The sequence below is a fragment of the Pseudomonas sp. NPDC090752 genome, from assembly GCF_055584805.1.
The window spans coordinates 168,427-224,225 of the sequence record NZ_JBVJLI010000007.1 but is presented as its reverse complement, the minus strand read 5'-3'; the positions used below and the strand labels follow the sequence as shown (position 1 = coordinate 224,225).

The following is a 55,799-nucleotide window of genomic DNA, read 5'->3' as shown; positions in this document are numbered from 1 at the left end:
CGGGGAAGTCATAGACCAGTTGCGCCAGGCTGACCCAGGAAGCCGGGTTGGCCGGGGCGATGTGTTCAAGCAAGTCCTTGGCGGTTTTCTCGTCGGTCTGGCCAAGGTTGCGGTCGGCCAGTACGCGGGCGACGCTGTCGACCCGGGTGGCTGGCACAGTGCCGCGGGCATAACCGGCTTTGAGCTGCTGCAGCAGGGCGGCCTGCTGGTCGGCCTGGCCACGCTTCTGGTAGACGGTGGCCAGTTCTGCGTAGCACACGTCCATGCTGTCGAGGGCTTGCTTGCAGAGCTTCTCGACGTTGTCCAGGTTCTGGTCGTAGGTACCCTGGGTGCGGTAGAGCAGGATCTGCGCCAGGCCCGCTTCCGGGTGGCCGGCGGCCTGCCATTGGTCGATCTGCTGCTGGGCGTTGACCTTGGGGAAGCTCTGCGGATACAGCAGGTAGAGCATTGCCAGGGGGATCAGGGTCTTCTGTTCACCTTGCTCGGCGGCGAGCTTGAGCAAGGTCTCGGCCTCTTCGCGCTCGGCCTGGGTGCTGTCGGGCTTGGCCACCAGCAGGCGGCCAAGGCGCACCTGGGCACGGGGCGAGGTGGCGGCGGCGGCGCGGTAGGTTTCCTCGGCTTGCTTGAACTGGTCCGGGTCGCCGGTGGAGACCTTGATATCGGCCAGGCCCACTTGCGCATCGCTGTAGCCCAGGTCGGCCAGGGCCTTGTAGTTGCGCTCGGCCAGCGCGGTGTCACCGCGCTTGAGGGCTTCGTTGGCCAGGCGCTGGTCGGGCAGGCCCGCACAGCCGGCCAGGGCGATCGCCACAGCCAGGGCACAGAGGCCCAGGCTTGCGCTTTTCTTATGGGGAATCATCGCAGGATCCTCTTACAGACCACGGGCCACGGCTTTGTCGATCAGCCAGTTGAGCGAAGGACCACGGTCGCTGTTGACCGCAGCCGGGCGCCCGGCGAGTTCAGCTGGCAGGCCGCTGTCGGGTTTGATCTGCACGCGGATGTCGGAGGCCAGGTTGTCGCTGTCGAGGCTGGCGCTGCTGACGATCTGGCCGGTGCGCACTTCGTCTTCGCCGGCGACCTGGAAGTTGACCCGGGTACCTGGCTTGACCTCGTCGAACTGGCGGTAGCTGAAGCGCGCCTCGACCATCGGGTTGGTGGTGCGCGGGATCAGCTGGAAGATCGGCTGGCCCTTGGCCGCGTACTGGCCGTCGTCCACCAGCTGGCGGGCGATCACGCAATCGCAGGGGCTGGTGAGGGTGCCGGACAGTTGCTTGCCGAACAGTTCCTCGACCTTGGCCGGCTCCAGTTGCGAGTCGTCCAGGTGGCCTTTGAGCATGTCCAACATGCTGGTGCTGAAGCTCGCCAGCGGCGCGCCCTTGACCACCAGGCCGCCGCTTTCGACCAGGCTGTTGACGGTGCCGTCGCGCGGCATGGTGACGTTGGTGGTCGGTACCGCGACCACGCCAGCCTCGGCGTGGCTGATGAAGTACATGCCGTACAGCGACTTGGCGACGAAGCCGAACGCGGCCACGCCGACCACGAACACGCCCAGGGTCATGGTCACCGCCTTGAAGCGGCCGAAGGCGGACAGGCCGGAGCCGCCGTCCTTTTGCTTGCGCGCCTTGGTGAAGTTGTCGCGCTGCAGGGTGCTGAGCACGTCGCCGATGCTGATCAGTTCGCCGGACAGGTGGCTGGTGATGATATGGCGCAGGGTGGCGATGTCGCGCGGTTCAAGGTTCTGGAACTGGGCACCGGTCCGGCCGCTGTCGGTCTGGTAGGAGCGCACCTGGAATTCGATGTCCATCGACAGGCCGAGGTTGTCGACCACGAACTGCAGGCGCCCGCGCAGCACGTCGCCCACCGACAGCGGCTGTTTGGTGAAGAAGCTCAGGCCACCGGCGGAGAGGTCCTCGACTTTCACATCGTGGGTCTGGCGCTGGGCATCCAGGAAGCGCAGCTTGGCTGGGATACGCACCCGGGCATGCTGGCGCTGGGCTTCGGACTCATGCACGACATTGACATTCACGGCGGTATTCATGGTGGTTTGTTCCTGTTAATCCGATCCGGGTTGGGCTCACACGACCATGAACAGCACAGCGACAAAGATGCTGGCTGCGGAGAAGGTCATGGTCCGCGAGGACCAGGTGTTGAACCATTGTTGAAAACTGGCGAGGTCACGCTTGAGGGCAGTCGGCTGGCGGGTCCAGGACTGCTTGTCGAGGCGGAAGAACACGTAGATCTTCATCAGCGCGCCGACGATCTGGTTGTAATAGAGAATCAGCGGATAGGCCGGGCCGACGTTGTGGCCCGAGCACAGCAGCATGATGGTCAGGATCAGGCGGGTGATGCCGATCCACAGCAGGTACACCAGCAGGAAGCCCATGCCGAACTTGAGGCTGGCGATCACCGCCACGGTCAGGCCCAGCAGGCTGGTCCACATCGACACGCGCTGGTCGAACAGCACGATGCTGGTGAACAGCCCCAGGCGACCGAGGCCAAGGCCCAGGGCGCGGGAGTTCTGCCGCAGGTTGTTGCCGTACCAGCGGTACATGAGCTTGCGGCTGGCTTTGAGGAAGCTCTTTTCCGGCGGGTGCTCGACCGTGTTGATGGCGGCGTCCGGCACGTAGAAGGTGTCGTAGCCAAGGCGCATCAAGCTGAACCAGCTGGACTTGTCGTCACCGGTGAGGAACTTGAAGCGGCCCAGGCGCCAGTGCATCAGCGAGTCGCTTTCGACGTCGGCGATGAACTCAGGGTTGGTCACCACGCTGGCGCGGAACATCGACATGCGCCCGGTCATGGTCAGCACGCGCTTGCTCAGTGCCATCGAGCACATGTTGATGTGGCGTTGGGCGAAGCGCAGCTTGTGCCACTCGCTCATGATGTAGCCGCCGCGCACTTCGCAGAATTCGTTGGTGGTCAGGCCACCGACGTTGGGGTACAGCTTGAACCACGGCACGGTCTTGCGCACCACGCCTTCGGCCAGCACGGTGTCGCCATCGATCACTGCGACCACGGCGTTTTCGTCCGGCAGCATCCGCGAGATGGCGCGGAAGCCATACGCCAGGCCGTCACGCTTGCCGGTACCGGCAATGCGCACGATGTCCAGTTTGACGTGGGCGGGTGGGTTGTACTTGGCCCACAGGCTCTTCACCAGCAGTTCATCGGACATTTCCACCAGCGAGCAGACCACCGTGGTGGGGAAACCGCAGTCGATCGCCTCGCGGATCACCGAGCTGTACACCTGGGCGGTGGTGAGCGCTTCGATACGGAAGCTGGTGACCATCAGGTAGACGTGCGACGGGTCGGCCGCCGAACCCATTTTCTGCACCTTGCGGCGCAAGTAGGGGTACACGCCGTAGAGGAAGATCATGCCGCGGATGAAATGGGTGGCGCCCATGGAGTAGCGCCAGATGCCGACTGCGCCGACCAGGAAGATGAAGTGCTTCGACTGCGAGTCGAAGATATCGGCCGGCAGGGCCAGGGCGATCAACATGAGCAGGCTCATGTAGAGCAGCCAACCGGCGCACTGCAACAGCACTGTCTGGAGCCTTTGCATGTTCAGCATCCGTCGAGAATTCGGGAAAGGAGGGCGACGCAAGTGGGGAGGCTTGCGTCGCCCGGCCGAGGGCTTACCAGCAGATGCCTTCGGTACGGCTAGTGGAGCAGGTTGCTTTACCCATGAAGCCAACCAGGTCGATCACCTGCTTGCCGGCCGGTGCTTGCTCGGCCAGGGCGCGGAACTGCTCGTCACGGTTACCCAGGACGATGATGTCGGCGTTGTCGATGACCTTCTGGAAGTTGGCGTTGAGCAGCGACGAGACGTGCGGGATCTTCGACTCGATGTACTCTTTGTTCGCCCCGTGAACGCGGGCGTACTCGACGTTCTCGTCGTAGATGTCCAGCTGGTAGCCCTTGCCGATCAGGCGCTCGGCCAGCTCCACCAGCGGGCTTTCACGCAAGTCATCGGTGCCGGCCTTGAAGCTCAGGCCGAGCAGGGCGACCTTGCGCTTGTCGTGCGCTTCGATCAGCTCGAAGGCGTTCTGCACCTGCGACTCGTTGCTGAGCATCAGCGAATCGAGCAGTGGCGCACGTACGTCGAGGCTGGCGGCGCGGTAGGTGAGGGCGCGGACGTCCTTGGGCAGGCACGAGCCACCGAAGGCGAAGCCTGGGCGCATGTAGTACTGCGACAGGTTCAGCACCTTGTCCTGGCACACCACGTCCATCACGTCGCGGCCATCGACGCCCACGGCCTTGGCGATGTTGCCGATTTCGTTGGCGAAGGTAACTTTGGTGGCGTGCCACACGTTGCAGGTGTACTTGATCATCTCGGCCACTTCGATCGGCTTGCGGATGACCGGGGCGTCGAGCTCCTCATACAGGCTTTGCAGCACGTCGCCGCTGGCACTGTCGAGTTCACCGATGACGGTCATCGGCGGGTGGTCGTAGTCCTTGATCGCGGTACTTTCACGCAGGAACTCGGGGTTGACCGCAACGCCGAAGTCGACGCCGGCTTTCTTGCCCGAGCAGTCTTCGAGGATCGGGATCACCACGTTCTTGACGGTGCCCGGCAGCACGGTGCTGCGCACCACGATGGTGTGGCGGCGGGTGGTGTCACGCAGGACATAGCCGATTTCGCGGCACACGGCCTCGATGTATTCCAGGCCCAGGTCGCCGTTTTTCTTGCTCGGGGTACCGACGCAGATCATCGACACGTCGCTGGCGCGGATGGCCTCGGCGAAGTCGGTGGTGCCGCGCAGGCGGCCATTGGCGATGCCTTGTTGCAGCAGCGCTTCCAGGCCAGGTTCGACGATGGGCGACTTGCCCTGATTGATCAGGTCGATCTTGGTGCTGGACACGTCCACACCAATCACGTCATGGCCTCGCGCCGTCAGGCAGCCCGCACAGACCGCACCCACATAACCCAAACCAAAGATGCTGATACGCATCGCTATCACCTCATGTGTTTATCACGTCGACTCCTCGGTGAAGAGCCGGACTGGGTTGATTAACAACAGTTTCAAAGCGCACGGATCCCTGGCGAATGCACACTTCACCGAGCGCAGGCATGAATAAGTCCGGAGCGCACAAAGTTATGCACTCAAAGTTGGCAGTAAAAGGCCAGTAATTAAAAGGCGTGCCCTAAAATGCAGCCGTCTTTATTGCAATGCGCTACTTGGCGCGTTGCAGTGCTTGTTTTTTCAAGTGGATAAATCCTTTGAAATCAACCACTAGGACGAATTGTATGGGGCGCGTCTCTCCTGCGGAGACAGGGTATTCCGGGACACCGGTAACCCCTGCCTAACTTCTCCCTGGCGGGTAGCGGATACCTGCCGTTGTCATCTGTAAGTCATCTCTCACACCGATCGGGCATGAAATTCGTTACGGCACTATGAGCGATAGGTTGTAGGAGAAGTTCCTGGGGCGGTTCAGCATCGATGAAAGATTTCTAAATAATTCTTCAGGGGTAAATACTTTCATATTGATGGCACGCAGGTGTTTCACCCTTGCATATAAAGGGCGAAAACGTTACGAGATGTTTTTATGCCAGCATTGAAAAAATATTTTCAAAATTCGTCAAAAAAGTACGAACGGTCTTATGACGGTTGGCGATAAAGGTAGGCGTGGTGGTTTTTTGGCGTCACATTAATGGCAGGGTGGCGATTTGATGCATGCCCTGTTGCAGGGCGAGGAGGGTTGTAGAGATACACATGGCCCTTTCGCGGGGCAAGCCCGCTCCCACAGGTTGTGCACTGAACCTGTAGGAGCGGGCTTGCCCCGCGAAGAGGCCCTGACTGAATCACTCGGCCGGGTGATCGCGCAAAAACACCAGATGATCCGCCTTCGACTGCTCGGCACTGTAGTAGTAGCCCTGCATATCGAACTGCTTGAGCTGCTCGGGATCGTTGACCTGCTCCTGGATCACGAAGCGGCTCATCATCCCGCGGGCTTTCTTGGCGTAGAAGCTGATGATCTTGTACTGGCCGTTCTTCAAATCCTTGAAGTCGACGTTGATCACCCGGCCCTTCAGCGCACTGCGCTTCACGGCGCTGAAGTACTCGTTGCTGGCCAGGTTCAGCAGCAGGTCGTCACCTTGGTCGGCCAGCGCCTGGTTCAGCCATTCGCTGATGCGCGTGCCCCAGAAGGCATAAAGGTCCTTGCCGCGGGCATTGGCCAGTTTGGTGCCCATTTCCAGTCGGTAGGGCTGCATCAGGTCGAGCGGGCGCAGCAGGCCGTACAGGCCGGAGAGCATGCGCAAGTGCTGCTGGGCATAGGTGAAATCGGCCTCGCCGAGGGTTTCGGCATCCAGGCCGGTGTACACGTCGCCCTTGAAAGCCAGCAACGCCTGTTTGGCGTTGGCCGGGGTGAAGTCCGGGGTCCAGCTACCGAAGCGTGCAGCGTTGAGGCCGGCGAGTTTGTCCGACAGGTGCATCAGCTCGCTGATCTGCGCAGGTGACAGCTCGCGCAGCTGCACGATCAGTTCCTGGGAGTCATCAAGGTACTGTGGCAGGGTGAAACGCTCGGTCACCGGCGGGGTGTCGTAGTCGAGGGTCTTGGCGGGGGAAATCACCGTCAGCATCGGTTCGGCTCCTGGAATCGTAGGCGGGGATTCTACGGACTGGGGGAGGGAACGCCAAACTATGGCGACAATAGACACAGACCATGCGCCAAGCAGGCGCTATAGTGCGCGTTTCGCTGTCACGGAGAGACCGATCGTGCGCATTGCCGCTGCCTTGCTGGCCTCAGTATTGAGCCTCGGCGTCCAGGCTGCCCCCCTGCCTCCCACCAGCCTCGACCGCAGCCTGTGGCCGGAGCAACTGGACAGCCCTGCGCTGTTCGATGTCGCATCGCGCGCGGAGATCTTGTCGTTCGCCCAGGTGCTGCACGAGAGTGAGCTGCTCGATGACGGTGCGCTGGCTGCGCGCCTGGGCTTGCGGCAGATCAACCTGCAGAAGGTGAGGGCACTCAGGGCGCGCCTGTGGCAGCGTTTGTGGCAGGGTTACCAACAAGCACAGCGCAGCTGCGAGCAGGACGCATCGTTCTGTTACCTGGTCGAGTCAATGGCTGACTTACGCACCAAGGCGGCGACGTTCGCCGCCGATGTCGGCACGTTCTACACGGGCTGGATCGAGCCCAGCCATCAGTTCCACGTCCGCTATCTGGACGAACAGCTGCGCAAGGCGTCCTTGCTGCCGCAAACCACCAGCGAGGTCGAGCGCCTGTCCAACCGTGAGCGCAACGGCGATGAGTTGAACGACCGGGTGTTTCTTCTGACCTTCGTCGGTGGTCCAGGCCCCGAAAGTGGCAGCACAGATACGCTGACCGAGTACCTGCGCAAGCAAAAGCTGCAGGGCACGTTCTTCGTCCTGGGCAACCGCTTGCAGCAACGCCGCGATGCCGCTGCCGCGAATGCGCTGGGTCAGCTTTATAAAGGGCAATGCGTCGGCATTCAGGGTTGGGAGTACCGCTCACATGCCCAGTGGAATGGCTGGCAGGACTCGCTCAAGCGCAGCCAGGCGCGAGTCCAGGCAGATCTGCCGGAGCAGTACGTGCCGCTATTCCGCCCGCCTTATGGCCAGCGCAGGGCCGATGGCGAGGCCTTCATGGCCAGCCAGCAGTTGCGCGTGTCGCTGTGGGATATCGATGCCCAGGATGACGGGCCGTTGACCGCCGAGGCCTCGGCGCAACGCGTTGTGACCTTGATGCTGTTGTGGCGCAAAGGCGTGATCCAGTTCCATGACAGCCTGCCCAAGGCGCAGCCGGCGGTGGAATGGTTGCTGCACAATACTGCGCAAAGCGGCATCGGTTGGGCGGATTGCCGCGAATATGGACATCAGGAATAACGGGTCTGACTTCTGACTGTAGTCCCGTCTGGTGCTACCGCCAAGCCCTGTTCGTCATTCGGAAAAATAAACTTCACCAACACGTAAAAATGCTTTTTTTAGTCATCGTTTTTGCGGTATGAAGAAACCAGACAGCCGATTCCTGCAGCACAGGTGGCGTCATCCAAGCCCACCTTGCCAGGTTCACTTCCCGCCCGTAGCAACGCGGATACGGGGAGCACGGCAGTCACTCTGCGGCGCAGCAGACCGCGCCGTGTGGCTTCGACATAAGGTGACCGAGTATGGATGACCAAGGACGCAACCCTTCCTCCGCAAAGCCAATCCTCTATGTGCTCGATACCAACGTCCTGATTCACGACCCCAACGCATTACTCAACTTCGAGGAGCACCACGTCGCCATCCCCATGACGGTGCTGGAGGAACTCGACAAGCTCAAGACCGGTAAACAGACCATCGCCGCCGAATGTCGCCAGGCCATCCGCCTGATCGACCAGACCCTCGGTGACGCTTCGCCCAGCGATGTCGAGCAGGGCGTGCCGATCCAGCGCAACAAGAGTGGGCCCAAGGGCTTCCTGTCCATCCTGATGACCCCGCGCAACGAGCCGAACAAGCTGCTGCCGGAAAACCTCAACGACAACATCATCATCAACCAACTGCTGGAAGTACGGGCACGGCGCACCGACTTCGACGTGGTGCTGGTCACCAAAGACATCAACATGCGCCTGAAGGCGCGCGCCTGTGGCATCGCCGCCGAAGACTACAGCACCGACCAGCTGGTGGATGACGTGTCGCTGCTGTCCAAGGGCTACCACTCGGTCGCCGGCTCGTTCTGGGACCGTGTCAGCAAGGTCGACACCCGTCAGGAACGGGGGCGCACCTGGCATCGGGTGCAGATGATCGACAACCTGCCGGCGGTGCACATCAACGAGTTCATCATCGATGAGCAAGGGTTTGTCGGCTGGGTAAAAGGCATCCGTAATGACGAACTGCTATTGCTCGACCTGCACCAGGAGCCATTGCTGCACCAGGAAGCCTGGGGCCTGAAGCCGCGGGACATTCATCAAAGCCTGGCGCTGTTCGCCTTGCTCGACCCGGATATCCACCTGGTCAACCTCACCGGCGCCGCCGGTTCCGGCAAGACCATCCTCGCCCTGGCCGCAGCCATCGAGCAGACCATGGTCAGCAAGCGTTACCGGCGCATCATCGCCACCCGCAGTGTGCAGGGGCTGGACCAGGAGATCGGCTTCCTGCCGGGCACCGAAGCGGAGAAGATGGAACCGTGGCTGGGCGCCATCACCGACAACCTCGAAGCCCTGCACATGGATGACGAAAGCACCCACGGCAGTGTCGAGTACATCCTCGAACGGGTACCCTTGCAGTTCAAATCGTTGAACTACATCCGCGGCCGCAGCTTCCAGCAGAGCCTGATCCTGATCGACGAATGCCAGAACCTCACACCGCACCAGATGAAAACCATCATCACCCGTGCCGGGTCCGGTTCCAAGGTGGTCTGCCTGGGTAACCTGGCGCAGATCGACACCCCCTACCTGTCCGCGACCAGCTCGGGCCTGACCTACCTGACCGAGCGCTTCAAGGACTTCCCCCATGGCGTGCACATCACCCTGCAGGGTGTACCGCGCTCGGTGCTGGCCGAGTACGCCGAGTCGCATCTGTAACGCTCACCCACCGGGCGGCGCGCCGCCCGGTTTTTTCCACTGCGCAAACCTGACCCACAGGTTTACACTCTGTGTTCCCTTCACAGGAGCAGAGCAGTGCTGACACATCTTGATTCCCAGGGGCGCGCCAACATGGTCGACGTCACCGAAAAGGCCGTGACCGAGCGCGAGGCCGTGGCCGAGGCGCGGGTGCGCATGCTGCCGCAGACCCTGCAGATGATCGTCGACGGTGAGCACCCCAAGGGTGATGTGTTCGCCGTTGCGCGCATCGCCGGTATTCAGGCGGCGAAGAAGACCAGTGACCTGATCCCGCTGTGCCACCCGCTGATGCTGACCAGCGTCAAGGTCGAGCTGAGCGCCGAGGGGCAGGATGTGGTGCATATCGTCGCCCGCTGCAAGCTGGCCGGGCAGACCGGTGTGGAGATGGAAGCCCTGACTGCCGCGAGTGTCGCCGCGCTGACGATCTACGACATGTGCAAGGCCGTGGACAAAGGCATGGTGATCGAGCAGGTGCGCCTGTTGGAGAAGCTCGGTGGCAAGAGCGGCCACTACAAGGTGGATGTGTGATGAATGTGAAAGTGATGTATTTCGCCCGTTACCGAGAGTTGCTCGGGGTGGACGCGGAGCGCTTGGAAGGGGATTTCAAGGTGGTTGACGATGTGCGCCAGGCCCTGGTGGCCAAAGGCGGACAGTACGCAGTGCTGGCCGAGCAGAACCTCATGTGCGCGCGCAATGAAGAGTTGTGCAAGCTTGATGAGCCGCTGGATGCGGGTGATGAGGTGGCATTCTTTCCACCGGTCACCGGAGGCTGATCATGGCCGTGCGAGTGCAGCAAGCGGCGTTCGACCCGGGCTTGGAGGTCAATGCCATGCATGCCGCTAATGTCGGCGTGGGTGCGGTGGTCGGATTTGTCGGTTACGTGCGGGATTTCAATGACGGTCGCGATGTAGCGGGAATGTTCCTTGAGCATTATCCAGGCATGACCGAAAAGGCGTTGGCCAAGATCGTGGTCGAGGCGGAGCAGCGCTGGCCATTGCTGAAGGTCGAGGTGCTGCATCGGATTGGTGCGCTGGAGCCGGGTGAGCCGATCGTGTTCGTCGGCGTGGCCAGTGCGCATCGGCAGGCGGCGTTCGATGCCTGCAACTTCATCATGGATTATCTGAAAACCCGGGCGCCGTTCTGGAAGAAGGAGAATACCCAGGAGGGGGCGCGTTGGGTGGAAGGGAAGCAGAGTGACCAGGATGCGGCGGGGCGCTGGTAGGTCTGGAGTGGATGGCCGGGGCGTTGCCCCGGCTCGCGGGGCAAGCCCGCTCCCACAGAGATCTTCACTAACCTTGTGGGAGCGGGCTTGTCCCGCGAAGGGAGCGACGCCGATCAGTGGTGCTTGCGCGGCACCGGCTTGAGCAGCTCATCCGGCGGCATCTCGCACTTGATCTTGCGCCCCAGCAGCTCCTCGATCCCAGGGAGCTGATACGAATCATCCTCGCCGGCAAAGCTGATCGACACGCCGTCAGCCCCCGCACGCCCTGTGCGGCCGATCCGGTGCACATAGTCGTCCGGGTCTTCTGGCAGGGTGAAGTTGATCACATGGCTGATGCCATCAATATGGATGCCACGGCCTGCCACGTCCGTCGCTACCAGCACGGTGACACGCCCTTCGCGGAAATTCTCCAGGGTACGAATGCGCTTGTGCTGGGGTACGTCGCCTGACAACTGGGCGGCATTGATGCCGTCGCGTACCAGTTTTTCCTCGATGCGGCGCACTTCGTCCTTGCGGTTGGCGAACACCATCACCCGTTCCCACTTGTTCTGGGTCACCAGGTTGTACAGCAGCTTGTATTTGTCGCTGCCGGCCACGGCATAGACGTGCTGCTCGACGGTTTCGCTGGCGACGTTCTCCGGTTCGATCTCGACGATCGCCGGGTCCGTGGTCCACTGTTTGGCCAGGTTCATCACGTCGTCGGTGAAGGTGGCGGAGAACAGCAGGGTCTGGCGTTCGCTCTTCGGCGGGGTCTGGCGGATGATCTGCCGGACCTGCGGGATGAAGCCCATGTCGAGCATGCGGTCGGCTTCGTCCAGCACCATCACCTCGACCATGTCCAGGTGCACGTCACCGCGCTGGTTGAAGTCCAGCAGACGGCCCGGGGTGGCTACCAGGATGTCGCAGTGGCGGGCCTCCAGGGACTTGAGCTGCTTGTCGAAGTCCATGCCGCCGACGAAGGTCATCACGTTCAGGCCGCTGTACTTGGTCAGGGCGGCGGCGTCCTTGGCGATTTGTACTACCAGCTCGCGGGTCGGCGCGATGATCAGCGCGCGCGGCTCGCCCATGTAGCGTTCCTTGGGCGGTGGCGTCTGCTGCAGCTGGGCGATGATCGAAATCAGGAACGCGGCGGTCTTGCCGGTGCCGGTCTGGGCGCGGCCGATGGCGTCCTGGCCACGCAGGGTGTAGCCCAGCACCTGGGCCTGGATCGGCGTGCAGTACGGGAAGCCCAGGTCGTGGATGGCGTGCATCAGCTCGTTGGACAACTTGAAGTCGTGGAAGCGGGTCTTGCCGTCCTGCGGCTCGACCACGAAGTCTTCCGGTTTCCACAGGCTGGCCTGGGGCTTCGGTTTGCGCTCGCGGCGCGGTTTGTCCTTGGCCGGCTGCTCGGCAGCGGGCGTTGCGTCAGGCACTTGGGCCTTGGCGGCGGGTTTGGGGCGCGGCTGGCGGGGCTGCGGCTCGGGCTTGGCCACGGGGGCCGCGGCGGGCGCGGGCGGCGTGGCGCTGGCAGCAGGAGCGACGGCCTGGGGCGCGACGTCTCCTTTGCCGAAGATTTTTTTAAGTGCCTTGAGCACGATCGTCTCATCAACTGATTAAGGAATGTACGCCGGGCAGTGTAATGCAAGATCCGGGCGCGGCGTAGCGGAATAGGCCCACGACTACAAGTGAGACTGCTTATTGCAGTTGCTTGCTCAGCCAGTCGTGGATGTCGCTCAGCTCTTCGACCGCCACTTCGTGTTCCATGGGGTACTCGTGCCATTGCGCGGCCACGCCCCAGGTATTCAGGTACTCGAACGCGGTGCGGCCCATGGACGGGATCACCACCGGGTCGTGTACGCCGTGCAGGCAGAGGGCCGGGGTGCGCTGTTGGCAGGCGCTCAGTTCATGGCTGTCGGTGAAGGTGGGCGCATAGGTAGACAGTGCAATGACGCCGCCCAGCGCTTCTTGCCACTTTATATAGGCAGTATGCAGCACCACGGCACCGCCTTGGGAGAAGCCGGCGAGGATGATCCGCGCCAGGTTGATGCCCTTGGCTTGTTCTGCCTTGATCAACCCGATGATCTGCTCGGCGGACTCCTCCAGCTGCGCCTCATCGATGGCGCGGGCCGGGGTCATCGCCTTGATGTCGTACCAGCTGGGCATGGCATAACCGCCATTTATGGTGACTGGCCGAGTCGGCGCTTGTGGCATGACGAACCGTGTACTGAGCAGGCGCTCCTGCATGAATTCGGCAACCGGTAGGAAGTCGTAACGGTCGGCACCCAGGCCGTGCAACCAGATCACACAGGCGTCTGCGGTTTTCTGAGGTTCGAGAATCAGCGGGTTGGTCATGACTGCTCCGAAAGTGTGCGGATCTTGTAAAGGCATGCGCAAAAAGAAGGCGCCGGAAATGATTGTCAGAAAAAGAATGTCGCAACGATACAACTTTCCCTACTTGACGTGGGCTTAATCGCTTTAGCCGCCGACTGTGGTACGCCGTTTGCTATGAATCATTCGATGCAAGGGTCAGGCCGGCACGGTAACACCCTTTGCAAGCGAAGGCTGTCGTAGAACAGTCCATTGCGCCAATTGACCCAAAAACAAGCCAACAAGGGTCGGATGCGCCTCATAAGGGTGCGGTGCAATTCCGGCTCATACAACAAGAGCGATTTGGAGGTTGTGAATGAAGATGTTGAAAACCACCCTGGCAGTCCTCACCGCTGCCGCCGCACTGGGCGCCGTGAGCACCGCCCAGGCCGGCGCCACCCTCGATGCGGTCAAGAAGAAGGGCTTCGTCCAGTGTGGCGTGAGCGACGGTCTTCCAGGCTTCTCGGTACCTGATGCGCAGGGCAAGATCGTCGGTATCGATGCCGACGTGTGCCGTGCCGTGGCCGCCGCCGTGTTCGGCGACGCCACCAAGGTCAAGTTCAGCCAGCTCAACGCCAAGGAACGCTTCACTGCGCTGCAGTCCGGCGAAGTCGACGTGCTGTCACGCAACACCACCTGGACCAGCTCGCGCGATGCCGGCATGGGCCTGGTGTTCGCCGGGGTCACCTACTATGACGGCGTGGGCTTCCTGGTCAACAAGAAGCTCGGTGTTTCCAGCGCCAAGGAACTCGACGGCGCGACCATCTGTATCCAGGCCGGCACCACCACCGAGCTGAACGTCTCCGACTACTTCCGCGCCAATGGCCTGAAGTACACCCCGATCACCTTCGACACCTCCGACGAAAGCGCCAAGTCGCTGGAATCGGGCCGTTGCGACGTGCTGACCTCGGACAAGTCGCAGCTGTTCGCCCAGCGCTCCAAGCTGGCTGCGCCGACCGACTACGTGGTGCTGCCGGAGACCATCTCCAAGGAACCGCTGGGCCCGGTGGTGCGCAAAGGCGACGAGGAGTGGTTCAGCATCGTCAAGTGGACCCTGTTCGCCATGCTCAATGCCGAAGAGGCGGGTATCACCTCGAAAACGGTCGAGGCCGAAGCCAAGTCCACCAAGAACCCGGACAACGCCCGCCTGCTGGGCGCTGACGGTGAGTACGGCAAAGACCTCAAGCTGCCTAAGGACTGGGTAGTGCAGATCGTCAAGCAAGTGGGCAACTATGGCGAAGTGTTCGAGAAGAACCTGGGCCAGAGCACTGACTTGAAGATCGACCGTGGCATGAATGCCCTGTGGAACAACGGCGGCATCCAGTACGCGCCACCGGTGCGCTGATGGTTGCGCCCTGCGGCGGCATTCCGCCGTCGCAGGCTGTTCGAATCCCTACTGTCCGGGGCACTTCATGCAAAATCGAATCGGCGCACAAAAGGGGCTATCCCTGAACGATCCGCGTGTGCGCGCGTGGCTGTTCCAGATTCTCACGATCCTCTTCGTGGTGGGCCTGGGCTGGTACCTGTTCCACAACACGCAAACCAACCTGCAACACCGGGGGATTACCTCCGGTTTCGACTTTCTCGACCGCAGCGCCGGCTTCGGCATCGCCCAGCATCTGATTCCCTATGTGGAGTCCGACAGCTACGCGCGAGTATTCGTCATCGGCCTGCTCAACACGCTGCTGGTGACCTTCATCGGCGTCATCCTGGCGACCATCCTGGGCTTCATCATCGGGGTGGCGCGGCTGTCACCGAACTGGATGATCAACAAGCTGGCGACGGTGTATGTGGAAACCTTCCGCAATATCCCGCCGTTGCTGCAGATCCTGTTCTGGTATTTCGCGGTGTTCCTGACCCTGCCGGGGCCGAGGGGCAGCATCAACATCGACGACATGTTCTTCATCAGCAACCGTGGCCTGAACATGCCCGGCGCCTCGATGGCCGAAGGCTTCTGGCCGTTCGTGGTCGCCGTGGTCCTGGCGATCGTGGCCATCGTGGTGATGGTGCGGCTTGCCAACAAGCGCTTCAACGAGACCGGCGAGCCGTTCCACAAGTTCTGGGTGGGCCTGGCGCTGTTCATTGCCATCCCAGGGCTGTGTGCGTTGCTGTTCGGCAGCCCGGTGCACTGGGAAGTGCCGCAGCTGAAGGGCTTCAACTTCGTCGGTGGCTGGGTGCTGATTCCCGAACTGCTGGCGCTGACCCTAGCACTGACGATCTATACCGCTGCGTTCATTGCCGAGATCGTGCGCTCGGGCATTCGCTCGGTCAGCCATGGCCAGACCGAAGCGGCCCGTTCGCTCGGCCTGCGCGAGGGCCCGACCCTGCGCAAAGTCATCATCCCCCAGGCACTGCGGGTGATCATCCCACCGCTGACCAGCCAGTACCTGAACCTGGCGAAGAACTCGTCGCTGGCGGCCGGTATCGGCTACCCAGAGATGGTCTCGCTGTTCGCCGGTACCGTGCTCAACCAAACCGGCCAGGCCATCGAGGTGATTGCCATCACCATGAGTGTCTATCTCGCCATCAGCATCAGCATTTCGCTGCTGATGAACTGGTACAACAAGCGCATTGCGCTGATCGAGCGGTGAGGATACGCCCGTGAATGCTCATGTTTTCAAACCTGACATGCCGCCACCGGTAAAAACTGTCGGCATGCTCGCCTGGATGCGTGCCAACCTGTTCTCCAGCTGGCTCAACACCCTGCTGACCCTGTTCGCCGTATACCTGGTGTGGCTGATCGTGCCGCCGCTGCTGCAGTGGGCACTGATCGACGCCAACTGGGTCGGCACCACCCGTGCCGACTGCACGAAAGAGGGCGCCTGCTGGGTGTTCATCCAGCAGCGCTTCGGCCAGTTCATGTATGGCTACTACCCAGCCGAACTGCGCTGGCGCGTGGACCTGACCGTGTGGCTCGCCGTGCTGGGCGCAGCGCCGCTGTTCATCAAGCGTTTCCCGCGCAAGGCCGTTTACGGCCTGGGCTTCCTGGTGTTGTACCCGATCCTCGCCTACACGCTGCTGCATGGCGGCTACCTGGGCCTGGAAAGCGTGCCGACCAGCCAGTGGGGTGGGCTGATGCTGACCCTGGTGATCGCCACCGTGGGCATTGTCGGTGCCTTGCCCCTGGGGATCTTGCTGGCCCTTGGGCGGCGTTCGCGGATGCCGGCGGTGAAGGTAGTCTGCGTGACCTTCATCGAGTTCTGGCGGGGCGTGCCGTTGATCACCGTGCTGTTCATGTCGTCGGTGATGCTGCCGCTGTTCCTGCCCGAAGGCATGAGCTTCGACAAACTGCTGCGGGCGATGATCGGCGTGATCCTGTTCCAGTCGGCGTACATCGCCGAAGTGGTGCGCGGCGGCCTGCAAGCCATCCCCAAGGGCCAGTACGAAGCGGCTGCGGCCATGGGCCTGGGCTACTGGCGTTCGATGGGCCTGGTGATCCTGCCACAAGCCCTGAAGCTGGTGATTCCCGGCATCGTCAATACCTTCATCGCCCTGTTCAAGGACACCAGCCTGGTGATCATCATCGGCCTGTTCGACCTGCTCAACAGCGTCAAGCAAGCCGCCGCCGATCCGGCCTGGCTGGGCATGGCCACCGAGGGCTACGTGTTTGCCGCCCTGGTGTTCTGGATCTTCTGTTTCGGTATGTCCCGCTACTCCATGCACCTGGAGCGCAAGCTGGACACTGGCCACAAGCGTTAGGAGTTTCTAAATGAGTGAAGCGATCAAGCAGCCTGCCGGCCCCGAAGGCATCATCCAGATGCAGGGCGTGAACAAGTGGTATGGCCAGTTCCATGTGCTCAAGGACATCAACCTGAACGTGCGTCAGGGTGAGCGTATCGTGTTGTGCGGGCCGTCCGGCTCGGGCAAGTCGACCACCATCCGCTGCCTCAACCGCCTTGAAGAGCACCAGCAGGGACGTATCGTGGTCGATGGCGTGGAGCTGACCAACGACCTCAAGCAGATCGAAGCGATCCGCCGCGAAGTGGGCATGGTGTTCCAGCACTTCAACCTGTTCCCACACCTGACCATCCTGGAAAACTGCACCCTGGCGCCCATGTGGGTACGCAAGATGCCGCGGCGCAAGGCCGAAGAAATCGCCATGCATTATCTGGAGCGGGTACGCATCCCGGAGCAGGCGCACAAGTTTCCTGGGCAGTTGTCCGGTGGCCAGCAGCAGCGCGTGGCGATTGCCCGGGCGCTGTGCATGAAGCCGAAGATCATGCTGTTCGATGAGCCGACCTCGGCGCTCGATCCGGAAATGGTCAAGGAAGTGCTCGACACCATGGTCGGCCTGGCCGAGGACGGCATGACCATGCTCTGCGTAACCCATGAGATGGGCTTTGCCCGCACCGTGGCGAACCGGGTGATCTTCATGGACAAGGGGGAGATCGTGGAGCAGGCCGCGCCGGATGATTTCTTCGACCGGCCGCGCAGTGACCGGACCAAATTGTTCCTCAGCCAGATCCTGCATTGATGCAACTGGGGCCGCATAAGCGGCCCCAATTCTTTATTTCTCTTCTTCCTGGGCGGCTGCTGGAGCCGGTGGCGGCCGCAGCCCCACTTCTGCGATCAGCTTCAACTGCTGCCCGTTGCGCACCACCTCGATGGTGATTTTCTCGTTGGGCTTGATCCGCGCCACCTGGTTCATCGACTTGCGCCCGTCACCGGCCGGCTCGCCATTGATGCTGAGGATCACATCACCCAGCTGCAACCCGGCCTTCGCCGCCGGGCCATCGCGGAAGATGCCCGCCACCACGATACCGGGGCGCCCCCGCATGCCGAACGATTCGGCCAGCTCCTGGCTCAGCGGCTGTACTTCGATGCCCAGCCAGCCACGGATTACCTGGCCGTGCTCGACGATCGACTTCATCACTTCCAGGGCCAGCTTGACCGGGATGGCGAAGCCGATGCCCTGCGAACCGCCGGACTTGGAGAAGATCGCCGTGTTGATGCCCACCAGGTTGCCGTTGGCATCGACCAGTGCGCCGCCGGAGTTGCCCGGGTTGATCGCAGCGTCGGTCTGGATGAAATCTTCGTAGTTGTTCAGGCCCAGCTGATTGCGGCCGGTGGCGCTGATGATGCCCATGGTGACGGTCTGGCCGACGCCGAAGGGGTTACCAATGGCCAGGGTGACGTCACCGATATGGATGTTGTCAGAGCGGCCGATGGTGATCGCCGGCAGGCTCTTGAGGTCGATTTTCAATACCGCGAGGTCGGTCTCAGGGTCGCTGCCGATCACCCGGGCCAGGGTTTCGCGGCCGTCCTTGAGCGCCACTACGATCTGGTCGGCGCCGCTGGTGACGTGGTTGTTGGTCAGCAGGTAACCCTCGGGGCTCATGATCACCGCCGAGCCCAGGCTCGACTCCCAGCGCTTCTGCTTGGGCAGGTTGTCGCCGAAGAAGCGGCGGAACTGCGGGTCTTCGAACAGCGGGTGGGCGCTCTTGTTCACCACTTTGGTGGTGTACAGGTTGACCACCGCCGGTGCGGCGAGGGTCACCGCGTCGGCATAGGACACCGGGCCCTGCATGATCTGCGTGGTCTGCGGCGCCTGTTGCAGGTTGACGTCCTGGCTGGGCAAGCCGACCCATTGCGGGAAGCGCTGGATGATCAATACGGCGATCAGAATGCCGGTAAGCAGGGGCCAGCCAAAGTAACGCAAAGCCTTGAACATGAACGAATCCTGGGAGTGGGCGAGAGCCATTGTGGCGCAGCGGGGCGCAAGCGCGCGCGATCATACACCGGTTTCCCCGACGCCGGCGACGGCCCATAATGGCCGCCAGTATACGGGCGTTGCTCCCGTTGAACGTGCAGATTTCGAGGAGATTTCCATGGCCGTTGCCCTCAATACCCTGGTCGAGGAAGCCGAACGCTACCTGGGCAGTGCGAAAATCCAGGATTACTGCCCCAATGGCCTGCAGGTCGAAGGCCGGCCGCAGGTCAGCCGCATCGTCAGCGGCGTTACCGCCAGCCAGGCACTGCTGGACGCGGCGGTCGAGGCCGAGGCCGACCTGGTGCTGGTGCACCACGGCTATTTCTGGAAGGGCGAGAACCCGTGCATCACCGGGATCAAACAGCGTCGCTTGAAGACGCTGCTCAAGCACGACATCAGCCTGCTGGCATTTCATCTTCCTTTGGACGTGCACCCGGAAGTGGGCAACAACGTGCAGCTGGCGCGGCAGCTGGACATCACCGTGGAAGGGCCGTTGGACCCGGAAAACCCCAAAGTGGTCGGGCTGGTCGGTTCGCTGGCCGAGCCGATGACCGCGCGGGACTTCGCCCGACGTGTTCAGGAAGTCATGGGGCGCGAGCCGCTGCTGGTCGAAGGGGACGCGGTGATCCGTCGGGTCGGCTGGTGCACCGGCGGTGGCCAGGGCTACATCGATACCGCGATTGCGGCCGGCGTGGACCTGTTCATCAGTGGCGAAGCGTCCGAGCAGACCTACCACAGCGCCCGCGAAAATGGCGTCAGCTTCATTGCCGCCGGGCACCATGCCACCGAGCGCTATGGCGTGCAGGCGCTGGGGGATTACCTGGCCCGGCGCTTTGCCCTGGAGCACCTGTTCATCGATTGCCCGAACCCGATCTGATATCGGTGTTGTCTATTTCGCGGGGCAAGCCCGTTCCCACAAGATTTGTGCAGTCCTCCAGTTTGTAGGATACCTGTGGGAGCGGGCTTGCCCCGCGAATGGGCTGCACAGCGGCCCCTTTCCGCCAAACCCCCAGTCATATCGTTAGACCTTTTCGATCTAGTCCGTCGCCTAAATAGAATCAGCCGCTGTGATAAAGTGGCTCGCTCGAACACGGCCCGCTGGCCGTCCATAAGATCGTTTTTCGTGAGTAGCCATGGTCGACAAACTGACGCACTTGAAACAGCTGGAGGCGGAAAGCATCCACATCATCCGCGAGGTGGCCGCCGAGTTCGACAACCCGGTGATGCTGTACTCGATCGGCAAGGATTCCGCCGTGATGCTGCACCTGGCGCGCAAGGCCTTCTTCCCGGGCAAACTGCCGTTCCCGGTGATGCACGTCGACACCCAGTGGAAATTCCAGGAGATGTACAGCTTCCGCGACAAGATGGTCGAGGAAATGGGCCTGGAGCTGATCACCCACGTCAACCCAGAGGGTGTGGCGCAGGGCATCAACCCGTTCACCCATGGCAGCTCCAAGCACACCGACATCATGAAGACCCAGGGCCTCAAGCAGGCACTGGACAAGCATGGTTTCGACGCCGCCTTCGGTGGCGCGCGCCGCGACGAAGAGAAGTCGCGGGCCAAGGAGCGTGTCTACTCGTTCCGTGACAGCAAGCACCGCTGGGACCCGAAGAACCAGCGCCCCGAGCTGTGGAACGTGTACAACGGTAAGGTCAACAAAGGCGAGTCGATTCGCGTCTTCCCGCTGTCGAACTGGACCGAGCTGGACATCTGGCAGTACATCTACCTCGAAGGCATCCCGATCGTGCCGCTGTATTTCGCCGCCGAGCGTGAAGTCATCGAGAAGAACGGCACCCTGATCATGATCGACGACGATCGCATCCTCGAACACCTGTCCGAGGAAGAGAAAGCGCGCATCGTCAAGAAGAAGGTGCGTTTCCGTACCCTTGGCTGCTACCCGCTGACGGGTGCGGTCGAGTCGGAAGCCGAGACGCTGACCGACATCATTCAGGAAATGCTCCTGACGCGCACTTCCGAGCGCCAGGGCCGAGTCATCGACCACGATGGCGCCGGTTCCATGGAAGATAAAAAACGTCAGGGCTACTTCTAATTTCAGGGTTACTCCATGTCGCACCAATCCGATTTGATCAGCGAAGACATCCTCGCTTATCTGGCTCAGCACGAGCGTAAAGAACTGCTGCGTTTCCTCACCTGCGGCAACGTGGATGACGGCAAGAGCACCCTGATCGGGCGCCTGCTGCACGACTCCAAGATGATCTACGAGGACCACCTCGAAGCCATCACCCGTGATTCGAAGAAGTCCGGCACCACGGGCGAAGAAGTCGACCTGGCGCTGCTGGTCGACGGCCTGCAGGCCGAGCGCGAGCAGGGCATCACCATCGATGTCGCCTACCGCTACTTCTCCACCGCCAAGCGCAAGTTCATCATCGCCGACACCCCGGGCCACGAGCAGTACACCCGCAACATGGCCACCGGTGCGTCCACCTGTGACCTGGCGATCATCCTGGTCGATGCCCGTTACGGCGTGCAGACCCAGACCCGTCGCCATAGCTACATCGCCTCGTTGCTGGGCATCAAGCACATCGTCGTCGCGGTCAACAAGATGGACCTCAAGGGCTTCGATGAAGGGGTCTTCGAGGAAATCAAAGCTGATTACTTGAAGTTCGCAGAAGCCATCAACCTGACCCCGAGCAGCCTGCACTTCGTGCCGATGTCGGCGCTCAAGGGTGACAACGTGGTCAACCATAGCGAACAGTCGCCGTGGTATGCCGGCCCGACGCTGATGGAAATCCTCGAAACTGTCGAAGTGGCGGCCGACCGCAATTTCACTGACCTGCGTTTCCCGGTGCAGTACGTCAACCGCCCAAACCTGAACTTCCGCGGTTTCGCCGGCACCCTCGCCAGCGGCGTGGTGCACAAGGGCGACGAAATCGTCGTGCTGCCGTCGGGCAAGAGCAGCCGGGTCAAATCCATCGTCACCTATGAAGGTGAGCTGGAAAACGCCGGCCCAGGCCAGGCCGTGACTCTGACCATGGAAGACGAGATCGACATCTCCCGTGGCGACCTGCTGGTGCATGCCGACAACGTCCCACCAGTCACTGACCAGTTCGACGCCATGCTGGTGTGGATGGCCGAAGAGCCGATGCTCCCTGGCAAGAAATATGACATCAAGCGCGCCACCAGCTACGTGCCGGGCTCGATTGCCAGCATTACCCACAAGGTCGATGTGAACACCCTCGAGCAGAATGCCGCCAGCGCGCTGCAGTTGAACGAGATTGGTCGCGTCAAGGTAGCGCTGGATAGCGCCATCGCCCTGGACGGTTACGACAGCAACCGCACCACCGGCGCGTTCATCGTCATTGACCGCCTGACCAACGGCACCGTCGGCGCCGGCATGATCATCGCCCAGCCGGTCCTGCCGCATGGTGGTTCTGGCCAGCATGGCAAGCAGGCCCACGTGGCCACCGAAGAACGTGCCCTGCGTTTCGGCCAGCAGCCAGCCACCGTGCTGTTCAGCGGCTTGTCCGGCGCGGGTAAGAGCACCCTGGCCTACGCCGTGGAGCGCAAGCTGTTCGACATGGGCCGTGCGGTGTACGTGCTCGATGGCCAGAACCTGCGCCACGACCTGAACAAGGGCCTGCCGCAAGACCGCGCCGGTCGCACCGAGAACTGGCGCCGCGCCGCCCATGTGGCGCGCCAGTTCAACGAAGCCGGCCTGCTGACCCTGGCCGCATTCGTTGCCCCGGATGCCGAAGGTCGCGAGCAAGCCAAGGCGTTGATCGGCAAGGAGCGTCTTGTGACCGTTTACGTGCAGGCCTCGCCATTGGCTTGCCGTGAGCGCGATCCTCAAGGCCTGTACGCTGCCGGTGGCGACAACATCCCGGGGGAGAGCTTCCCGTACGATGTGCCGCTGGATGCTGATCTGGTGATCGATACACAGAACACCAGTGTTGAAGAGGGTGTGAAGCAGGTGCTGGATGTGCTGCGTCAGCGTGGTGCGATCTAAGTATTGTTACTTGTAATAAACCCCGCTTCGGCGGGGTTTTTTTATGGGGGGATTTACGCACCACCCTATAACTTAAGACCGACACCAGGTGGTCACCACCCCTACTTCTTAGCGAACCTACTGGCATCCAGACGATATCAAACATCACTAAACGGTGTTCTGAGGCTATCTAACCCTTCTTGTCCTCAATGGAGTTGTAGTGCCGGTCATAATCACTATGGCGTTCGCATCCTTGTTTGTAAGGATCCATGTCGCAAGCGAATTTCTGCTCCTGCAGATTGGGCAGAATGAGGATTCTGCCGTCGGCGCAACCGGACAGAAGCAGCATCAACACCCAGAGAGATTGTTTCATTGTACGTCCTTGAACAGGGGAAGTTTCTTTGATTTTCGCCAAGCGATGATACGTGCAATCACACCCATGCTGCAGCCCTCCAGTTCGTTTGCCGGGTAGTAGAGCAGGTCGGAGCCATCTGGGTGTTCGGTGATCTCGATAAAGTTTTCGAGTAATTGATCTTGCCAGGCAGAGGTGCCAGAGGCATGTAGCAGTTCGTCAATTACAGCCCTGAATTCTGCGCAGGTGTAGTCGGCAAGGGAGTGTTTTTGACAGATCACCAGTCCACCTCCGAAGACAGCGCGTACTGCAGAGCACTCATGATCCGCAGATTTTCGGCGTCGTAGATTGTACCGCCCAAGGTGGGCGGGTCTATGTGGCAGATCTGATAGTTACGCACGCCTTTGGCGGTTTCGCCGAAGGGCGCGCGGGGTGGCCAGCCTTGTTTGATGCGTTTGAGTTGCGAGGTGACGAATTGGTGGGAATAGACCGGATCCTCGGCGAGAGCCATCCAGAAGGACTGGGAGAAATCGTCGAAGTTGGCGAAGGATTGCTCTGCCAGCTTGTTTGCGATGTGCTCTGGGAGGTGCATAGCCATGATAGCGTTGCTCTCTTGAAGTGATGCATGGATCATGGCTGTGCTTGTTTGGGAGGGGAATATTCACAGTGCAGTATTGGGTATGAGGAATTTTCTTTGGGTTGTAGGAATATTCCTGTCCGCGTAAAAGTACCCCGCCGAAGCGGGGGTGCGGCTCAGGTAGCTTTGAATCCGGGCTTTTTATTGATGGCGCGCCATTCTTTCACAATTCGTAGAATTTCTTCAGGAGCGTCCAGTCCATCAGCTTCAGGCCAGTAAATAAGATCGGATCCACTGGGGTGTTCAGAAATTTCTCTGAAGTCCAAGATCCGCGAATCTAGCTCCTTCTCGCTTACATCATCTGTCGGGTCGGTGATGGAGACAATGATTTCTAGGAATTCGGCTTCGGAGAAGTCGGAAAATTTCTTTCTATCTTTCATTTCGATGCCCCGTAATGGATTCGATTGTGAGCCTCTGGAGTTACCACTTTTAGATTGTCTGCATCGTATACGGCTCCACCTTCCGAGATTGGAATGACATGATGAAGTATAAAGGTAGCATTGCCCTTGTAACGGTCGATGTCGCGTGCCTTGGGTGCATAGCCCTTGTTCATGAGCTTGTTATTAGTGGTGTTGAATTGCCTAGAGAGCTCTGGTGTATTGGCGACGATTTTCCAGAACTAACTTCTGAACGCATCAAAGTCTCGAAACTCCCTTCCTCTCAGCAGATCTGCAATTGCAGCAGGGATTGCGGCGCCCTCTTTCCGGGTCTCCTCCGAAAGCCAAACACCGTCGACCGTTGATCCTTGACCAGTGACAGCTCCCGGCTCATAGCGTGGGCTCTTGAAAACCACCAGAATAGGCGGCAATCCCGAGTCTATCGGGAAGGTGATGATCAGCCGTTCCTGATCCAGCAAGTCCAGCGCAGGATAACGTTCCGTCTCGGTGCTGACCGGGTTCAGGCTGCCGCCCGTATAAACCACCGTGCCCGGCGGCACTGACGGCAGGCTGGTGGAATTGCCTTCTTCTACTCCAGGCGCACTGGCCGGTGTCCAGGTCAGGATGCGCTGTGGATTATCGAGCGCCAGGCTGTAGACCTGCCGCTCTGTATCGAACGTCGCCGGGTGTACGGCCACCGGTTTGCCGCCGGGGACCACGTAGAGATCGACACCCTCTGCCTCCTCACGGCCTGCCAGCAAATAAGGCAAGTCGACGCTTGCTGAAGAGTTAGCAAGGGCGGCCAAGTCAGGCCCGCCATGCGGCGAGAGGCTGGAAAGGGGTGTGCTGATCAGGTACCGCCTTTCGGCGTTGCCCAGGGGCGATGGCCATGCTGCCGAGAGCATGCCGACAGCCAGCGGGGTGGCCGCTGCCGCCGTTGTCGTGGCCAGGCGCCCTATGGCTGCTGCTATTGCCTCCAGAAGGGCGGTCGCAGCGGTTTCGGCGATTGCGAAGGTCGCTGCGCCAATCGGAATGATGATCGGCACGGAGGCGGCAGTATGGGTGTCGTTGATGTAGCTGATGCTTTGGCGTGCTGCTTCCTGCCTTTGGCGTTCCGCCTCGGCAGCGAGTCGCTCTGCCTCGGCGGCTTGTCGCGCAGCTTCCTCTGCCGCCAGTCTTTCAGCTTCTGCCTGCTGACGGGCTGCCTCTAGCTGACTGGCATGCTGGGCAAGCAATCGCTCCACTTCGTTGGCGCGGTGAACCAGATTCTGTGTGCCGCTCGAATAAACGCCGAGAAACCTGATCGACTCGCTCAGTGCCAGAGCATGGTGATACTCCTTCCAGCGTGCTCCGGCTCGTCTCAGGTTTTGCTCGTCCACAAGATGCAAAAGTGCTTCGAGCTGAGGTTTCGACAGGGGGCCGTTGATCTGCGGGTTCTGTTGCGCGAATGACGGAGTTTGAGCTTGTTTGGCTTGTGCCATGGATGCAGCGGTTGCCAAATAAGCATTGAGTGTCTGGGCGAGCGTCCATGAACTATCGACAGCGGTTTGCTGGCTCAACTCATGTTGCAGAACATTGGGTAGGCAATCGAAATGAATCTGCCGTTCGGCATTGATTTGCGTGGTTCTACGTTCGGCGGCCTTGATCAGGTCGACTGGAGGCTGACTGAATTCTGCTCCATCCACTTGCGCTGCCAGAGCGCTAAGGTCGTCGGCCAGCGCTTGGTGCTTCTGGGCTTCGATATGTAATTTGTAGGCCCCCTCCCATGATTGCCTCAGTCGTGTGATAAACGCTCTTCCTAGCGCTTCACCTGTTTCAGCAAATACACCAGGCTCCAGCATTCTGCTCATCATAGAGCCAGCGCGCTTATAGAATGCAGGAGCGCCATAATAGGCGTTGGCGTCAGGGACGATTTGCAAGTAGCCATCGCGAATCTGAGAAATTCGCGAAGTCAAGATTCGCTGCTGTGCTATTGCACGCGAAAGTGGGTCCGGGAAATTAGCTGCTTCAGTCGTGATTAGGTGCTTAAGGGCTCCCATGGTTTCGGCGAGCTGATTCAAATGTGGGGCGTACTGTTCTTCGAACTCTTTTTCAATGACTTGATACTCCTCGCCCAGAACCCTGCGCAAGGATATGACCCTTGAAATGTCAGACCTGCTGGGGCTTGTTCCTCTTGGGGTTCCTTGGCCGAGCCCCCAACCACCGCTACCAGGCCCGCCACCTCCCGAACCTAGGTAATTAATGACATCAGCTGTTGGGGCCTTCGCGCTGATAAACAGAGCTTCATCCAGATAGTACGTTATTCCCTGTTCCATGTAGGTTCTCCTGATCGCTACATGGCAAGCGTGCTTCAGGAAATTTTTCTTGTATGTCAGGCGCGGTACGTCAATCGGTAGGAGCGTTCCTAAGGACTTGAAAGATCTAATTCAGATATGAGTTTCCGAAACGGGGATAACGCGTTTTTCCTTAACTGCCTTGTAGGAAAAACTCGAGTAAATCTCCTTCACCCCCGGCAACCGCTGCAGCACTTCCCGGGTAAATTCCCCAAACGACTCCAGATCCCGCGCCAGTATCTCCAGCAAAAAGTCATACCGCCCTGAGATGTTGTGGCAGGCCACAATCTCTGGAATCTCCATCAGCCGTTTCTCGAATGCCAACGCCACGTCCTTGGTATGCGAATCCATCATGATGCTGACGAATGCCGTCACCCCAAACCCCAGCGACTTGGGCGAAAGGATCGCCTGATAGCCGGTGATATAGCCGTTGTCCTCCAGCAACTTCACCCGCCGCCAGCAGGGCGAGGTGGTCAGTGCAACCTGGTCGGCGAGTTCGGACACGGTAAGGCGGGCGTTGTCCTGCAGGGCGGCGAGCAGGGCGCGGTCGGTGCGGTCGAGGCTTGAAGGCATGATATGCCCTCCTGTCGTTGTATTTATTGTTTTCTTTCCAAAACAGGCGCAATAGCGTGGGATATTTTGGAAAAATTCAGGTAGCTCGGTGGCATAAGCTTATAGCAAACCACCAGAGGCTGTTGCCATGCGCGACTCCCATAACAACACCGGTTTTTCCACCCGTGCCATCCATCATGGCTACGACCCGCTTTCCCACGGCGGCGCTCTGGTGCCACCGGTTTACCAGACCTCGACCTATGCCTTCCCCAGCGTCGAATACGGCGCGGCGTGCTTTGCCGGGGAGGAAGGTGGGCATTTCTACAGTCGCATCTCCAACCCGACCCTGGCCTTGCTGGAGCAGCGCATGGCGTCTCTGGAAGGCGGGGAGGCGGGTCTGGCGCTGGCGTCGGGCATGGGCGCCATCACCTCCACGCTATGGACCTTGCTGCGCCCCGGTGACGAGCTCATTGTCGGGCGCACGGTATATGGCTGCACCTTCGCCTACATGCACCATGGCATCGGTGAATTCGGAGTGAAGATCCGCCATGTCGACCTCAATGACACCAAGGCGCTGAAGGCTGCGATTACCCATAAGACCCGGATGATCTACTTCGAAACCCCGGCCAATCCGAACATGCAATTGGTCGATATCGCTGCAGTGGCCGAGGCGGCGCGGGGGCATGACCTGCATATCGTGGTCGACAACACCTATTGCACGCCTTATCTGCAACGGCCACTGGAGCTGGGCGCCGATCTGGTGGTGCATTCCGCGACCAAGTACCTCAGTGGCCACGGCGATATCACCGCCGGACTGGTCATCGGCCGCAAGGCGCTTATTGATCGCATTCGTCTGGAAGGGCTCAAGGACATGACTGGCGCGGTGTTGTCGCCACACGATGCCTCGCTGTTGATGCGTGGCATCAAGACGCTCGCGTTGCGCATGGATCGTCACTGCGCCAATGCCCAGCAGGTTGCCGAGTTTCTCGCAGATCAGCCGCAGGTGGAGCTGATCCATTACCCGGGGCTGTCATCGTTTGCCCAGTACGAACTGGCGCATCGGCAGATGCGCTTGCCGGGCGGAATGATTGCCTTTGAGCTCAAGGGCGGCATCGAGGCCGGGCGGCGCTTCATGAATGCGCTGCAACTGTTTGCCCGGGCGGTGAGCCTGGGCGATGCCGAGTCGCTGGCGCAGCATCCGGCGAGCATGACCCATTCGAGCTACACACCGCAGGAGCGGGCGCATCATGGGATTTCCGAGGGGTTGGTGCGCCTGTCGGTAGGGCTGGAGGATGTCGAGGATCTGATTGCCGATGTGGAGCAGGCGTTGGCGAGCGTGTAATCCGGGCAAGAAAAAGGCCTCTCGCGAGGCCTTGTCCATTTCAGCCGATCAGCGCTTGAGGCCGTAGCTCTCATCGAGCATACCCGGCGAGTTCGGGGTCTTCGGCGCATAGTCACGCGGCACTTCAGCGGTGTCGCGCGGCGGAGTCAGGCGGTCGCGCGGCCCCTGGGCCGCTTCGGAATGCAGGGCAGCCAGCAAGCGCTGGCGGGTGACATCGTCAAGGGCCAGGCTGTTGGCGCCTTCAGCCAGGTGATCCTGCACGTCCTGGTAGCTCTGGGTCAGTTTCTTGACCAGCATGGCGGTGCTGTTGAAGTGGGTGACCACTTCGTTCTGGTAGCTGTCAAAGCGCTTCTGGATGTCATCCAGTTGGCGCTGGGTGTTGCTGGGCGCCGCATTGGGCAGCAGGCGGGCCACGATGAAACCGACCGCCACACCGATGACCAGGGCCAGGGTTGGCAACAACCAAACAAGGAGCGAGAGTTCCACGAGTCCTTCCTCTATAAACGGCTTTGCTTTACGTTAACGGCTCAGACCTGCGCTGTATACCGCGAGCGATCGCAAATCAGAACAGAATTCATCACCTAGACGAATCGACCCCCTTCGAGGTCACGGAGTGAGTGCCTTGCTTGTCCGCGAAACCCCCTTGTTCATCGATGGCCCCGCTGGCCAGCTGGAAGCCTTGTACCTGGACGTGGCCGACGCCCGCGGCGCGGTGCTGATCTGCCATCCCAACCCGGTCCAGGGCGGCACCATGCTCAACAAGGTGGTCTCGACCCTGCAGCGCACGGCCCGTGACGCAGGTTACGTGACCCTGCGCTTCAACTATCGCGGCGTTGGCCAGAGCGCCGGCAGCCATGACATGGGCGCTGGCGAAGTGGCCGATGCCGAGGCCGTCGCGGCCTGGTTGCGTGAAAAGCACCCGCAACTGCCGCTGGTGCTGATGGGCTTTTCGTTCGGTGGTTTTGTCGCCACTAGCCTGGCAGGACGCCTGGAAAGCGCGGGTTTCGAGCTGCAGCAACTGTTCATGATCGCCCCGGCGGTGATGCGCCTGACGGCGGAGTTCCCGCTGCCCCAGCGCTGCCCGATCACCGTGGTGCAGCCCGACGCCGACGAAGTCGTCGCGCCGCAGCTGGTTTACGAATGGTCCGACGCCCTGTCGCGCCCCCATGAGCTGCTGAAAGTGGCAGAATGCGGACACTTCTTCCATGGCAAGCTGACCGATCTGAAGGATCTGCTGCTGCCGCGCCTTTCGAATTGAGCCAAGCCTGAATAAGCGAACACCCATGACCACGCGCATTCTCACCGGTATCACCACCACCGGCACCCCGCACCTGGGCAACTACGCCGGCGCCATCCGCCCGGCCATCGTCGCCAGCCAGCAGCCCGGTGTCGATTCGTTCTACTTCCTGGCCGACTACCACGCCTTGATCAAGTGCGACGACCCACTGCGCATTCAGCGTTCGCGCCTGGAAATCGCCGCCACCTGGCTGGCCGGAGGCCTGGATCCAGACAAGGTCACGTTCTACCGCCAGTCCGATATTCCCGAGATCCCCGAGCTGACCTGGCTGCTGACCTGCGTCGCGGCCAAGGGCCTGCTCAACCGCGCCCACGCCTACAAGGCCTCGGTGGACAAGAACCTGGAAACCGGCGAAGACCCGGATGCCGGCGTGACCATGGGCTTGTACAGCTACCCGGTGCTGATGGCTGCAGACATCCTGATGTTCAACGCCAACAAGGTGCCAGTTGGTCGCGACCAGATTCAACACGTGGAAATGGCACGTGACATCGGCCAGCGTTTCAACCACCTGTTCGGCCAGGGCAAGGACTTCTTCGCCATGCCCGAGGCGGTGATCGAGGAAAGCGTGGCGACCTTGCCGGGCCTGGACGGTCGCAAGATGTCCAAGAGCTATGACAACACCATCCCGCTGTTCACCAGCGCGAAGGACATGAAGGACGCCATCTCGCGCATCGTCACCGACTCGCGCGCACCCGGCGAAGCCAAGGACCCGGACAACTCGCACCTGTTCACCCTGTTCCAGGCCTTCTCGTCGCCGGCGCAGTGCGCCGAGTTCCGCGAAGAACTGCTGCAGGGCCTGGGGTGGGGCGAGGCCAAGCAGCGTCTGTTCCAGTTGCTCGACGGCCAGTTGGCCGAGAAGCGTGAGCACTATCACCAGCTGATTTCGCGCCCGGCGGACCTCGAAGACATCCTCCTGGCCGGCGCTGCCAAGGCCCGCAAGATCGCCACGCCGTTCCTCGAGCAACTGCGCGAGGCCGTTGGCCTGCGCTCGTTCCGCAGCAGCGTGCAGGCCAGCACCGAAGTGAAGAAAAAAGCCGCCAAGAGCGCGCGTTTCGTCAGCTTCCGTGATGAGGATGGCAGCTTCCGCTTCCGTCTGCTGGCTGCCGATGGCGAGCAACTGCTGCTGTCGCGCAGCTTCGCCGACGGCAAGAGCGCTGGCGCCGTGAGCAAGCAGCTGCAGCAAGGTGGCGAGGCCGATGTGCGTGTCGAAGGGCTGGGCTTCAGCCTGTGGCTTGACGGCGAGCAAGTTGCCGACGGGCCGCAGTTCGACAGCGGCGAGGCACGTGACGCGGCCATCGAAGGCTTGCGTGCAGCGCTTCAGCCTTAGTAGGAGCGGATTTATCCGCGAAGTAGACGCCGCGGTGTATGGCACGGGCTTCGCCCGTGTTCGCGGCTGAAGCCCCCACAGGGATTGCATGCCGCCTGAGGCATTTCGCCGCAAGTCTGATTGCCATAATGCGGGCCTGTCGCTACAGTGACGGCCCGTTTTTTGTTGCCTCGCTAACGAAATCATGACGCCCCTAGAACGATATCAAGCAGATCTGAAACGTCCCGACTTCTTCCATGACGCGGCGCAGGAGACTGCGGTGCGTCACCTGCAGCGCCTCTACGACGACCTGGTGCAGGCGCAGAACAACAAGCCGGGCATGTTCGGCAAGTTGTTCGGCAAGAAGGAGCAGACGCCGGTCAAGGGCCTGTACTTCTGGGGTGGGGTAGGCCGCGGCAAGACCTACCTGGTCGATACCTTCTACGAGGCGCTGCCGTTCAAGCAGAAGATGCGCACGCACTTCCACCGTTTCATGAAGCGTGTGCATGAGGAAATGAAAACCCTCAAAGGCGAGAAGAACCCGCTGACGATCATCGCCAAGCGCTTCAGTGAAGAAGCCAGGGTGATCTGCTTCGACGAATTCTTCGTTTCCGACATTACCGATGCCATGATCCTTGGCACTCTGATGGAAGAGCTGTTCAAGAACGGCGTCTCGCTGGTGGCGACCTCCAACATCGTCCCCGACGGCCTGTACAAGGACGGCCTGCAGCGCGCGCGCTTCCTGCCGGCTATCGCCATGATCAAGCAGTACACCGACGTGGTGAACGTCGACAGCGGCGTCGACTACCGCCTGCGTCACCTGGAGCAGGCCGAACTGTTCCACTTCCCGCTCAATGAAGCGGCAGAGCAGAGCATGCGTGCCAGCTTCAAGGCACTGACCCCGGAGTGCACCCAGGCCGTCGACAATGACGTACTGATGATCGAAAACCGCCCGATCCACGCCCTGCGTACCTGTGACGACGTCGCCTGGTTCGACTTCCGCGCGCTGTGTGACGGGCCGCGCAGCCAGAACGACTACATCGAGTTGGGCAAGATCTTCCACGCCGTGTTGCTGAGCAACGTCGAGCAGATGAGCGTCACCACCGACGACATCGCCCGGCGCTTCATCAACATGGTGGATGAGTTCTACGACCGCAACGTCAAGCTGATCATTTCGGCCGAGGTGGAGCTCAAAGACCTGTATACCGGTGGGCGGTTGGCATTCGAGTTCCAGCGTACGCTGAGCCGACTGCTGGAAATGCAGTCGCACGAGTTCCTGTCGCGCGCGCACAAGCCGTAATCCATCGAAACTGGGGCCGCTTTTGCGGCCCCAGGTATTTCAGGCTTCCTGCATGAACTGCTGCCGATATTGGTTCGGCGACAACTCCGTGTGCTGGCGGAACAACCGCGCAAAGAAGCTCGCATCGTCATAGCCGACCTCATAGCTGATGGTCTTGATGCTCTTGCGCGTGCTCGACAGCAACCCTTTGGCCGTTTCGATCCGTAGCCGCTGCAGGTAATGCAACGGCTTGTCGCCGGTTGCGCCCTGGAACCGACGCATGAAGTTACGGATGCTCATGCCGTGGTTGCGGGCCACGTCCTCGAAGCGGAATTTATCGGCGAAGTGCTCTTCCAGCCAGTGCTGGATCTGCAGGATGATCAGGTCCTGGTGCAGCTTCTGCCCGCCAAAGCCCATGCGCCCCGGGGTGTAGTTGCGCTGCACTTCGTAGAGGATGTCGCGGGCCACGGCGCGGGCCACGTTGGCCCCGCAGAAGCGCTCGATCAGGTAGATGTACAGGTCGCAGGCCGAGGTAGTGCCACCAGCGCAGTACAGGTTGTCGGCATCGGTCAGGTGCTTGTCCTGATTCAGCCGGATTTTCGGAAAACGCTCGGCAAATGTGGCGAAGAAGCGCCAATAGGTGGTTGCCTCCTTGCCGTCGAGCAGGCCCGACTCGGCCAGCCAGAACACGCCGCTGGCTTCGGCACAGAGCACGGCACCACGGGCATGTTGCTCGCGCAGCCAAGGCAGTACCTGTGGATAACGTTGCAGCAGGTTGTCGAAGTCTTCCCAAAACGCTGGGAGGATGATCACATCGGCATCGTCAAGGCCACCATCGACCGGCAGCTGCACGTTGCTGAAGCTGTCCACCGGCTGGCCATCCGGGCTCACCAGGCTGATCTCGAACATGGGCTGCAAACCCAGGCCCAGCTGCTTGCTATAGCGCAAGCTGGCAAGGTGGAAAAAGTCCTTGGCCTGCATCAAGGTCGAAGCGAACACCTTGTCAATGGCCAGGATGCTGACGCGCCGCAACGACGCGGAGGGTTGGGTAAACATCATTGTCATTGTTCTTATAGGGTAGAGTGGTCAATCACCGGCTGGATCGTCTTATTTTTTGGCGATTGTGTCTACCCCGCAGAATTGCGCTGCCCTTCGGCTCAAGGCGCTGGGTTCGGATGCTCCTGGTGGATCGCCTCGATGGCCGCCAGCAGCTCATCGCTCAGGTTCAGCTCCAGGCTTCTGAGGTTGCTCTCCAACTGCACCAGATCGGTCGCGCCAATGATGTTGCTGGTCACGAACGGTTGGCGTGTAACGAAGGCCAGGGCCATCTGCGCGGGGTCCAGGCCATGCTCGCGGGCCAGCTGTACATAACGGCCGCAGGCCGTCACGGTCTGTGGATTGGAGTAGCGGGCGAAACGGCTGAACAGGGTCAGGCGGCCTTTTTCCGGGCGTGCGCCGTTTTCGTACTTGCCCGACAGCATGCCGAAGGCCAGAGGTGAGTAAGCCAGCAGGCCGCACTGCTCGCGAATGGCGACTTCCGCAAGGCCCACTTCGAAGCTGCGGTTGAGCAGGTTGTAGGGATTCTGGATCGACACCGCGCGCGGCCAGCCGCGAGTTTCCGCCAGCTGCAGAAACTTCATGGTGCCCCATGGTGTTTCGTTCGACAGGCCGATGTGACGGATCTTGCCAGCCCGCACCTGTTCGTCGAGCACCTCCAGGGTTTCTTCCAGCGGGGTGAAATGGTCTTGTGGCAAGTGCTGGTAGCCCAGCTTGCCGAAGAAGTTGGTACTGCGCTCCGGCCAATGCAGCTGGTAGAGGTCGATGCGATCGGTGTTCAGGCGCTCGAGGCTGGCATCCAGGGCGGCGACGATGTGCTGGCGATTGTGCTTGAGCTGGCCATCGCGAATATGGCTGATGCCATTGCCGGGGCCTGCGATCTTGCTGGCCAGCACCCAGTCGTCACGGTCGCCATTGGCTTGGAACCAGTTGCCGATGATGCGCTCGGTTGCCGCGTAGGTCTCAGGGCGCGGCGGCACCGGGTACATCTCGGCGGTGTCGATGAAGTTGACCCCGCTGGCCTTGGCTTTGGCGATCTGTGCGAAGGCCTCGTCCTGGGTGTTCTGCTCGCCCCAGGTCATGGTGCCCAGGCACAGGGCGCTGACGTCGAGGTCGGTACGGCCGAGCTTGCGGTATTCCATCGGGAAAACACTCCTTGGCAAAGACACCCATAAAAGCAGGTTGAAATTTTTCGCGCAATCTGGATAATTCGGCACCTCTCCGTGTGGCGGGAGTGATGCACCACCACGCAGGAAGAACCCTGTCGAACATTGGCGTGCCCGACCCGAGCCCCCAAAAGCGTCAGTGTTCGGCTGCGCGCTTGCCCTTGGCAAGCTGTGCACTATCCAGTAAGATTCGCCGTCTATTTTTCGCTGGGCGGCCTCTGAGGCTTTAGAGAATGAAAACTTTTACTGCTAAACCGGAAACAGTAAAGCGCGAGTGGTTCGTAGTCGACGCCGCTGGCCAGACCCTGGGTCGTCTGGCTACCGAAATCGCTAGCCGTCTGCGTGGCAAACACAAACCAGAATACACCCCTCACGTTGACACCGGCGACTACATCGTCGTCATCAACGCCGAGCAGATCCGTGTAACTGGCGCCAAGTCTTCCGACAAAATGTACTACTCCCACTCCGGCTTCCCAGGCGGCATCAAGGAAATCAACTTCGAGAAGTTGATCGCCAAAGCCCCTGAGCGTGTTATCGAAACCGCGGTCAAAGGCATGCTGCCTAAGAACCCGCTGGGTCGCGACATGTACCGCAAGCTGAAAGTGTACGCGGGTGCTGCTCACCCACACACTGCTCAGCAGCCTCAAGAACTGAAGATCTAAGGGGATAGTTCATTATGTCGGCGACTCAAAATTACGGCACTGGCCGTCGCAAGACCGCAACCGCTCGCGTTTTCCTGCGTCCGGGTACTGGTAACATCTCCATCAACAACCGTTCGCTGGACGTGTTCTTCGGTCGCGAAACCGCTCGCATGGTTGTTCGTCAGCCACTCGAGCTGACCGAAACCACCGAGAAGTTCGACATCTACGTCACCGTTGCCGGTGGTGGTGTCAGCGGTCAAGCCGGTGCGATCCGTCACGGTATCACCCGCGCTCTGATGGAATACGACGAAACCCTGCGTGGCGCTCTGCGTCGTGCTGGCTACGTCACCCGCGACGCTCGTGAAGTCGAGCGTAAGAAAGTGGGTCTGCGTAAAGCGCGTAAGCGTCCTCAGTACTCCAAGCGTTAATACCGCTTCGGCAGTCGAAAAAAGCCCGGTTCCTTGGAACCGGGCTTTTTTTATGTCTTGAACTAACCTGTCAGCATGTCCGTGGTGACCTGCCACATAGACGCAGATCAAGCAAAGCGAGGGTTGTGGCCCATTGCCAGGCTAATCACCTTGTCATTGTGTGGACTTGTTTCTTACCATGGCGGCCAATTTTTAGTGCCACAGACATTACCTAAGTACAGGCCTGATCCAACAGGCCAAGCAAGCTGATGGGAGAGGACTGAATGAGCAATGACGGCGTCAACGCAGGCCGGCGCCGCTTCCTCGTAGCCGCGACATCCGTGGTCGGGGCGGCGGGGGCAGTGGGGGCTGCGGTACCGTTCGTGGGGTCATGGTTTCCCAGTGCCAAGGCGAAGGCTGCCGGTGCACCGGTGAAGGTCAATATCGCCAAGGTCGAGCCCGGGCAGCAGATGGTCGCTGAATGGCGCGGCCAGCCCGTATTCATCGTGCGGCGAACGCAAGAGATCCTTGGCAATCTCAAAAAGCTCACGCCAGAGCTGTCCGACCCCGAGTCGAAGGCATCCGTGCAGCCAGCGTACGTCGACCCGGAAGTTCGCTCGATCAAGCCGGAACTGCTCATTCTTGTCGGCCTGTGCACGCACCTGGGCTGCTCGCCGACCTTCCGCCCGGAAGTCGCGCCGGCTGACCTCGGGCCGAAGTGGGTGGGGGGCTATTTCTGCCCGTGCCACGGCTCGCATTACGACCTGGCTGGCCGTGTGTACAAGTCGCAACCCGCACCTCTCAACCTGCCAGTGCCGCCGCACTCTTACGAGTCGGATGACATCGTCGTCATCGGCGTCGACCAGGAGAAAGCATGATGAGCAAGTTCATGGACTGGATTGACGCTCGCTTCCCCGCCACCAAGATGTGGGAAGACCACCTGAGCAAGTATTACGCGCCCAAGAACTTCAACTTCCTGTATTTCTTCGGCTCGCTAGCCCTGCTGGTACTGGTCAACCAGATCGTCACCGGCGTCTGGCTGACCATGAGCTTTACACCCTCGGCGGAAGAGGCCTTTGCCTCGGTCGAGTACATCATGCGTGACGTGGAATACGGCTGGATCCTGCGCTACCTGCACTCCACCGGTGCTTCGGCGTTCTTCATCGTGGTCTACCTGCACATGTTCCGCGGCCTGCTCTACGGCTCCTACCAGAAGCCACGCGAGCTGGTATGGCTGTTCGGCATGCTGATCTACCTGGCGCTGATGGCTGAGGCGTTCATGGGCTATTTGCTGCCGTGGGGGCAGATGTCGTACTGGGGCGCCCAGGTTATCATCTCGCTGTTCGGTGCCATCCCGGTAATCGGCGGCGACCTCACCCAGTGGATCCGTGGTGACTACCTGATTTCGGGCATTACCCTCAACCGCTTCTTCGCCTTGCACGTGGTGGCCTTGCCGATTGTCATTCTCGGCCTGGTGGTGTTGCATATCCTGGCACTGCACGAAGTGGGCTCGAACAACCCGGATGGGGTCGATATCAAGAAGAAGAAGGACGAGAATGGCATCCCGCTCGACGGCATTCCGTTCCACCCGTACTACACCGTCAAGGACATTGTCGGGGTGGTGGTGTTCCTCTTCGTATTCTGCGCCGTGGTGTTCTTCTTCCCGGAAATGGGCGGCTACTTCCTGGAAAAACCCAACTTCGAGCAGGCCAACGCCTTCAAGACGCCTGAGCATATTGCCCCGGTCTGGTACTTCACGCCGTTCTACGCGATCTTGCGTGCCGTGCCTGACAAGCTGATGGGGGTGATCGCCATGGGCGCCGCCATCGCCGTGTTGTTCGTGTTGCCCTGGCTCGACCGCAGCCCGGTGCGCTCCATGCGCTACAAGGGTTGGATCAGCAAGGTCTTCCTGCTGGTGTTCTGCATTGCCTTCGTCATCCTCGGCATCCTCGGGGTATTGGCACCGACGCCAGGGCGCACCTTGCTGTCGCAGGTGTGCACGGTGTTGTACTTCGCCTACTTCCTGCTGATGCCGTTTTACACAAGGCTCGAGAAGACCAAACCGGTTCCGGAAAGGGTGACTGGCTGATGAAAAAGTTGATTGCAGTATTTTTGCTGGCAGTGATGACTGCCTTTTCCTTCGCTGCCGAGCATGGCCTGGAGCTGGACAAGGTCGATATCGACCTGACCGACAAGGCCGCCATGCAGGACGGTGCGCGAACGTTTGCCAACTATTGCATGGGCTGCCACAGCGCCAAGTTCCAGCGTTACGAGCGGGTTGCCGATGACCTGGGCATCCCCCATGAGTTGATGCTCGAGAAGCTGGTGTTCACCGGTGCCAAGATCGGTGACCACATGAATATCGGCATGAAACCCACTGACGCCAAGACCTGGTTCGGTGCCGCGCCACCTGACCTGACCCTGGTAGCCCGGGTGCGCGGTACCGACTGGCTGTACAGCTACCTGCGCAGCTTCTACGAGGACCCGTCGCGCCCTTATGGGGTGAATAACAAAGTGTTCCCCAACGTCGGCATGCCCAATGTGCTGGTAGGCCTGCAGGGCAACCAGGTGGTGGGTTGCAAGCAGGTGCAGATGGTGGTCGATGGCAAGAAACAATTCGACCCATTGACAGGCAGCCCGTTGACCCATGAAGCGTGTGACCAGCTGACCATCACGCCGAATTCCGGTACCCTGACCACCGAGCAGTTCGACGAGAAGGTCAAGAACCTGGTGACCTTCCTGGCCTATTCGGCCAACCCGGTCAAACTGGAAAGCCAGCGCATCGGTACCTACGTGTTGCTGTACCTGGCTTTCTTCTTCGTGTTCGCCTACTTGCTCAAGCGCGAATACTGGAAGGACGTGCACTGATCACGCAGTAGTTTCTGGTAGTTGAACGCGCCCTGGGCGCTCCCTTGTGCAAGCGGGGGAGCTTCCAGGGCGCGTTTGCATTTGCAGTTTCACAAGCATCCCCTGCGAGGAGGCGCTACATGGGCGTGACCAACCGGTTAGCCTGCTATTCCGATCCCGCTGACCCTTACTCTCACCGGGTACGCCTGGTGCTTGCCGAGAAGGGTGTCAGCGTGCAGATCATCGACGTCGACCCCGGGCGTCTGCCACCCAAGCTGGTTGAGGTGAACCCTTACGGCAGCGTGCCGACCCTGGTCGATCGTGACCTGACGTTGTATGAATCGACCGTGGTGATGGAATACCTCGAGGAGCGTTATCCGCACCCGCCGCTGATGCCGGTTTACCCGGTGGCGCGCGGTAATAGCCGCTTGTTGATGCATCGCATCCAGCGTGACTGGTGTGCGTTGGCCGATACCGTGCTCGATCCGCGCAGCAGTGATGCCGCCCGGGCTGAGGCGCGCAAGGCCCTGCGCGAGAGCCTGACCGGCGTCTCGCCGCTGTTCAACGAGTTCGCTTGCTTCATGAGCGATGAGCAAAGCCTGGTCGATTGTTGTCTATTGCCCATACTCTGGCGTTTGCCGGTGATGGGTATCGAATTGCCGCGGCAAGCCAAGCCGCTGCTGGATTACATGGAGCGACAGTTCGCCCGCGAGCCTTTCTTGGCGAGCCTGTCCTCCGTTGAGCGTGAAATGCGCAAGCTTTAAGGAGCCGTTGATGAACTCCAGTCGCCCCTATCTGGTTCGAGCACTGTACGAGTGGATCGTCGACAACGATTGCACCCCTCATATGCTGGTCAATGCCGAGTTTCCGGCTGTCCAGGTGCCGCAAGGTTTCGCCAGTGACGGCCAGATCGTCCTGAACATTTCCCCGAGTGCCGTGCGCAGCCTGCACATGGACAACGATGCGGTGAGCTTCGAGGGCCGCTTCGGTGGCGTTGCTCATTCGCTGTTCGTGCCGGTAGGTGCCATTCTCGGCATTTACGCCCGTGAGAACGGCCAAGGCATGGTCTTCGAGCTGGAGCCGCCGGTGATGGAGGGTGAAGAGCTGGACGACGAAGGTGTCGAGCCGGATGACGATGGTCCACCGCAAGGCGGTGGCCAGCCGCCGCGCCCGAGTGGTCGGCCGAGTTTGAAGGTGGTCAAGTAACAAAAAAGGCGATCCGCAAGGATCGCCTTTTTCATTGCTGGCCTGAAATTACAGGTCGCTGATGGTGCGCACCTGGTCCTTGTTGATGCGGGTGCGTTTGCCGTCGAGTTGCTCGAACTCGTAGAAGCCTGAAATCTTCTCATAGTGCGGGGTGTCGATGGCTTGGATCTCGCGGCCATCGTTGAGGGTGATCAGGCTTGGTGTGGAGCAGCCGGCCAAGGCGGCGAAGGTGCCGATCAGCAGGGCAGGCAGCAGCAGCTTTTTCATGCGGTGTTTCCTGAATATTTGAAAGGTTGAAACGTGATCAGTCGATATATTCGAAGAGCTTGACGATCTTCTGCACCCCAGACACACCCTGTACCACCGCAGTGGCGGCGTTGGCTTCTTGCTGGGTTACCAGGCCGAGCAGGTAGACAATGCCGTTTTCGGTGATCACCTTGATGCGCGAGCTGGGTACGGCATTGTCGGCCAGCATCTGGGTCTTGATCTTGGTGGTCAGCCAGGCATCGTTGTTGCGCGCCAGGATGGAGGAGGGCTGCATCACCTGCAGCTCGTTGTGGACTTTCTTGACGCGCTGTACCTGGCCGGCAGTTTGTTCGGCCAGGCTCTTGAGGTCGGCGCGCGGGGTTTGCCCGGCGAGCAGGACGATACCGTTGTAGCTGCTGACGACGATGTGCGAACTCTTGTCCAGGTCCGGGTTGGCCTTGGAAATATTGACCGCCGCTTTGGTTTCGATCAGCGAATCGTCGATCTTGCTGCCGATAGTACGTGTGCCGCGATCATCCTCGATCGGCGAGTTGCGGGTCGAGGTCAGTACCGAGCTGCAGCCGGTGACGCTCAGGCACAGGGTCAGGGCCATCAGGCCGAGGCGCATAGGGATCATTCTTCACTCCCGAACAGTTGGCTGTCGATCAGATCGCACAGGCAGTGGATCGCCAGCAGGTGGACTTCTTGAATACGTGCAGTGACCGTTGCAGGTACGCGGATTTCCACGTCCTCTGGCAGCAGCAATGATGCCATGCCGCCTCCGTCGCGCCCGGTCAAGGCTACGACAATCATTTCGCGATCATGTGCGGCCTGGATCGCTTGAATCACGTTGGCCGAGTTACCGCTGGTCGAAATCGCCAGCAGCACGTCGCCGGGCTGGCCCAAGGCGCGAATCTGCTTGGAGAAGACTTCGTTGTAGCTGTAGTCGTTGGCGATCGACGTCAGCGTCGAGCTGTCGGTGGTCAGCGCAATCGCCGGCAGGCTCGGGCGCTCGCGCTCGAAACGGTTGAGCAGCTCGGAAGAGAAGTGCTGGGCATCACCGGCCGAGCCGCCGTTGCCGCAAGCGAGCATCTTGCCCTCATTGAGCAGCGCATTGACCATGACCAGGCTGGCCTGCTCGATGTGTGGTGCCAGGATGTCCATTGCCTGTTGCTTGGTATCGATGCTGGCCTGGAACAGCCGGCGAATTCGGGATTGCATGTCCATCTGGTGACCTTAAGTGGGGCGGTGGCAGGCGCGACGCGCAACAGCGACCAGCCCGCGAAACATAGAGCAAGAAAATGGGAGTGGGTTCAGCATTCGAAGGCGTTTTTCAGCCATTGAAGCGGCCGGCCTGCGTGGTGGCTACCCTGCAGGGCGACAACGTCGAAGCGGCAAGGGTAATTGGCCCAGCGAGACTCCTTCTGCAGGAAAAGACTGGCGGCAAGCACCAGTCGTTTCTGCTTGCGCCCGTCGATACTGCCGAGGGCGCCACCGAAGCCCGCGTGCAACCGATAGCGGACTTCGACGAATACTACTGTATCGGCGTCGAGCATGACCAGATCAAGCTCGCCGCCTTTGCATCGCCAGTTGCGCGTCAGCAGTTGCAGGCCCTGCCCCTGAAGGTATTCAAGGGCCTGGTTTTCTGCGGCCTGGCCGGCGCTGGTCGGCGATGCGTCCGGCATCAGCGGCTGGTGTCCGGCAGGCGCTTGACCTGGCCGCCGGAGAACTCGGCCCATGGCAGCTGGCGCTCGATGCGCTGGCTGGCGCTCATGCTCAGGCTGCCGGAAAGGCCTTGTATGCGGTTGTCTGGCAGTGCTTTCAGCTGGCCCAGGCGTGGCGCCAGGCTGTAGGCATCGACGCCCATGGCGTACAGGCGGCCGAGGCTGCCGGCGGCTTGTGGCCACTGCTGTACCACCTGCTGGCGCAGGCTGTTGGTGGTGTCTAGCAGCCACGGGGTTTCGCAAAAGCGAATGCCGTTCATGTCGTTGTACTGGTTGACGTCACCACTGGCGCTGTACAGGTTCGAGGTGGCGTAGACCGGTACGTCACCCGCGTACTGGAAGTTCAGGGTCGGCTTGATCTGCTGTGCCTGCTGTGGGGTCGAGGCAAGGAAGATGAAATCGATGTCCTGGCGACGTGAAGGCTGTGCGGCAATGCTGCCACCGACCGTGCTCTGCACGCTCTGTGCGCGGCCTTCGCTTTGACGCAGCTGGAACAGGTTGGCGATCTGCTGGGCGAGGGCGACCGGCTGGGCGATGCGCTCGGCGGCGATGATGGTGCCGCCATTGCCTTCCCAATCCTGGCGGAAGGCAGCGAGCACGCGATCGCCCCATTCGCCGCTCGGTACCAGTGCCACGGCGCGGACCATGCCGTCGGCGCGGGCACGCCGCGAAACTTCGCGGGCTTCGTCTTCTGCGGCGAGGCCGAACTGGAACAGCTGTGGTGGGGCCTTCTGACCCGCGTCGGCGTAGTTCAGGGCGAGAGTGGTGATAGGCAGTTGCGCGTTGGCGGCGAGTTTTTTCACCATGGCTTTCTCCAGCGGGCCGACCACCAGTTGCACGCCATCGGCCTGAGCCTGGCGGTAGAAGTCGTCGAGCGAGCCGATGCGCGAGCTGTCGTAAACCTGCACGGCTGGCGCTTGCTGGCCGGCTTGCTGGGCCTGGAAGTGGGCAGCCATGAAGCCGTCACGCAGGGCGCGGGCGACGCCGGCCAATGGGCCTTCCTGGGGCAGCAGCAAGCCAATTTTGGTCAGCGGCTGGCTGGCCAGTTCCTTGAGCTTGGTCAAGGCCAGGGGCAGTTGCTTGGCTGCCGGGTGATCAGGATGCTGTTGGCGCCAGGTGTCGATTGCCGCCTGCTGTTGCTCCAGGGTGCCGGCGCTTTTTACGGCCAGGGCGAGGCTGGTCCAGCCGGCCAGGGTTTCGTTGCTGGCGGGCTGCTGCAGTTGCTCGGCTGGCAGCGAGGCGACCAGCGCCCAGATCGCGTCATTATTGCTGCTGGTGGCCTGGCCGCTGAGCAGGGGGCTCAGCAGCACGCGCTGTTGTGCCGCAGCCAGGGTCTGGCCATCGGCCTCCAGGGCGGCGGCGTGCACGCTGTAGGTGCGTACCTGTTGCTCTGCCGGCAGTTCGGCGATGTGCTGCAGGCTGGGATGCGACAGGGCGCTGAGGGCCGCTTTGGGCTGATTGCGGCTCATGGCCAGTTCCGCGCCGAGGGTCGCGGCGAAGATTTGTTGGGCGGGCTTGAGCGTATCCATCGGCACTTGCTCGAGAATGCGTGCGGCGCGCGGATAGTCCTTCTGCTTGTAGGCCAGGTCGGCAGCGCTCAGGCGCAGCAGGGCAGCATCTTCTGCGGACTTGCTGGTCGCTGCTTGTTGGAGCAGTTGCTCGATGCTGGCGTCCGGGGTGCGCGGCAGCTCGCCCAGGCTGGATGAGGGCGAGCTGGCGCAGGCTGCCAGCAGGGCAGCGAGGCAGAGGGCTGTGAACAGCCGCAGGCAAGCGATCATGTAAAGGTCCTGTTACCGATCAAGTTGGCCGGCAATTGTACCGAAGGGTTGGCCGGGGCGCGATGTTGCTGATTGCAGAACCTTCACTATAGGTGGCTGAGCGGTCGGCGCGGGTGAAGTTCTTTGCGCCCTGTTACCGGCGCTCGGGCTACAATGGCACCTTTGATCCGAAAGACAGGTGTGCGCAGTGACTGATGTGGCAGGGGCTTCGAAATCCACCGTGGGGACGCTGTACGTGGTCGCGACCCCCATCGGCAACCTCGACGACATGAGTGCCAGGGCCTTGAAGGTGCTGGCCGACGTCGCCTTGATCGCTGCCGAGGACACCCGGCATTCGATCCGCCTGTTGCAGCATTTCGGCATCGACACGCCGCTGGCGGCCTGCCATGAGCACAACGAACGCGACGAGGGTGGGCGCTTCATCACCAAGCTGATGGCCGGTGAGGATGTGGCGCTGGTGTCCGATGCCGGTACTCCGCTGATTTCCGACCCGGGCTATCACCTGGTGCGCCAGGCGCGGGCCGCAGGGGTCAGTGTGGTGCCGGTACCTGGCGCTTGCGCGCTGATCGCCGCGCTTTCGGCGGCGGGGCTGCCGTCCGACCGCTTCATCTTCGAAGGCTTCCTGCCGGCCAAGACCGCTGGCCGGCGTGCGCGCCTGGAGCAGGTGAAGGAAGAACCGCGCACGTTGATCTTCTACGAGGCGCCTCACCGTATTCTCGAATGCCTGGAAGACATGGTGCTGGTATTCGGCGCCCAGCGCCCGGCGCTGCTGGCGCGCGAGCTGACCAAAACCTTTGAGACCCTCAAAGGGTTGCCGCTCGGTGAGCTGCATGCCTTCGTGGCGGGTGACAGCAACCAGCAGCGTGGCGAGTGCGTGGTGCTGGTCGGTGGCTGGAGCGCGCCGGAGGGCGAGGAGGCGATCAGCACCGAAGCGCAGCGCGTGCTCGACCTGCTGCTGGCCGAGTTGCCGCTCAAGCGTGCGGCGGCGTTGGCGGCGGAAATTACCGGTGTGCGCAAGAACCTGCTGTATCAGGTAGCCCTGGAAAAGCAGAAAGCCCAGTGAGGTAATTTGCGGTATTGCTTGTTCTTGAGCGCGCGTGCCGTTAACCTTGGCGGCGGAGAGTCGATCGGACAGTCGCTGCCGTCTTTTGTTCCGCAAAAGGCGGGGGAGGAAAGTCCGGGCTCCATAGGGCAGAGTGCCAGGTAACGCCTGGGAGGCGCGAGCCTACGGAAAGTGCCACAGAAAATAACCGCCTAAGCACTTCGGTGCCGGTAAGGGTGAAAAGGTGCGGTAAGAGCGCACCGCACGGCTGGCAACAGTTCGTGGCTAGGTAAACCCCACTCGGAGCAAGACCAAATAGGGTTCCATTAGGCGTGGCCCGCGTCGGAACCGGGTAGGTTGCTAGAGGCGTCCAGTGATGGCCGTCGTAGAGGAATGACTGTCCTCGACAAAACCCGGCTTACAGATCGACTCTCCACCTCCCTCCCTCCTGCTTAATCGATAGCAGATCGCTCCTGGTAATACCGAAAAAATCTTACTCTTAATAAATCACTTTAACTTCGAACTGCATTCGTTTGAGTCGGTTTGATTTTTCACGTTTTTTTCATCCCGGGTCATCCTTCCCTCCCTCCTATATCGCGCTAAATCTCGGTCCTGTAAGGGTTTTCCTTATGAACGTGCCTTGACGGTGCAGCAGGCGGATTCCTATAGTGTGCGCAAGTGGCAGAAAGTGGGATGAAGTGGGTTTTCTGGCACAAAAAAGCTAACATTGTGGGGAATCGCAGCCGTGTTCCGCGGAGCCAACGCCGTCAGCCTCGATGCAAAGGGCCGTCTCGCCATGCCGAGCCGGTACCGTGACGAGCTCGATTCGCGTTGCAATGGTCAGTTGATCGTGACCATCGACGCCGTAGACCCCTGCTTGTGTGTTTACCCCCTCGATGAGTGGGAACAGATTGAAGCCAAGTTGCGCGCCTTGCCGTCGTTGCGTGAGGAAAACCGTCGCCTGCAGCGTTTGCTGATCGGTAACGCGGTTGACCTGGAGCTCGACGGCAGTGGGCGTTTCCTGGTACCGCCCCGCCTGCGGGAGTACGCCAAGCTGGACAAGAAGGCGATGCTGGTGGGGCAACTGAACAAATTCCAGCTGTGGGATGAGGATGCCTGGAACGCAGTTTCGGCAGCCGACCTCGCAGCTATCCAACAACCGGGCGCCATGCCCGACGATTTGCGTGACCTGATCCTGTGACCATAGATAGCGGCTTCAACCACATCACCGTCCTGCTCGACGAAGCTGTCGAGGCACTGGCCCTGCGCCCCGACGGTTGCTATCTCGACGGCACCTTCGGGCGTGGCGGGCACAGCCGTCTGATCCTCAGCAAGCTTGGGCCGCAAGGGCGGCTGCTGGGGTTCGACAAAGATCCTCAAGCGATTGCCACCGGGCAAGCGCTGGCGGCCGAAGACGGCCGCTTTGTCATTGTGCAGCGCAGCTTTGCCGAGCTGGGTGCCGAGGTGGTCGAGCGCGGTCTGGACGGCAAGGTCAGCGGCATTCTGCTCGACCTGGGCGTTTCCTCGCCGCAGCTGGATGACCCGGAACGCGGCTTCAGCTTCCTGAATGACGGCCCGCTGGATATGCGCATGAACCCTGACCAGGGCATAAGCGCCGCCGAATTCATTGCCACTGCATCAGTGGAAGAAATCGCCCGCGTGTTCAAGGAGTACGGCGAAGAACGTTTTGCCGGGCGCATGGCCCGGGCTGTGGTCGAGCGCCGCGAGAAGCAACCGTTCACCCGTACCGCCGACCTCGCCGAAGTGCTGAAGGTTGCCAACCCGGCGTGGGAAAAGGGCAAGAACCCGGCTACACGCGCCTTCCAGGGATTGCGTATCCACGTCAACAACGAGCTTGGCGATCTGGAAGCCGGCCTCGAAGCTGCGCTCGATGCTCTGGAGGTTGGTGGTCGCCTGGCGGTGATCAGCTTCCATTCGCTCGAAGACCGCATCGTCAAGCTGTTCATGCGCAAACTGGTCAAGGGCGAAGCTGACAACTTGCCGCGCAACCTTCCGGTACAGCACAAGGTCTTTGAGCCCAAGATCAAGCTCATCGGCAAGGCGCAGTTTGCCTCCGACGCTGAACTCAAAGCCAACCCGCGGTCGCGCAGCGCCGTGATGCGGGTGGCGGAGAAGCTTCGGTGAGCCGGCTATTCGCCAAACCTTTACCAGGCGGAAGCTTCCTGATGCTTCTGCTGTTTGTCGGCGTGCTCGTTTCGGCCATCGCCGTGTCGTACAGCGCCCACTGGAACCGTCAGTTGCTCAACACCCTGTACGGCGAATTGAATGACCGCGACAAGGCCCAGGCCGAATGGGGTCGGCTGATCCTCGAGCAAAGCACCTGGACCGCCGCCAGCCGCATCGAGAGCCTGGCCTCCGAACAGCTGAAAATGCGCGTGCCCGCGGCTGACGAAGTGCGGATGGTGGCACCATGATGAAGCTCGAAGGCGCACTCTACCCTTGGCGCTTCCGCGTGGTGATCGGCTTGCTGGCGATCATGGTCGGTGCAATCTGCTGGCGGATCATCGACCTGCAGGTGGTCGACCGTGATTTCCTCAAAGGCCAGGGCGATGCCCGTAGCCTGCGGCATATCCCTATTCCGGCACACCGTGGTCTGATCACCGACCGCAATGGCGAGCCGCTGGCGGTCAGTACACCGGTGACCACCCTGTGGGCCAACCCCAAGGAAATGCAGGCGTCCAAGGACCGCTGGCCGCAACTGGCCGCAGCGCTGGGGCAGAACGCCCAGCAGCTGACCGAGCGTCTGACCCAGCAAGCCAGCAAGGAATTCATCTACCTGGTCCGCGGCCTGACCCCAGAGCAGGGCCAGCACGTGCTCGACCTGAAAGTGCCTGGCGTGTACGGCCTGGAAGAATTCCGCCGCTTCTACCCGGCCGGTGACGTCACCGCCCACATGGTCGGCTTCACCGACCTCGACGACCATGGTCGGGAAGGGGTGGAGCTGGCCTACGACGAGTGGCTGGCCGGCGTGCCCGGCAAGCGGCAAGTGATCAAGGACCGGCGTGGCCGGCTGATCAAGGACATTCAGGTCACCAAGAACGCCAAGGCCGGCAAGACCTTGGCGTTGTCTATCGACCTGCGCCTGCAATACCTGGCTACCCGCGAACTGCGCAACGCGATTGCCGAACAGGAAGCCAAGGCCGGCAGCCTGGTGATCATGGACGTCAAGACCGGTGAGGTCCTGGCCATGGTCAACCAGCCGACCTACAACCCCAACAACCGCCGCAGCATGTTCCCTGCCGCCATGCGCAACCGGGCGATCATCGACGTGTTCGAGCCAGGCTCCACGGTCAAGCCGATCTCCATGAGTGCTGCACTGCAGAGCGGCCGCTGGAAGCCGACCGACAAGGTCGAAGTGTACCCGGGCAGCCTGCAGATCGGCCGTTACACCATCAAGGACGTGTCCCGCAGCGAGGGTCCGATCCTCGACCTGACCGGCATCCTGATCAACTCCAGTAACGTCGGCATGAGCAAGATCGCCTTCGACATCGGCGGCGAGGCCATCTATCGGGTCATGTCCCAGGTTGGTCTGGGCCAGTACACCGGCCTCGGCTTCCCTGGCGAGCGCGTCGGCAACCTGCCTAACCACCGTGAGTGGCGCAAGGCTGAAACCGCGACCCTGTCCTACGGCTATGGCGTGTCGGTAACCGCCCTGCAGTTGGTGCACGCCTACGCGGCGCTGGCCAACGACGGCAAGATGGTGCCGCTGTCGATCCTCAAGGTCGACAAGGCGCCCGAGGCCGTCCAGGCCATTCCGAAGGAAACCGCCGAAACCGTGCAGGGCATGCTGCAGCAGGTGATCGAGGCACCGCGTGGCGTGTTCCGTGCCCAGGTGCCGTTCTATCACGTGGGTGGCAAGTCGGGTACTGCGCGTAAGGCCACGGTCGGGTCCAAGGGCTACACCGAAAACGCCTACCGCTCGCTGTTTGCCGGTTTCGGCCCAATGAGCGACCCCCGCTATGCCGTCGTCGTGGTCATCGACGAGCCGAGCAAGGGTGGTTATTTCGGCGGCCTGGTATCGGCGCCGGTGTTCAGCAAAGTCATGTCCGGCACCCTGCGCCTGATGAACGTGCCGCCGGACAACCTGCCACCGCCGACCGAACAGCAGCAAGTCAATGCAGTACCCGCCAAGGGAGGGCGTGGATGATGACAATGCCACTGAGCAAGCTTTTCGCCCACGCCAGCCGCGATCCGTTGATCCGTGAGCTGACCCTGGACAGCCGTGCCGTGCGCGCGGGTGACCTGTTCCTGGCCGTGCCGGGTGCCAAGGTCGACGGCCGTGACCATATCGCCGATGCCTTGGCCCGTGGCGCAGCCGCCGTTGCCTATGAAGAGCAGGGCGCCAGCGTGCTGCCGATTACTGATGCGCCACTGATTCCGGTGAAGGGGTTGGTGGCGCAGCTTTCCAGAATTGCTGGCACCTTCTACGGCGTGCCAAGCCGTCAGCTCAATCTGGTCGGCGTTACCGGAACGAACGGCAAGACCAGTGTCACTCAACTGGTGGCGCAGGCGCTTGACGCACTGGGCCAGCGTTGCGGCCTGATCGGCACATTGGGCACCGGTTTCTTTGGTGAGCTGCAAAGCGGCCGCCTGACCACGCCTGATCCGATCGCGGTGCAATCGACCCTCTACGATCTGAAAAAGGGCGGCGCCAAGGCCGTGGCGATGGAGGTTTCCTCGCATGCTCTGGAGCAGGGCCGTGTTGCTGCGCTGGAATTCGATATCGCGGTGATGACCAACCTGTCCCGTGATCACCTCGACTACCATGGCAGCATGGAGGCCTACGAGGCCGCCAAGGCGAAGTTGTTCGCCTGGCCGAGTCTGCGCTGCCAAGTCGTCAACCTCGACGATGGGTTCGGTCGCCGCCTGGCCGAAGACTTTGCCCGACGTCCGAGTGCCGATCTTATCGAGACCCGTTTACTCAGCTATAGCCTGGAAAACCCGGACGCCTCGCTGTTCTGCCGTGAAGCCCACTTCGATGACGATGGCGTGCGCGCGGTCCTCGTCACCGCCCAGGGTGAACGTACCCTGCGCAGCCAATTGCTCGGTCGCTTCAACTTGAGCAACGTGCTCGCGGCCGTGGCAACGTTGCTGGCCCTGGATTATTCGTTGGACGAAATACTCAAGGTCACCCCGCAGTTGCAGGGGCCGATTGGCCGCATGCAGCGCCTGGGTGGCGGTAAGAAACCGCTGGTGGTGGTCGATTACGCCCACACCCCCGACGCACTGGAAAAAGTCCTCGAAGCCCTGCGCCCGCATGCCCATGGCAAGCTGCTGTGCCTGTTCGGCTGTGGCGGCGACCGCGATCGCGGCAAGCGCCCGCTGATGGCCCAGGTGGCCGAGCGCCTGGCTGACCGGGTACTGGTCACCGATGACAATCCACGTACCGAAGATCCGCAAGGCATCTTCGCCGATATCCGCCCCGGTTTCGCCAAGCCCCACAGCGTCGAATTCGTCGCCGGCCGTGGCGAGGCCATTGCACACCTGATCGCTTCTGCTGCTGCCGATGACGTCATCGTCCTGGCCGGCAAGGGCCACGAGGATTACCAGGAGATCCATGGCGAGCGCCATGACTTCTCCGACTTGGTCGAAGCCGAGAAGGCACTTGCAGCCTGGGAGGCTCCACATGCTTAAGCCCATGACACTCAGCCAGCTGACCACGGCACTGAGTGCTCGCCAGATCAGCGCCGACGCCAGCTTCACCGGTGTCAGCATCGACAGCCGTAGCGTTGCACCCGGGCAGTTGTTCGTTGCCCTGGCCGGCCCGCGTTTCGACGGTCACAACTACCTGGCCGATGTGAAGGCCAAGGGCGCGGTGGCAGCATTGGTCGAGCGCGAGGTCGCCGACGTGGACCTGCCGCAGTTGTTGGTCAAGGACTGCCGCATGGCGCTCGGCCAGCTGGGGGCGTTGAATCGCGCTGCTTTCGACAAGCCGGTAGTGGCCATCACGGGCTCCAGCGGCAAGACCACGGTCAAGGAGATGCTCGCCAGCATCCTGCGCACCCGTGGTCTGGTGCATGCCACCCGAGGCAACTTGAACAATGACCTTGGTGCGCCGCTGACCCTGCTGGAAATCGCCGCGGAGCACAGTGCCGCGGTCATCGAACTGGGCGCATCGCGCATCGGCGAAATTCGCTACACCGTCGGCCTGACCCAGCCGCAGGTGGTCGTCATCAATAACGCCGGTACTGCCCACGTTGGCGAGTTCGGTGGCCCGGAAAAAATCGTCGAAGCCAAAGGTGAAATTCTTGAAGGCTTGGGCGAGGGTGGTACGGCCATCCTCAATCTGGACGACAAGGCCTTTGCCATCTGGAAGGCGCGCGCCGGTGCGAACAAGGTCATCAGCTTCGCCCGCAATGACGCGCGCGCCAATTTCTACGCCACCACTATCGGTCGCGATGCGCGTGGTTGTCCTTCATTCACCCTGCATGGCGGTGGTGAGTCGGTGGATGTGCAGCTCAACGTGCTGGGTGAACACAACGTCAGCAATGCCCTGGCCGCCGCCGCCGCCGCACACGCCGTTGGTCTGAGCCTGAGCGGCATCGCCGCCGGCCTGAATGCCGTGCAACCGGTCAAGGGCCGCACCGTGGCACAGATCGCGCCGACCGGTGTGCGGGTGATCGATGACAGTTACAACGCAAATCCCACCTCGATGTGCGCGGCCATTGATATACTCGCCGGCTTTTCCGGGCGCACCGTTCTGGTGCTTGGGGATATCGGCGAGCTGGGCCAATGGGCGGAGGAAGGCCACCGTCAGGTGGGCGATTACGCACGCGGCAAAATCGACGCCCTGTACGCGGTAGGTTCCAACATGGCACATGCGGTCAAGGCGTTCGGCGCCAATGGCCGTCATTTCGCGACTCAAGCTGAGCTGATCGAGGCCGTTGGCGCCGAGACGGACAGCAACACCACTATCTTGATCAAGGGCTCGCGCAGCGCTGCGATGGAAAACGTCGTGGCTGCACTGTGCGGTGCCAGCGGGGAGAAACATTAATGCTGCTGCTGTTGGCTGAGTATCTGCAACAGTTCCATAAAGGCTTCGCGGTCTTCCAGTACCTGTCCCTGCGCGGGATCCTTGGTGTACTGACCGCGTTGTCGCTGGCGCTGTGGCTGGGCCCGTGGATGATCCGTACCCTGCAGATCCGCCAGATCGGTCAGGCCGTTCGTAATGACGGCCCACAATCGCACTTGTCGAAGTCCGGCACCCCCACCATGGGCGGCGCCCTGATCCTGTCCGCCATCGGCGTCAGCACCTTGCTGTGGGCCGACCTGTCCAATCGCTACGTGTGGACGGTACTGATCGTCACCTTGCTGTTCGGCGCCATTGGCTGGGTCGACGACTACCGCAAGGTGATCGAAAAGAACTCGCGAGGCCTGCCGAGCCGCTGGAAGTATTTCTGGCAGTCGGTATTTGGCCTGGGCGCTGCGATCTTCCTGTTCAAGACTGCGCCGACCTCGGTCGAAACCACCCTGATCGTGCCGTTCCTCAAGGACGTCACCATTCCGCTGGGTATTGGCTTCGTCGTGCTCACCTACTTCGTCATCGTCGGTTCGAGCAACGCGGTCAACCTGACCGACGGCCTCGATGGACTGGCGATCATGCCGACGGTGATGGTCGGCGGCGCCCTGGGCATCTTCTGCTACCTGTCGGGTAACGTGAAGTTCGCCGAGTACCTGCTGATCCCTTATGTACCGGGCTCGGGAGAGCTGATCGTGTTCTGCGGCGCGCTGATCGGCGCGGGCCTGGGTTTCCTGTGGTTCAACACGTACCCGGCCCAGGTATTCATGGGTGACGTCGGTGCGCTGGCGCTGGGCGCTGCATTGGGCACCATCGCCGTGATCGTGCGCCAGGAAATCGTCCTGTTCATCATGGGCGGCATCTTCGTGATGGAAACCCTGTCGGTGGTGATCCAGGTTGCCTCCTTCAAGTTGACCGGCAAGCGCGTGTTCCGCATGGCGCCGATCCACCACCACTTTGAACTCAAGGGCTGGCCTGAGCCGCGCGTGATTGTCCGCTTCTGGATCATCACCGTGATTCTCGTGCTGATCGGCCTTGCAACCCTGAAACTGAGGTAGACGAGCGTGTCACTGATCGCTTCCGACCAATTCCGCATCGTTGTCGGCCTCGGCAAGAGCGGCATGTCCCTGGTTCGCTTCCTGGCGAGCCGGGGCATTGCCTTTGCGGTCGCCGACACCCGTGAGCAACCGCCGGAACTGGACACCCTGCGCCGTGATTACCCGCAGGTGGAAGTGCGCTGTGGTGAACTGGATGTGGACTTCCTGTGCCGCGCCAACGAGCTGTACGTGAGCCCCGGCCTGGCTTTGGCCACGCCGGCGCTACAGCAGGCGGCGGCGCGCGGAGTGAAGCTGTCCGGCGACATCGAGCTGTTCGCCCGCCACGCCAAGGCACCGATCATCGCCATCAGTGGCTCCAACGCAAAAAGCACGGTGACTACCCTGGTCGGCGAGATGGCCGCCAAGGCCGGCAAGCGTGTGGCGGTGGGTGGCAACCTGGGTACGCCGGCCCTGGACCTGCTCAGCGACGACGTCGAGCTGTACGTCATGGAACTGTCGAGTTTCCAGCTGGAAACCACCGACCAGCTCAATGCTGAAGTGGCCACCGTGCTGAACATCAGCGAAGACCACATGGACCGCTACAGCGGCCTGCCGGCTTACCACCTGGCCAAGCACCGGATCTTCCGTGGTGCCCAGCAGGTGGTGGTCAACCGCCAGGATGCCTTGAGCCGCCCACTGCCGGTCGAGGGCCGCCCGTGCTGGACCTTCGGCCTCAACCAGCCAGACTTCAAGGGCTTCGGCCTGCGTGAGGTCGATGGCGAGAAATACCTGGCCTTCGAGTTCCAGGCGCTGATGCCAGCGCGCGAGCTGAAGGTTCGTGGCGCCCACAACCAGAGCAACGCCCTGGCAGCGTTGGCCCTGGGCCATGCCGCTGGTTTGCCCTTCGAGCCGATGCTCGAAGCCCTGCGTGAATTCGGTGGCCTGGCCCACCGTTGCCAATGGGTACGCGAGCGCAACGGCGTGAGCTGGTACGACGATTCCAAGGCCACCAACGTCGGTGCGGCCCTGGCTGCTATCGAGGGCCTGGGTGCGGACATTGAAGGCAAGCTGGTGCTGATCGCCGGCGGCGACGGCAAAGGTGCCGACTTTGCCGCCCTGCGTGAGCCGGTCGCGCGCTTCTGCCGCGCCGTGGTGCTGCTCGGCCGTGATGCCGAGCGCCTGGCCGCAACCTTGGGCGATGCCGTGCCATTGGTGCGGGTCAAGACCCTCGACGAAGCCGTGCAACAGTGCGCCGAACTGGCACAACCTGGCGATGCCGTGCTGCTGTCGCCGGCCTGTGCCAGCCTGGATATGTTCAAGAACTTCGAAGAACGCGGGCGCCTGTTCGCCCAGGCGGCGGGGGGGCTGGCATGATCTTCGGCGTCCTCAAGCCTTATCCGTCGCCGCTGATCAGCGGTCGGGGCGTCGACCTCGACTTCGCTTTCCTGGCCGGTTGCCTGGCACTGCTTGGCCTGGGCCTGGTGATGATCACCTCGGCATCCTCGGAAGTGGCCGCCGTGCAGTCCGGCAACCCGCTGTACCATATGTTCCGCCACCTGGTGTACGTGGCCATTGGCCTGGTCGCCTGTGGCGCGACCATGATGGTGCCGATCGCCACGTGGCAACGCATGGGTTTCATGATGCTGGTCGGTGCCTTCGCCTTGCTGGTCATGGTGCTGATACCGGGTATTGGCCGCGAAGTGAACGGTTCGATGCGCTGGATTGGTTTCAGCTTCTTCAACGTGCAGCCTTCGGAGATCGCCAAGGTCTTCGTGGTCATCTATCTCGCAGGCTATCTGGTACGCCGTCAGACCGAAGTGCGCGAGAGCTGGATGGGCTTCTTCAAGCCGTTCATCGTGCTGCTGCCAATGGCCGGCCTGCTGCTGATGGAGCCGGACTTCGGTGCCACCGTGGTGATGATGGGCGCCGCCGCCGCCATGCTGTTCCTCGGCGGGGTGGGGCTGTTCCGTTTCAGTCTGATGGTGGTGTTGGCGGTGGTCGCGGTGTTCGTGCTGGTGCAGGCGCAGCCCTATCGAATGGCGCGCTTGATCACCTTCACCGACCCGTGGTCCGATCAGTTCGGCTCCGGCTACCAGCTGACCCAGGCACTGATCGCCTTTGGCCGCGGCGAGTGGCTGGGTGTGGGCCTGGGCAACAGTGTGCAGAAGCAGTTCTACCTGCCTGAAGCGCATACCGACTTCGTGTTCTCGGTACTCGCCGAAGAACTGGGCGTGGTCGGTTCGCTGGTGACCATCGCGCTGTTCGTCTTCGTCACCGTGCGTGCCCTGTACATCGGCCTGTGGGCCGAGAAAGCCAAGCAGTACTTTGCCGCCTACGTGGCGTTCGGCCTGGCGTTCCTGTGGATCGGCCAGTTCTTGATCAACATTGGCGTGAACGTCGGCCTGCTGCCGACCAAGGGCCTGACCTTGCCGTTCCTCAGTTACGGGGGCAGCTCGCTGGTGATCTGCTGCGCCTGCGTGGGCTTGTTGCTACGCATCGAATGGGAGAGCCGCACGCACCTGGGCAGTGAGGAACACGAATTCAACGAAAGCGATTTTGCCGAGGAGACCAATCATGGCCGCTGACGGCAAGAACGTACTGATCATGGCCGGCGGTACCGGGGGCCACGTGTTCCCGGCCCTGGCCTGCGCCCGTGAATTCCAGGCGCGCGGTTACAGCGTGCACTGGCTGGGCACACCGCGCGGCATCGAGAATGAACTGGTACCACAGGCCGGCTTGCCGCTGCACCTGATCCAGGTCAGCGGCTTGCGTGGCAAAGGCAAGCTGTCGCTGCTCAAGGCGCCGTTCACCCTGGTCAAGGCGGTGTGGCAGGCGCGCAGCATCATTCGTCAGCTCAAGCCGGTCTGCGTGCTGGGCTTCGGCGGCTACGTGACTGGTCCAGGTGGCGTGGCTGCGCGGCTGTGCGGTGTACCGCTGGTGATTCACGAACAGAATGCCCGCGCCGGAACCGCCAATCGCCTGCTGGTGCCGCTGTCGGCGCGCGTCTGCGAGGCGTTCCCGGGCACCTTTGCCAGCGATGACAAACTGCGTACCACCGGCAATCCAGTGCGCGCGGAACTGTTCATGGATGCCCTGCGTGCACCCCTGGCCGAGCGCCGCGCGCGCTTGTTGGTCATGGGGGGCAGCCTGGGTGCGGAACCATTGAACAAATTGTTGCCTAAGGCCCTGTCCGAAGTGCCCGCCAACCTGCGGCCCGAGGTGTTCCACCAGGCCGGCAAGCACCACGCGCCGATCACCGCCGAGCGGTATCAGGAGGCGGGTGTCGACGCTCAGGTAGAACCGTTCATCAAAGACATGGCCCACGCCTATGGCTGGGCCGACCTGGTGGTGTGCCGC

55 protein-coding genes, 1 other RNA gene and 1 pseudogene (2 of these 57 only partly in view) are annotated in these 55,799 nt (G+C 61.3%); 35 read left to right on the top strand and 22 right to left on the bottom strand.

Annotated elements, in window-relative coordinates; all coding sequences use genetic code 11:
* The 5 genes from algK to yaaA all read right to left on the bottom strand — a co-directional run.
* Positions 1-856, bottom strand: partial view of an alginate biosynthesis TPR repeat lipoprotein AlgK gene (gene algK / locus ACZ6YA_RS12390; RefSeq protein ID WP_465897391.1) — the 5' portion only. Its footprint begins 572 nt before the window's first position; only the first 856 of its 1,428 coding nucleotides appear in the window; its start codon is at positions 854-856; the stop codon falls past the left edge of the window.
* A gap of 12 nt (positions 857-868) precedes the next feature.
* Entirely contained in the window at positions 869-2,035 is a 1,167-nt protein-coding gene (locus ACZ6YA_RS12385; protein ID WP_465897390.1) for a PilZ domain-containing protein, read from the bottom strand.
* A 36-nt stretch (positions 2,036-2,071) separates the two neighbouring features.
* The gene (locus tag ACZ6YA_RS12380; protein ID WP_465897389.1) at positions 2,072-3,553 is read right to left on the bottom strand and encodes a glycosyltransferase family 2 protein; all 1,482 of its coding nucleotides are present in this window, start codon (positions 3,551-3,553) and stop codon (positions 2,072-2,074) included.
* A gap of 73 nt (positions 3,554-3,626) precedes the next feature.
* On the bottom strand, positions 3,627-4,943 hold the full coding sequence (locus tag ACZ6YA_RS12375; RefSeq protein ID WP_465897388.1) for a nucleotide sugar dehydrogenase: 1,317 nt from the start codon (positions 4,941-4,943) through the stop codon (positions 3,627-3,629).
* Positions 4,944-5,794: 851 nt separating this feature from the next.
* Positions 5,795-6,574, bottom strand: coding sequence for a peroxide stress protein YaaA (gene yaaA / locus ACZ6YA_RS12370; protein ID WP_465897387.1), 780 nt, complete (start codon positions 6,572-6,574; stop codon positions 5,795-5,797).
* Positions 6,575-6,710: 136 nt separating this feature from the next.
* Here yaaA and ACZ6YA_RS12365 point away from each other — a divergent pair, with 136 nt between their 5' ends.
* From ACZ6YA_RS12365 to moaE, 5 genes are all read left to right on the top strand, one after another.
* Positions 6,711-7,838 (top strand): polysaccharide deacetylase family protein, encoded by a 1,128-nt coding sequence (locus ACZ6YA_RS12365; RefSeq protein ID WP_465897386.1) that lies wholly within the window; start codon positions 6,711-6,713, stop codon positions 7,836-7,838.
* A gap of 281 nt (positions 7,839-8,119) precedes the next feature.
* Positions 8,120-9,514 (top strand): PhoH family protein, encoded by a 1,395-nt coding sequence (locus ACZ6YA_RS12360; protein ID WP_465897385.1) that lies wholly within the window; start codon positions 8,120-8,122, stop codon positions 9,512-9,514.
* A gap of 96 nt (positions 9,515-9,610) precedes the next feature.
* A complete protein-coding gene (gene moaC / locus ACZ6YA_RS12355; protein ID WP_465897384.1) occupies positions 9,611-10,081 on the top strand; it encodes a cyclic pyranopterin monophosphate synthase MoaC in 471 nt (156 codons plus the stop codon).
* The gene (gene moaD, locus ACZ6YA_RS12350) at positions 10,081-10,326 is read left to right on the top strand and encodes a molybdopterin converting factor subunit 1 (RefSeq protein WP_465897383.1); all 246 of its coding nucleotides are present in this window, start codon (positions 10,081-10,083) and stop codon (positions 10,324-10,326) included. Before moaC ends, moaD begins: the two co-directional genes overlap by 1 nt.
* 2 nt (positions 10,327-10,328) lie before the next feature.
* Positions 10,329-10,775, top strand: coding sequence for a molybdopterin synthase catalytic subunit MoaE (gene moaE, locus ACZ6YA_RS12345; protein ID WP_465897382.1), 447 nt, complete (start codon positions 10,329-10,331; stop codon positions 10,773-10,775).
* Between the two features lie 113 nt (positions 10,776-10,888).
* Here the strand turns inward: moaE and rhlB are convergent, their stop codons facing one another.
* Positions 10,889-12,349: an ATP-dependent RNA helicase RhlB gene (rhlB, locus tag ACZ6YA_RS12340; protein ID WP_465897381.1), complete on the bottom strand. Its 1,461-nt coding sequence runs from the start codon at positions 12,347-12,349 to the stop codon at positions 10,889-10,891.
* 100 nt (positions 12,350-12,449) lie between these two features.
* A complete protein-coding gene (locus ACZ6YA_RS12335; RefSeq protein WP_465897380.1) occupies positions 12,450-13,106 on the bottom strand; it encodes an alpha/beta hydrolase in 657 nt (218 codons plus the stop codon).
* Between the two features lie 331 nt (positions 13,107-13,437).
* Here ACZ6YA_RS12335 and ACZ6YA_RS12330 point away from each other — a divergent pair, with 331 nt between their 5' ends.
* From ACZ6YA_RS12330 to ACZ6YA_RS12315, 4 genes are all read left to right on the top strand, one after another.
* Positions 13,438-14,466 (top strand): amino acid ABC transporter substrate-binding protein, encoded by a 1,029-nt coding sequence (locus tag ACZ6YA_RS12330; protein ID WP_387525791.1) that lies wholly within the window; start codon positions 13,438-13,440, stop codon positions 14,464-14,466.
* A gap of 67 nt (positions 14,467-14,533) precedes the next feature.
* Entirely contained in the window at positions 14,534-15,712 is a 1,179-nt protein-coding gene (locus tag ACZ6YA_RS12325) for an amino acid ABC transporter permease (RefSeq protein ID WP_465897379.1), read from the top strand.
* Between the two features lie 10 nt (positions 15,713-15,722).
* Positions 15,723-16,820 (top strand): amino acid ABC transporter permease, encoded by a 1,098-nt coding sequence (locus ACZ6YA_RS12320; RefSeq protein ID WP_465897377.1) that lies wholly within the window; start codon positions 15,723-15,725, stop codon positions 16,818-16,820.
* A 10-nt stretch (positions 16,821-16,830) separates the two neighbouring features.
* Positions 16,831-17,595: an amino acid ABC transporter ATP-binding protein gene (locus tag ACZ6YA_RS12315; protein WP_054899237.1), complete on the top strand. Its 765-nt coding sequence runs from the start codon at positions 16,831-16,833 to the stop codon at positions 17,593-17,595.
* A gap of 33 nt (positions 17,596-17,628) precedes the next feature.
* On the opposite strand, the gene algW is transcribed toward ACZ6YA_RS12315, so the two are convergent.
* Entirely contained in the window at positions 17,629-18,792 is a 1,164-nt protein-coding gene (algW, locus tag ACZ6YA_RS12310; protein ID WP_465897376.1) for a Do family serine endopeptidase AlgW, read from the bottom strand.
* A 157-nt stretch (positions 18,793-18,949) separates the two neighbouring features.
* Here algW and ACZ6YA_RS12305 point away from each other — a divergent pair, with 157 nt between their 5' ends.
* The 3 genes from ACZ6YA_RS12305 to cysN all read left to right on the top strand — a co-directional run bounded on the left by ACZ6YA_RS12305 (position 18,950) and on the right by cysN (position 22,799).
* The gene (locus ACZ6YA_RS12305; protein WP_465897375.1) at positions 18,950-19,708 is read left to right on the top strand and encodes a Nif3-like dinuclear metal center hexameric protein; all 759 of its coding nucleotides are present in this window, start codon (positions 18,950-18,952) and stop codon (positions 19,706-19,708) included.
* 256 nt (positions 19,709-19,964) lie between these two features.
* Positions 19,965-20,882 carry a sulfate adenylyltransferase subunit CysD gene (gene cysD / locus ACZ6YA_RS12300; protein ID WP_060508578.1) on the top strand — a complete coding sequence of 306 codons (918 nt, stop codon included), beginning with the start codon at positions 19,965-19,967 and terminating at the stop codon, positions 20,880-20,882.
* Positions 20,883-20,897: 15 nt separating this feature from the next.
* Complete coding sequence (gene cysN, locus ACZ6YA_RS12295) at positions 20,898-22,799, top strand: sulfate adenylyltransferase subunit CysN (protein WP_465897374.1); 1,902 nt, start codon at positions 20,898-20,900, stop codon at positions 22,797-22,799.
* Between the two features lie 169 nt (positions 22,800-22,968).
* On the opposite strand, the gene ACZ6YA_RS12290 is transcribed toward cysN, so the two are convergent.
* The 6 genes and pseudogenes from ACZ6YA_RS12290 to ACZ6YA_RS12265 form a co-directional block, all read right to left on the bottom strand.
* Positions 22,969-23,151, bottom strand: a complete 183-nt coding sequence (locus ACZ6YA_RS12290) for a hypothetical protein (protein WP_465897373.1) — start codon at positions 23,149-23,151, stop codon at positions 22,969-22,971.
* Entirely contained in the window at positions 23,148-23,411 is a 264-nt protein-coding gene (locus ACZ6YA_RS12285) for a bacteriocin immunity protein (RefSeq protein ID WP_465897372.1), read from the bottom strand. Before ACZ6YA_RS12285 ends, ACZ6YA_RS12290 begins: the two co-directional genes overlap by 4 nt.
* Positions 23,408-23,764 (bottom strand): S-type pyocin, encoded by a 357-nt coding sequence (locus ACZ6YA_RS12280; protein ID WP_465897371.1) that lies wholly within the window; start codon positions 23,762-23,764, stop codon positions 23,408-23,410. Before ACZ6YA_RS12280 ends, ACZ6YA_RS12285 begins: the two co-directional genes overlap by 4 nt.
* Before the next feature lie 119 nt (positions 23,765-23,883).
* The gene (locus ACZ6YA_RS12275; protein WP_465897370.1) at positions 23,884-24,147 is read right to left on the bottom strand and encodes a bacteriocin immunity protein; all 264 of its coding nucleotides are present in this window, start codon (positions 24,145-24,147) and stop codon (positions 23,884-23,886) included.
* A pseudogene (locus ACZ6YA_RS12270) lies at positions 24,144-25,985 on the bottom strand (S-type pyocin domain-containing protein). The gene ACZ6YA_RS12275 and the pseudogene ACZ6YA_RS12270 overlap by 4 nt, the downstream one beginning before the upstream one ends.
* A gap of 585 nt (positions 25,986-26,570) precedes the next feature.
* Positions 26,571-27,050 (bottom strand): Lrp/AsnC family transcriptional regulator, encoded by a 480-nt coding sequence (locus ACZ6YA_RS12265; protein WP_465897369.1) that lies wholly within the window; start codon positions 27,048-27,050, stop codon positions 26,571-26,573.
* Positions 27,051-27,177: 127 nt separating this feature from the next.
* Between ACZ6YA_RS12265 and ACZ6YA_RS12260 the strand changes: the two genes are divergently transcribed.
* A complete protein-coding gene (locus ACZ6YA_RS12260; protein WP_465897368.1) occupies positions 27,178-28,371 on the top strand; it encodes a methionine gamma-lyase in 1,194 nt (397 codons plus the stop codon).
* Between the two features lie 48 nt (positions 28,372-28,419).
* On the opposite strand, the gene ACZ6YA_RS12255 is transcribed toward ACZ6YA_RS12260, so the two are convergent.
* Positions 28,420-28,857, bottom strand: a complete 438-nt coding sequence (locus ACZ6YA_RS12255) for a Z-ring associated ZapG family protein (RefSeq protein WP_400799940.1) — start codon at positions 28,855-28,857, stop codon at positions 28,420-28,422.
* 136 nt (positions 28,858-28,993) lie between these two features.
* Between ACZ6YA_RS12255 and ACZ6YA_RS12250 the strand changes: the two genes are divergently transcribed.
* From ACZ6YA_RS12250 to zapE, 3 genes are all read left to right on the top strand, one after another.
* Positions 28,994-29,629, top strand: coding sequence for an alpha/beta hydrolase (locus tag ACZ6YA_RS12250; protein WP_465897467.1), 636 nt, complete (start codon positions 28,994-28,996; stop codon positions 29,627-29,629).
* A 25-nt stretch (positions 29,630-29,654) separates the two neighbouring features.
* Entirely contained in the window at positions 29,655-30,995 is a 1,341-nt protein-coding gene (locus tag ACZ6YA_RS12245) for a tryptophan--tRNA ligase (RefSeq protein WP_465897367.1), read from the top strand.
* Positions 30,996-31,179: 184 nt separating this feature from the next.
* A complete protein-coding gene (gene zapE, locus ACZ6YA_RS12240) occupies positions 31,180-32,274 on the top strand; it encodes a cell division protein ZapE (protein ID WP_465897365.1) in 1,095 nt (364 codons plus the stop codon).
* A 39-nt stretch (positions 32,275-32,313) separates the two neighbouring features.
* Here zapE and ACZ6YA_RS12235 read toward each other — a convergent pair whose 3' ends face one another.
* Positions 32,314-33,234 (bottom strand): GlxA family transcriptional regulator, encoded by a 921-nt coding sequence (locus ACZ6YA_RS12235; protein ID WP_465897466.1) that lies wholly within the window; start codon positions 33,232-33,234, stop codon positions 32,314-32,316.
* Between the two features lie 176 nt (positions 33,235-33,410).
* A complete protein-coding gene (locus ACZ6YA_RS12230) occupies positions 33,411-34,451 on the bottom strand; it encodes an NADP(H)-dependent aldo-keto reductase (RefSeq protein ID WP_465897364.1) in 1,041 nt (346 codons plus the stop codon).
* A 257-nt stretch (positions 34,452-34,708) separates the two neighbouring features.
* Here ACZ6YA_RS12230 and rplM point away from each other — a divergent pair, with 257 nt between their 5' ends.
* The 7 genes from rplM (at position 34,709) to ACZ6YA_RS12195 (ending at position 39,576) form a co-directional block, all read left to right on the top strand.
* Positions 34,709-35,137 carry a 50S ribosomal protein L13 gene (gene rplM, locus ACZ6YA_RS12225; protein WP_008097538.1) on the top strand — a complete coding sequence of 143 codons (429 nt, stop codon included), beginning with the start codon at positions 34,709-34,711 and terminating at the stop codon, positions 35,135-35,137.
* Positions 35,138-35,151: 14 nt separating this feature from the next.
* Entirely contained in the window at positions 35,152-35,544 is a 393-nt protein-coding gene (gene rpsI / locus ACZ6YA_RS12220; protein WP_264311679.1) for a 30S ribosomal protein S9, read from the top strand.
* 263 nt (positions 35,545-35,807) lie between these two features.
* Positions 35,808-36,401: a ubiquinol-cytochrome c reductase iron-sulfur subunit gene (gene petA / locus ACZ6YA_RS12215; RefSeq protein ID WP_465897363.1), complete on the top strand. Its 594-nt coding sequence runs from the start codon at positions 35,808-35,810 to the stop codon at positions 36,399-36,401.
* A complete protein-coding gene (locus ACZ6YA_RS12210; protein ID WP_016395499.1) occupies positions 36,401-37,612 on the top strand; it encodes a cytochrome b in 1,212 nt (403 codons plus the stop codon). Before petA ends, ACZ6YA_RS12210 begins: the two co-directional genes overlap by 1 nt.
* Positions 37,612-38,391, top strand: coding sequence for a cytochrome c1 (locus ACZ6YA_RS12205; protein WP_465897362.1), 780 nt, complete (start codon positions 37,612-37,614; stop codon positions 38,389-38,391). Before ACZ6YA_RS12210 ends, ACZ6YA_RS12205 begins: the two co-directional genes overlap by 1 nt.
* Before the next feature lie 119 nt (positions 38,392-38,510).
* Entirely contained in the window at positions 38,511-39,134 is a 624-nt protein-coding gene (locus ACZ6YA_RS12200) for a glutathione S-transferase N-terminal domain-containing protein (protein WP_465897361.1), read from the top strand.
* Between the two features lie 10 nt (positions 39,135-39,144).
* The gene (locus ACZ6YA_RS12195; RefSeq protein ID WP_403134803.1) at positions 39,145-39,576 is read left to right on the top strand and encodes a ClpXP protease specificity-enhancing factor; all 432 of its coding nucleotides are present in this window, start codon (positions 39,145-39,147) and stop codon (positions 39,574-39,576) included.
* Between the two features lie 48 nt (positions 39,577-39,624).
* Here ACZ6YA_RS12195 and ACZ6YA_RS12190 read toward each other — a convergent pair whose 3' ends face one another.
* The 5 genes from ACZ6YA_RS12190 to ACZ6YA_RS12170 all read right to left on the bottom strand — a co-directional run bounded on the left by ACZ6YA_RS12190 (position 39,625) and on the right by ACZ6YA_RS12170 (position 43,324).
* Positions 39,625-39,843, bottom strand: a complete 219-nt coding sequence (locus ACZ6YA_RS12190) for a YgdI/YgdR family lipoprotein (RefSeq protein WP_465897360.1) — start codon at positions 39,841-39,843, stop codon at positions 39,625-39,627.
* A 37-nt stretch (positions 39,844-39,880) separates the two neighbouring features.
* Entirely contained in the window at positions 39,881-40,459 is a 579-nt protein-coding gene (locus ACZ6YA_RS12185; protein WP_465897359.1) for a BON domain-containing protein, read from the bottom strand.
* Entirely contained in the window at positions 40,456-41,049 is a 594-nt protein-coding gene (locus ACZ6YA_RS12180) for a phosphoheptose isomerase (RefSeq protein ID WP_400799971.1), read from the bottom strand. The genes ACZ6YA_RS12185 and ACZ6YA_RS12180 overlap by 4 nt, the downstream gene beginning before the upstream one ends.
* An 86-nt stretch (positions 41,050-41,135) precedes the next feature.
* Positions 41,136-41,507: a YraN family protein gene (locus ACZ6YA_RS12175; protein ID WP_465897358.1), complete on the bottom strand. Its 372-nt coding sequence runs from the start codon at positions 41,505-41,507 to the stop codon at positions 41,136-41,138.
* Positions 41,507-43,324 carry a penicillin-binding protein activator gene (locus ACZ6YA_RS12170; RefSeq protein ID WP_465897357.1) on the bottom strand — a complete coding sequence of 606 codons (1,818 nt, stop codon included), beginning with the start codon at positions 43,322-43,324 and terminating at the stop codon, positions 41,507-41,509. The genes ACZ6YA_RS12175 and ACZ6YA_RS12170 overlap by 1 nt, the downstream gene beginning before the upstream one ends.
* 187 nt (positions 43,325-43,511) lie before the next feature.
* On the opposite strand from ACZ6YA_RS12170, the gene rsmI reads away from it, so the two are divergent.
* The 12 genes from rsmI to murG all read left to right on the top strand — a co-directional run.
* Positions 43,512-44,387, top strand: coding sequence for a 16S rRNA (cytidine(1402)-2'-O)-methyltransferase (rsmI, locus tag ACZ6YA_RS12165; protein ID WP_465897356.1), 876 nt, complete (start codon positions 43,512-43,514; stop codon positions 44,385-44,387).
* Between the two features lie 56 nt (positions 44,388-44,443).
* Positions 44,444-44,803: RNase P RNA component class A (gene rnpB / locus ACZ6YA_RS12160), an RNA gene on the top strand.
* A 308-nt stretch (positions 44,804-45,111) separates the two neighbouring features.
* Positions 45,112-45,567, top strand: a complete 456-nt coding sequence (mraZ, locus tag ACZ6YA_RS12155) for a division/cell wall cluster transcriptional repressor MraZ (RefSeq protein WP_011535546.1) — start codon at positions 45,112-45,114, stop codon at positions 45,565-45,567.
* Complete coding sequence (rsmH, locus tag ACZ6YA_RS12150) at positions 45,564-46,511, top strand: 16S rRNA (cytosine(1402)-N(4))-methyltransferase RsmH (protein ID WP_465897355.1); 948 nt, start codon at positions 45,564-45,566, stop codon at positions 46,509-46,511. The genes mraZ and rsmH overlap by 4 nt, the downstream gene beginning before the upstream one ends.
* On the top strand, positions 46,508-46,801 hold the full coding sequence (gene ftsL / locus ACZ6YA_RS12145) for a cell division protein FtsL (RefSeq protein WP_465897354.1): 294 nt from the start codon (positions 46,508-46,510) through the stop codon (positions 46,799-46,801). The genes rsmH and ftsL overlap by 4 nt, the downstream gene beginning before the upstream one ends.
* Entirely contained in the window at positions 46,801-48,534 is a 1,734-nt protein-coding gene (locus tag ACZ6YA_RS12140) for a peptidoglycan D,D-transpeptidase FtsI family protein (protein ID WP_465897465.1), read from the top strand. Before ftsL ends, ACZ6YA_RS12140 begins: the two co-directional genes overlap by 1 nt.
* A complete protein-coding gene (locus ACZ6YA_RS12135) occupies positions 48,531-50,021 on the top strand; it encodes a UDP-N-acetylmuramoyl-L-alanyl-D-glutamate--2,6-diaminopimelate ligase (RefSeq protein WP_465897353.1) in 1,491 nt (496 codons plus the stop codon). The genes ACZ6YA_RS12140 and ACZ6YA_RS12135 overlap by 4 nt, the downstream gene beginning before the upstream one ends.
* Entirely contained in the window at positions 50,014-51,381 is a 1,368-nt protein-coding gene (locus ACZ6YA_RS12130; protein ID WP_465897352.1) for a UDP-N-acetylmuramoyl-tripeptide--D-alanyl-D-alanine ligase, read from the top strand. Before ACZ6YA_RS12135 ends, ACZ6YA_RS12130 begins: the two co-directional genes overlap by 8 nt.
* Positions 51,381-52,463 carry a phospho-N-acetylmuramoyl-pentapeptide-transferase gene (gene mraY, locus ACZ6YA_RS12125; protein WP_465897351.1) on the top strand — a complete coding sequence of 361 codons (1,083 nt, stop codon included), beginning with the start codon at positions 51,381-51,383 and terminating at the stop codon, positions 52,461-52,463. The genes ACZ6YA_RS12130 and mraY overlap by 1 nt, the downstream gene beginning before the upstream one ends.
* Positions 52,464-52,469: 6 nt before the next feature.
* On the top strand, positions 52,470-53,816 hold the full coding sequence (gene murD, locus ACZ6YA_RS12120) for a UDP-N-acetylmuramoyl-L-alanine--D-glutamate ligase (protein ID WP_465897350.1): 1,347 nt from the start codon (positions 52,470-52,472) through the stop codon (positions 53,814-53,816).
* On the top strand, positions 53,816-55,027 hold the full coding sequence (gene ftsW / locus ACZ6YA_RS12115) for a putative lipid II flippase FtsW (RefSeq protein WP_465897463.1): 1,212 nt from the start codon (positions 53,816-53,818) through the stop codon (positions 55,025-55,027). Before murD ends, ftsW begins: the two co-directional genes overlap by 1 nt.
* Positions 55,017-55,799, top strand: partial view of an undecaprenyldiphospho-muramoylpentapeptide beta-N-acetylglucosaminyltransferase gene (gene murG / locus ACZ6YA_RS12110; protein WP_465897349.1) — the 5' portion only. It continues 297 nt past the right edge of the window; 783 of the gene's 1,080 nt are visible here — the first part of the coding sequence; it begins with the start codon at positions 55,017-55,019; its stop codon lies off the right edge, out of view. Before ftsW ends, murG begins: the two co-directional genes overlap by 11 nt.

Excerpts from the sequence above, each read along its gene's own strand:
- ACZ6YA_RS12375 (WP_465897388.1), bottom strand. The coding sequence starts at position 4,943 with ATGCGTATCAGCATCTTTGGTTTGGGTTATGTGGGTGCGGTCTGTGCG.
- ACZ6YA_RS12245 (WP_465897367.1), top strand. The coding sequence starts at position 29,655 with ATGACCACGCGCATTCTCACCGGTATCACCACCACCGGCACCCCGCAC.
- ACZ6YA_RS12130 (WP_465897352.1), top strand. The coding sequence starts at position 50,014 with ATGCTTAAGCCCATGACACTCAGCCAGCTGACCACGGCACTGAGTGCT.
- ACZ6YA_RS12170 (WP_465897357.1), bottom strand. The coding sequence starts at position 43,324 with ATGATCGCTTGCCTGCGGCTGTTCACAGCCCTCTGCCTCGCTGCCCTG.
- ACZ6YA_RS12325 (WP_465897379.1), top strand. The coding sequence starts at position 14,534 with ATGCAAAATCGAATCGGCGCACAAAAGGGGCTATCCCTGAACGATCCG.
- ACZ6YA_RS12315 (WP_054899237.1), top strand. The coding sequence starts at position 16,831 with ATGAGTGAAGCGATCAAGCAGCCTGCCGGCCCCGAAGGCATCATCCAG.
- zapE (WP_465897365.1), top strand. The coding sequence starts at position 31,180 with ATGACGCCCCTAGAACGATATCAAGCAGATCTGAAACGTCCCGACTTC.
- moaE (WP_465897382.1), top strand. The coding sequence starts at position 10,329 with ATGGCCGTGCGAGTGCAGCAAGCGGCGTTCGACCCGGGCTTGGAGGTC.
- cysD (WP_060508578.1), top strand. The coding sequence starts at position 19,965 with ATGGTCGACAAACTGACGCACTTGAAACAGCTGGAGGCGGAAAGCATC.
- ACZ6YA_RS12290 (WP_465897373.1), bottom strand. The coding sequence starts at position 23,151 with ATGAAACAATCTCTCTGGGTGTTGATGCTGCTTCTGTCCGGTTGCGCC.
- ACZ6YA_RS12230 (WP_465897364.1), bottom strand. The coding sequence starts at position 34,451 with ATGGAATACCGCAAGCTCGGCCGTACCGACCTCGACGTCAGCGCCCTG.
- ACZ6YA_RS12210 (WP_016395499.1), top strand. The coding sequence starts at position 36,401 with ATGAGCAAGTTCATGGACTGGATTGACGCTCGCTTCCCCGCCACCAAG.
- ACZ6YA_RS12280 (WP_465897371.1), bottom strand. The coding sequence starts at position 23,764 with ATGATCCATGCATCACTTCAAGAGAGCAACGCTATCATGGCTATGCAC.
- ACZ6YA_RS12140 (WP_465897465.1), top strand. The coding sequence starts at position 46,801 with ATGAAGCTCGAAGGCGCACTCTACCCTTGGCGCTTCCGCGTGGTGATC.
- algW (WP_465897376.1), bottom strand. The coding sequence starts at position 18,792 with ATGTTCAAGGCTTTGCGTTACTTTGGCTGGCCCCTGCTTACCGGCATT.
- yaaA (WP_465897387.1), bottom strand. The coding sequence starts at position 6,574 with ATGCTGACGGTGATTTCCCCCGCCAAGACCCTCGACTACGACACCCCG.
- rpsI (WP_264311679.1), top strand. The coding sequence starts at position 35,152 with ATGTCGGCGACTCAAAATTACGGCACTGGCCGTCGCAAGACCGCAACC.
- ACZ6YA_RS12135 (WP_465897353.1), top strand. The coding sequence starts at position 48,531 with ATGATGACAATGCCACTGAGCAAGCTTTTCGCCCACGCCAGCCGCGAT.
- ACZ6YA_RS12275 (WP_465897370.1), bottom strand. The coding sequence starts at position 24,147 with ATGAAAGATAGAAAGAAATTTTCCGACTTCTCCGAAGCCGAATTCCTA.
- rplM (WP_008097538.1), top strand. The coding sequence starts at position 34,709 with ATGAAAACTTTTACTGCTAAACCGGAAACAGTAAAGCGCGAGTGGTTC.
- ACZ6YA_RS12260 (WP_465897368.1), top strand. The coding sequence starts at position 27,178 with ATGCGCGACTCCCATAACAACACCGGTTTTTCCACCCGTGCCATCCAT.
- ACZ6YA_RS12175 (WP_465897358.1), bottom strand. The coding sequence starts at position 41,507 with ATGCCGGACGCATCGCCGACCAGCGCCGGCCAGGCCGCAGAAAACCAG.
- petA (WP_465897363.1), top strand. The coding sequence starts at position 35,808 with ATGAGCAATGACGGCGTCAACGCAGGCCGGCGCCGCTTCCTCGTAGCC.
- ACZ6YA_RS12205 (WP_465897362.1), top strand. The coding sequence starts at position 37,612 with ATGAAAAAGTTGATTGCAGTATTTTTGCTGGCAGTGATGACTGCCTTT.
- ACZ6YA_RS12180 (WP_400799971.1), bottom strand. The coding sequence starts at position 41,049 with ATGGACATGCAATCCCGAATTCGCCGGCTGTTCCAGGCCAGCATCGAT.
- ACZ6YA_RS12330 (WP_387525791.1), top strand. The coding sequence starts at position 13,438 with ATGAAGATGTTGAAAACCACCCTGGCAGTCCTCACCGCTGCCGCCGCA.
- ACZ6YA_RS12190 (WP_465897360.1), bottom strand. The coding sequence starts at position 39,843 with ATGAAAAAGCTGCTGCTGCCTGCCCTGCTGATCGGCACCTTCGCCGCC.
- mraY (WP_465897351.1), top strand. The coding sequence starts at position 51,381 with ATGCTGCTGCTGTTGGCTGAGTATCTGCAACAGTTCCATAAAGGCTTC.
- ACZ6YA_RS12360 (WP_465897385.1), top strand. The coding sequence starts at position 8,120 with ATGGATGACCAAGGACGCAACCCTTCCTCCGCAAAGCCAATCCTCTAT.
- ACZ6YA_RS12235 (WP_465897466.1), bottom strand. The coding sequence starts at position 33,234 with ATGCAGGCCAAGGACTTTTTCCACCTTGCCAGCTTGCGCTATAGCAAG.
- ACZ6YA_RS12185 (WP_465897359.1), bottom strand. The coding sequence starts at position 40,459 with ATGATCCCTATGCGCCTCGGCCTGATGGCCCTGACCCTGTGCCTGAGC.
- cysN (WP_465897374.1), top strand. The coding sequence starts at position 20,898 with ATGTCGCACCAATCCGATTTGATCAGCGAAGACATCCTCGCTTATCTG.
- ACZ6YA_RS12305 (WP_465897375.1), top strand. The coding sequence starts at position 18,950 with ATGGCCGTTGCCCTCAATACCCTGGTCGAGGAAGCCGAACGCTACCTG.
- ACZ6YA_RS12385 (WP_465897390.1), bottom strand. The coding sequence starts at position 2,035 with ATGAATACCGCCGTGAATGTCAATGTCGTGCATGAGTCCGAAGCCCAG.
- ACZ6YA_RS12380 (WP_465897389.1), bottom strand. The coding sequence starts at position 3,553 with ATGCAAAGGCTCCAGACAGTGCTGTTGCAGTGCGCCGGTTGGCTGCTC.
- ACZ6YA_RS12195 (WP_403134803.1), top strand. The coding sequence starts at position 39,145 with ATGAACTCCAGTCGCCCCTATCTGGTTCGAGCACTGTACGAGTGGATC.
- ACZ6YA_RS12200 (WP_465897361.1), top strand. The coding sequence starts at position 38,511 with ATGGGCGTGACCAACCGGTTAGCCTGCTATTCCGATCCCGCTGACCCT.
- ACZ6YA_RS12265 (WP_465897369.1), bottom strand. The coding sequence starts at position 27,050 with ATGCCTTCAAGCCTCGACCGCACCGACCGCGCCCTGCTCGCCGCCCTG.
- moaD (WP_465897383.1), top strand. The coding sequence starts at position 10,081 with ATGAATGTGAAAGTGATGTATTTCGCCCGTTACCGAGAGTTGCTCGGG.
- ACZ6YA_RS12335 (WP_465897380.1), bottom strand. The coding sequence starts at position 13,106 with ATGACCAACCCGCTGATTCTCGAACCTCAGAAAACCGCAGACGCCTGT.